Below are 57,671 nucleotides of genomic sequence, written 5' to 3' on the forward strand. Positions count from 1 at the left end.
GTTAAACAAATTTTAGCACTAACAGACCAAAAACCAACAGCAATACAACGTGTAGGGAAAAATGATAAGACGCACTGGATCTCTTTTCTTAAGGAGGTTAAATGAAAAAATACGACCTTATCTATTGTGATCCTCCGTGGGATTACAAAAATAAAGTTTCAAACGGTGCTGCTAAAAATCATTATCCAACAACTTCTCTCTTTAATTTAACCCATCTCCCTATTCATTCTATTGCATCTGATAACGCAGTTCTTGCCATGTGGTATACCGGTAATTTTGTACTCGAGGCTATTAAATTAGCCGAAGCGTGGGGCTTTAAAATCCGCACAATGAAAGCTTTTACATGGGTTAAGTTTAACCCTTTAGCATGGCAACGAATTGATAAGGCGATTCAAAACAGTGAGTTATTTGATTATCACGACCTGTTTGAACTATTAGATGCTGAAACAAAAATGAATGGGGGAAACTACACCAGAGCCAATAGTGAAGATGTTTTAATCGCTACTCGAGGCAATGGGTTACAGCGCATTAGTGCTAGCGTTAAACAAATCGTATTTAGTTGTTTAGGTGAGCATAGTGAAAAACCGTGGGAAGTAAAAAACCGTCTTGAACAGTTGTACGGTGATGTAAATCGCATTGAGCTATTCGCTCGTGACATGTCACAAGGTTGGGATGCATGGGGTAATCAATGTCCTAACAACAGTATCGAACTTATCAACTCTCATTTTATTTGTAAGGAATAAATATGCCTGATATCGCAGATGATGCTAATGACTTAACTGCTCTACAAATCAACACCGCATTAGCAAACAGAGAGCCACCAGCCAAAAGCTTAACAGGGTTTTGTATCTGGTGTCGTGAAGAGCCTGTAACAGAGAACAGCGCTTACTGCTCTAAAGAGTGTGGTGATGATTACGCTCAGTACAAAAGGAAAAACGGATAATGATTATTGTACTCACGTTATTGGCTGTGTACTTATGGCTTGCTGGATATCTATTTTCAGAGTCTAAGCACGAAAGCGACAATATAAAAGATATTGTGGTCAGACTGTTTTACTCCACAATCTGGCCTGTTGTTGGTGTGCTTTACCTATCGTCACTACTTGCTTATAAAACACTTGGCGAAGAATGACCGAGCGTTAATCTTTCTCTTTTATCCATTCATCCACCATATCAGCCCACTCTTGTAACATCTTCCTGCGCTGTTCAGCATATTCAGCTTTGTTGTAAACGGCTCTAACGCCATTTTGAACGTGTGCTAAACATTTCTCTATCCAATCTGAGTTATAACCTGCTTCGTGCAATAGCGTGCTTGCAGTACGTCGTAAATCGTGAACAGTAACCGGTTCGAACTCAATACCTTTTTCATTGATACGTTTTACGGTGCCATCAATCACGTTATTCAATGCAGCATTAGAAAGTGGCTTTTTAATATCATATCGACCAGGCATTAAGTAATTGCTTCCCATCGCACAAACTTTCATTCCTGTGAGGATATCCATTGCTTGGTCAGAGAGATAAATAACATGCTCTTTTCTCCCCTTCATTCGCCCTTTAGGGATCACCCATTGTCTATTTTTAAAGTCTATTTCATCCCATGTAGCGTGAATAAACTCAGACTTTCTAACTAATGTTAGCAAGACAAATTTAACGGCCAATTTTAAGGTTGGATAACAACTATAGTTTTCTAGTTCACGAAATAAGATACCGATTTCTTTCGGTGACATTGCCCTTTCGCGCGCTTGAAAAGTACCTATCGAAGATGCCTTTATTGCATCTGCTGGGTTAGTAATTTCATAACCTCTATCTATGGCATAAGTAAAAACAGAGCCAATAATCTCACGCACTTGTAATGCGGTCGCTTTTGCTCCCCTATCCTTTATCTTTTCACACAAAGCTCTAAGCCGTGGTGTAGTGATCTCTTCTAGTTGAAGCTTGCCGAATACAGGATAGATTTCTTTTTCAATAATTGCTTCTTTCATGGCCCTTGTAGAGTCGGCATATTGAGCATCACGAAGGAAATTGACGGTATAGTCTTTGAATACCGTCCCTATTTTTTTACTCTCAATACCGTCACGTTTCTTTGAAGCTGGCGATATACCTGCGTTTAGTAGCCTTTTCGCTTCAATTAATTCGGCTCTTGCTTCTGCAAGCGTGATACCGTCAGCACTGTATCGACCAAAAGTAACCGTTTCTCTCCTTCCATTAAAACGATAATCATATCTAAATGAAATAACACCACTTTTTGTCACTGCAACGTATAAACCATCTCGATCAGACACTTTATAAAGCTTGTCTTGTGGCTTTAAACTTCTTAGTTTTGTATCGGTCAGCATGCTATAACCTCAATGCTGATACCGTCAAATGACAGCAAATTTATGACGGTATCAGTGTCTTAATTTTATAATTTATATTTTGATACCGTCTCCTATACCGTCATTTTTTTCGGCTCTTGTCAACCATTAGCAACCATAGAAAACAAAAAAGCCACCAGTAACTTACTGATGGCTCTTGGTTTTTTAACCTTTATCAACTATTGCTGATAAACGTTATTTTATTCCCACTCAATCGTTGCTGGTGGTTTTCCGCTGATATCATAAACCACGCGAGAAATACCATTTACTTCATTGATAATGCGATTAGAAACACGGCCTAAGAAATCGTAAGGTAAGTGTGCCCAATGTGCAGTCATAAAGTCTACGGTTTCTACAGCACGTAATGAAACTACCCAATCGTATTTACGGCCATCGCCCATAACACCCACTGAACGGACAGGTAGGAATACTGTAAATGCTTGGCTGACTTTATTGTATAAATCGGCTTTATGTAGCTCTTCAATAAAGATAGCATCAGCACGACGTAGTAAATCACAATACTCTTTCTTGATTTCACCCAATACGCGCACCCCTAAACCTGGTCCTGGGAATGGATGACGGTATAGCATGTCGTAAGGTAAACCTAACTCAAGTCCGATTTTACGCACTTCATCTTTAAATAGTTCTTTTAATGGCTCCACTAAACCTAACTTCATATCTTCAGGTAAGCCACCTACGTTATGGTGTGATTTGATCACATGCGCTTTACCTGTTGCAGATGCGGCTGATTCAATCACATCAGGATAGATTGTGCCTTGTGCTAGCCATTTGACTTGCGGTAATTTAACCGCTTCTTCATCAAAGATTTCAATGAAGGTATGACCGATAATTTTGCGTTTTTTCTCCGGATCGTTTTCACCTTTTAGCGCAGTTAAGAAACGATCTTCGGCTTCAACATGGATAATATTGAGGTCAAATTTGCCTTTAAACATCGCCATAACTTGTTCGGCTTCGTTAAGGCGTAATAAGCCATTATCAACAAATACACAGGTTAAGCGTTTACCAATGGCACGATTTAATAATAATGCGGTAACAGAAGAGTCTACACCACCCGATAGCGCGAGAATAACGTGATCGTCGCCAATTTGTTGTTTTAAACGAGCAACAGTATCTTCAATAATCGCCGCGGATGTCCATAATGCGTCACAACCACAGATATCTAACACAAAGCGTTTTAAAATGGCTAAACCTTGATGGGTATGGGTAACTTCTGGGTGGAACTGTACACCATAGAAACGCTTCTCTTCATTTGCCATAATCGCAAATGGGCAAGTTTCAGTGCTAGCAATAGTGACAAAATCAGCGGGAATAGCCGTAACTTTATCACCGTGGCTCATCCATACATCTAATAAAGGTTTGCCATCTTCACTTACGGAGTCTTGAATATCACGGAACAGTTCGCAGGTTTCGCGGATCTCAACTTGTGAATAACCAAATTCACGCTCACCTGAGACTTCAACATCACCGCCTAATTGCATAGACATAGTTTGCATGCCATAGCAGATACCTAATACCGGCACACCCGCATTAAAGACGTATTCCGGAGCGCGTGGGCTATTGTCTTCTGTAGTACTTTCAGGGCCACCAGACAGAATAATACCATTGGGGTTAAATTCACGAATTTGTTCTTCGGTAACATCCCATGCCCAGAGTTCACAATAAACGCCGATTTCGCGAATACGGCGAGCAATAAGTTGTGTATATTGCGAACCGAAATCAAGGATAAGAATGCGATGATTATGGATATTTGCTGTCATTTGTGGTGAATTCCAAAACAAATAAAAAGTCATTAAATTGAAAGGCTTGTTAACATTTTCTGTTTTCAAGCCTTTCTCGAATAATTACATACCTAAACGATAGTTAGGCGATTCTTTCGTGATAGTCACATCATGAACATGGCTTTCCTGAATACCCGCACCACTGATGCGAACAAATTCAGCTTTGGTATTTAATTCTTTGATGGTTGCACAGCCTGTTAAGCCCATACATGAACGTAAGCCACCCATTTGTTGGTGAACGATATTTTTCAGTAAGCCTTTATATGCCACACGACCTTCAATACCTTCTGGTACTAATTTGTCTGCTGCATTATCAGTTTGGAAATAACGATCTGATGAACCTTTAGACATTGCGCCTAAAGAGCCCATACCACGATAAGATTTATAAGAGCGACCTTGGAATAGCTCGATTTCACCCGGAGATTCTTCTGTACCTGCAAACATAGAGCCAACCATTACACATGCTGCTCCAGCGGCTAATGCTTTAGCAATATCACCAGAGAAACGAATACCACCATCAGCAATCACCGGAATATTGCGATCTTTCAGTGCTTCAACAGCATCAGCAATCGCAGTGATTTGTGGAACCCCAACACCTGTTACGATACGAGTGGTACAAATAGAGCCAGGGCCAATACCCACTTTAACAGCACTCACACCTGCATCCGCCAGCGCTAAAGCCCCTTCTGCGGTTGCCACATTCCCCCCAATAATAGGTAAGTTTGGATATAAAGCGCGAGTTTCACGAATACGCTGTAATACCCCTTCGGAATGACCATGTGAGGAGTCGATAAGAAGAACATCAACACCAGCTGCCACTAATGCGGCGATACGCTCTTCGTTACCTGCACCAGCGCCAACCGCAGCACCTACACGTAAACGACCATGCTCATCTTTACATGCATTAGGCTTGCGTTCTGCTTTTTTGAAATCTTTAACGGTGATCATGCCTTTTAAGTGGAAATGATCATCGACTACTAAGGCTTTTTCTACACGCTTCTCATGCATTTTTTGCATAACAACATCACGTGCTTCACCTTCTTTAACGGTAACTAAACGCTCTTTTGGCGTCATTACCGCAGTGACAGGTTGGTCTAAATCAGTGACAAAGCGAACATCACGACCAGTAATAATACCCACTAATTCATTATCTTTAGTCACTACCGGATAGCCAGCAAAACCATTACGCTCTGTCATTGCTTGGACTTCGCGTAAAGAAGTTTCTGGTGTTACCGTGATAGGATCCGTCACAACACCGCTTTCATGTTTTTTAACACGACGAACTTCTTCAGCTTGGCGTTCGATAGGCATGTTTTTGTGGATAAAACCAATTCCACCTTCTTGAGCTAATGCAATAGCTAAAGATGCTTCAGTCACAGTATCCATTGCAGCAGAAAGCATAGGCACATTTAAGCGAATTGTTTCAGTCAGTTGAGTAGATAAATCAGCAGTATTAGGAAGGACAGTCGAGTGTGCAGGAACTAACAAAACATCATCAAATGTAAGTGCTTCTTTTTTAATTCGTAACATAGCAATATCTCACCAAGGCGGCTTTTAAGAAATGGAAAATATTGCCGCGGCATTATACACACCGTAATCGGTTGCTTCTAGCTTTTTTTGAAAATTTTTATTGATCCTCTGGCTAACTTAGGTAGTATCAGTCAATTAAGTCTTTGTTTTAAAATTTGATCTGGCTCACATGACTCTACCGATAAACAATAATATTTTTACTGTTAGCCGTCTAAATAAGACCGTTCGCCAGTTATTAGAAATGGAAATGGGTCGCATTTGGATCAGTGCTGAAATTTCCAATTTTACTCAACCTGCTTCTGGTCATTGGTATTTCACGTTAAAAGATACCCATGCTCAAATTAGAGCGGCGATGTTTCGCGGTCAAAACACAAAAGTCACTTTTCGCCCTCAACATGGTCAGCAAGTATTAGTACGTGCGACTATCACACTGTACGAACCCCGTGGTGATTACCAACTGATTGTCGAAAGTATGCAACCGGCGGGTGATGGATTATTACAGCAGCAATTTGAGCTTTTAAAACAAAAACTAAGCGCTGAAGGTTTATTTGATGCTCTTCATAAAAAACCACTACCAACACCTGCTAAACAAATTGGGGTGATCACCTCCTCAACTGGCGCAGCCTTACACGATATTTTAAATATTTTACGTCGTCGTGATCCCTCATTACCTATCATTATTTATCCCACAGCCGTTCAAGGTGCGGAAGCACCAATGCAGATAGTCCATGCCATTGAGCTGGCTAACCGTCGTAAAGAATGTGATGTGCTAATTGTCGGCCGAGGCGGCGGCTCATTGGAAGATCTCTGGGCATTTAACGATGAGCGCGTAGCCCGTGCTATTTTTGCTAGTGATATTCCTATTGTCAGTGCCGTGGGTCATGAAACCGATGTGACTATTGCTGATTTTATTGCCGATCTTAGAGCGCCAACCCCTTCTGCCGCCGCAGAGCTAATTAGTCGCAACAAACTTGAGCTATTACGCCAATTGCAATCACAGCAACAACGTCTTGAAATGGCGATGGATTATTATCTAGCAAAAAAATTACGCGCACTAACACAACTTCATCATCGCTTACAACAACAGCATCCACACTTACGCCTTGCTCGCCAACAAAATGTATTGGCTACAACTAAACAGCGTTTAGTGACCAGTTTTCAGCGCCTCTTACAAACAAAACAGAATCAACATACTCAGCTACAAAAACGCCTTAATTACCAAGAGCCAAGCCCTCAAATACAAGCACTACTGCGCCAACAACAACAGTTAATTTATCGTATGAGAGAAAGTATTTCACAACAGCTTGCTCGTCAACGTGAACAATTTGCAATTAGCTGTTCACGTTTAGAAAGTGTGAGTCCTCTCGCAACCCTTTCTCGTGGTTACAGTATTAGTGAAGTTGCTTCAGGTGACGTACTGAAAAATACGAAACAAGTTAAAAAAGGTGATACGCTAAAAACGCGTGTTGAAGATGGCTGGATCACCAGTGAAGTGATAAATACACAAAAAATACCTGCTAAACGTAAACCAGCCCCCAAGAGTAAGTCATCCATTTAAACCATACATGGCAACCATAACAACGGCATCTTAATGATGCCGTTTGTGTTACTTGGTAACGATGGATAGCAGAAAACGCTTTCGCCCTGCTTTCAGGGTATATTATCGTTTATATTAAAAACGAATTTCTCCACCAAACAGGAAACTTCTGCCTCTAGCCGTTTGTTTATTTTGTCCCTGTTCATCCATAATTGGCGCTGAATTACTTCTATCAAGTGCATTTGAATAATTTTTATTCATGAGATTATGTACCGCAAATTTTAATGACACATTTTTATTCATTTGATAGTTAGCGTACGCGTTGATCACGGTAGGGATTTTTTCTTGTTCGACCATGGGAATAGTGCCTGTATCAAAATCAAACCCTTCAGCTGAAGCTTTACGACTTTTACCGGTAATTTGAATGATGGTGCCTAATTCGAGAGATCGGTCATCGAATAACCTCACACCAGCATCAATCGTTGCGTAGTATTTGGGAAGTTCTGATGCAGGACTTTGCCCAAAATCCCCCATCGCAAGAGAAGTGGGTTGTGAGGTGCGCTCATTGCTATAAGAAAGCGTGGTATAGAATACATCAGCATCATAGTTTACTTGTAGTTCATAACCTCTCATCGTCACAGGATCAAGGCTATTTGTGTATAAATAGATATTTCCATCGTATTCCATGCCACTGTAGTCATCGTCAGTAAAAGTGCCATCGATTTTACAGCGTTTACCCCCTTTACAAACATTATAAGAATCACTGGAAATATAGTTTTTAACTTTAGTATGATACCAAAGTGCTTTTAAGCGAAAGCTGTCTCCGGCAACAATTAAATCAGGGCGATAACTATTAAAACCTATTTGGAAAGTATCCGCTTTCTCGCTTCTTAAAAAGGGGTTCATCGATGCCCCACCTTCATTAGCAAAGAAAATTTCCTGTGGGTTTGGTGCCCTTGTCGTATGGGCATAACTGATAAATGGTTCAAATTCAGGGATAATTTGTGCAGAAAAGAGTGCTCCCGGCTCCCACGCTTTTTCGTGGCGATTAACATTCATCGCACCTTCAGGGAAACACGCTGCTTTGGGATCACAAGCGGGTTTATATCCTTTAATATGATAATCCGTATAGTTTAAATTTAATGCGAGGGTATAAATATCGTATTCAAATTTTATTTGTGAAAAAAGACTGCTGATGTCGTTTTTTCCTTGCGGAGCAAATACATTGTATTCAATCATATTTTGTGATTGCCATGGGTCGCTCGAAGGAGCTGTCACTTCTCGATTATAATCAATCGACATCAGTTTAGTACCTAATGTTAGTGCCATATCCAGCTCATGATAATTAAATCGACTGGTATTTTTAGCGACAAGTGCATTGGAAATATTTTTCGCATGTCCATTGCGTAATGACATTAAAGAGTCACCGGCAAATTTTTGTGAAGCTTGGCTTCTACTCAATAATATTTCACTATCAAAAAGATCGTTTAGCGGGGTATAACGATATTTAGCATAATAATCTTGGCTCTCTATGGTTCTTCGATTAAATTTATTATTATAAAACCGACCACTTAATTCTATTTCATGAGAATCATTGGGTTTAAACGATATTTTTGCTAATTCAGAATGTGGCTTTTGGTTAAAGTCTTTAGTGGTTGCAAACTCATGACTATTAAAACCTGCCCCATTTTTATAAGAAGATTCAATATTATGTCCACTTATGGCAAACATAGCGCCAATATAACCATCATGATTAAATATCGGCTGTTTTCCTGCAATCGCAACCATACCGTTATAACCTAATCCATTAGTCCCTCGAGCCGCTTTACTTCTTATTCCCCAACGATGATTAGAAAATAAAACATCATCAATACCTATTGTTTTAAAATTAGCACTCCCCGCTAACGCATTAATACTATTTTCACCATCTTGTTGACCACGAGAAATATCAATTTGCACAATAAAGTTAGGATCGATCATGCTATTAAACTGGTTGTATGGTTGTCCACCATGCGCATATTGGCTAGGTGACGTGCTATACATCGTTTGTGTCACCCCATCAATCATCATATTGACTCGACCAAAACCACTTAATCCCCGGATATTAACCCCAACACCCGGCTGACTGGCATCCATTTGGGTGTAAGTTCCCGGTGTAGATCGTAATGCTTGTTCTACCGAGCTAAGATTATTGATTTCACCAATAGCGCTATAAGCCCCCGGCTTAGATAACGCTTTTTGCTCTGGTGTTTGTTTTTGTGCCGATGAGACTTTTAAACTACTAAATTGAACTGTTTTTTCCGTTTCAGCCGCAAACACCAGAGAATGAATACCAGAAAATAGAATACAAGAGCCAAGTATTTTCCTTGTTAATTGAGTTTTCATAATAAACCTATTCTTTGTTTTATTTAAATAGGCTCACTTTGCTTTCTATAAGCTAAAAGTTATTTAATTTAATAAATAACGATATTGTTATTATTGTTTTATAAGATAAAAATTAATAGCATTAACCCTGTCTCTCATTAAAGAGAGACAGGTTAATCATTAAAAATTTAAAAGGCTTGGTTTAATTACTTGATATTTTGTGTCTTAAAATAAATATCAGGCTGCTCTAACATTAAAATAAAGGCATATTCTCTCGCAGTATCACGTAGACGATTAAAACGACCGGATTTACCTCCATGTCCTGCACTCATATCGGTTTCAAGCAGAAGTAAATTATTATCTGTTTTTAATTCACGTAATTTAGCCACCCATTTTGCCGGCTCCCAATATTGAACTTGAGAATCATGTAAACCTGTAGTGACCAATAAATGAGGATAGGCTTTGGCCTCAACATTATCGTAAGGGCTATAAGATTTTAAGCGGAAATAAACATCTTTATCTGCAGGATCACCCCACTCTTCATATTCACCTGTTGTTAGCGGAATAGAAGCATCCAGCATGGTTGTCAAAACATCGACAAATGGTACCTGAGCCACAACACCACGGTAGAGTTCAGGTGCCATATTGATAACGGCTCCCATAAGTAATCCACCAGCACTACCGCCCATCGCGTAGACATGTTTGGGTGCACCATAACCTTGGTTAATAAGGTATTTTGTGGCATCGATAAAGTCAGTAAAGGAGTTGACTTTATGCTCCATTTTCCCTTGGTTATACCAGCGTTTGCCTAATTCACCACCACCTCTAACATGGACAATGGCATATACAAAACCTCTATCTAATAAACTTAAACGGGCAGAGCTAAACGAGGGGTCGATACTGCTGCCGTAAGAGCCATAACCGTAAATTAAGATTGGATTTTCGCCTTTCTTAAATAAGTCTTTACGATAAACCAGCGATACAGGCACCTCGACACCATCTTGTGCTTTTACCCAAATACGTTCACTTTCATACAAATCATGCTTAAAGCCTTTCACTTCCTGCTGTTTAAGCAATTGTTTTTCTTTGGTTTGCATATTCCATTGATAGGTAGAAGAAGGCGTAGTCATTGAGGTATAACCAAAACGTAACTCTTCACTATCAGCTTGTGGATTGACACTTAGCCATGCCATATAGACAGGATCATCAAAAATAATATTTGTTGATTGTCCTGTTTTCCAATCAATTTGGCGTAATGACACTAAACCTTGTTTGCGCTCTTCAAGCACTAACCAACGATTAAACAGTTCGAAGCTTTCCAAGTCTACTTCTGGCTGAGGAGCAATTACGGTTTGCCAAGGTGCATCGATAGAGGCCGTTTTATAAAGACCATATAGCTCACTTTCATGATTAGAGCGAATATAAAATTCACCTTTAAAATGATCGATATAATATTCTCGCCCTTCTTGGCGAGGAGAAAAAACCACCATGGGTTTTTCTGGTGCATTGGCATCAATTAAACGATATTCAGAAGTTGTAGAGCTTGCAATAGTGACTAGAATATAATCTTCTGATTTGCTTTTCTCCATCCAGGTATAAAAACGATCATCATTCTCTTCAAAGATTTTCACGTCTTGTTTTCTATCACTACCGTATTGATGGCGATAAATTTGGTATGGCAATAAAGTTTGCGGATCTTTATCTACATAGAACAGTGTTTGGCTATCATTTGCCCATACTAAATTCGCTGAAATATTGGTTAAAACATTCTCTTGCCATGTTTTGTCTGTCAGATCTTTATAAGCAACTGTATAGTTGCGACGTCCTTCTTTATCTTCAGCAATAGCAATACGTTTGTTATCTGGACTAATGGCTAAATCACCTAATTGATAAAACTCATGTCCTTTAGCTCGTTCATTACCATCAACAAGAATTTCCCATTCTCCATCACTTCCTATTGGTTTACGTTGATAAATAGGAAAGTCTTTACCTTCTTGGTAAATGGTTTGGTAAGTATAGCCATTATAGTCATAAGGCACTGAGGCATCATTTTGTGCCATACGCTCAACCATCTCATTATAGAGCGTATTTTCTAGTGTTTTGCCCGCTGCCATTACTGACTCAGTATAAGCATTTTCAGCCTTAAGATAGTCAATAACTTGTTTATCTTTGCGTGCATCATCCCTAAGCCAATAATAATTATCAGTACGAGTGTCACCATGTTCTGTCATCACATGGGGGATTTTATTCGCTTTCGGTGGCATCATAATAACGTCCTTCTCTGTTTGAGCCATTGTCGGTGTTGCGGTGATCAAGATTGCCATCATGGCACCTGTTAATCCCTGCGTCACCGTTTTTCTTGTCGCGGATAACATGTTTAATTCCTTGTTATGTTAGGATTATAAAGTCAATGTGGAAAATTCAATTGCCATTTCAATTGTTATTTGACCATTAAAAAGCAGTTCTTCTGGGGGCTTTGGTAATGGCTGAGCACGCTTAATAACACTTTGTGCCTCTTTATCTAGTGAGCGGACACCACTGCTATTAATCAATTCGCAGGCTATGACATAACCTTGTCCATCAACAATAAAACGCACTTTAGGTGCTCCCGTACGCCCTTTTCTTTTCGCTTCTTCAGGATAAGCTTTATAACGATTTAAATGACCTTTGGCTTTAGCTTGCCATAATGCCAAGGCATCTGCTTCTTTATTTGCATCACTATCATAATTTGCAGAAACATCGTTAGCCTGTTGTTTCGCAACAGAATGGCTTGTTGAGGGCGCGGATAGGCTCGATACATTTTCACTGACAATAGGTGAAGGTTTGGTTGGTGCAATTGAAGGGGCAACCTTAACTGAAGTCTGGTTTTGTAGCACTTTTTTCGGCTTTTCAAGCAAAATATCTGCATTTTCATTAATAATAAGATTGGGTTGTTTCTCCGCAATCTCTTGTTGCTGTTTTTTTTGGCTGGCGACAGCCATTTGCTGATCAACACCGACAATCTGTTTTTCTTTATTCACCGCTTGGACGTTTTCACTTAAGCTAAGCATAACAGCCGGTGCAGGTTGATGGATTATCACCGGGCGTTGTTGCGTGATATAGAAATAACTAATGACTAAAGTAAAATGAAATACTATTGATAAAATAAAGCCCGAATATCGACAAGGCTGTAATTGCGCCATTTGGTTAACGGAAGAAGAGATCAACATATGCGTATTATCAATAATCAAGGATGGGCTGCAGGAGTTATCCACAAATAATCGGCATGTTCAAAGGTAATATCGCTACCTTCTTCTGCCATAATAAGTACCGTGACTGTTTCATTAGGGGCTAAATCTTTAATATGTAAAGGTACACCCATTAATTTAGTGGCATGAAATGAGCCGGCAATCAACAGTGCGGGCATAGGGGCATTTAATAAACTTTTTGCCATTGCACGATCACGCAGTTGTTGGATCACGGTCATTTTTTCAATTTGTGTTTTATCAAGTGCACCACCATGAGAAAGCTCAATAGTTTTACTAATAAGCTGACGAACAGCAGGTTGCGTTGAATATTCACCTTCAATATTAGGTGGATTTTTATATGCATTTGTAATATCACTGCGATCGATATTAGCAGCTAACAATGGATAATCTGCTTGTAGCCCTTCTTTAATCAGATTGCCATACCCTTTCCAAGACCAGCCTTTATTCCAATTAAGTACAGACATTAAACGTTCATCACGTAAATATTGTGAGCTAGAGTAACGTTTTTTCGTATTATCAACTAAATTTTGCTGATCTGGCGTCAACATCTCTAATAAAACCGCACCTTGAGGACGTTTATTGGGAAGTTGTGTCATTAACCAATACTCAATCTCATGGTGATATTGATTGTCATGTTTTTCGCCAACAATCACCCGCGATTGGCTGGCTAATTGAGTTAATAGCGCATTAGCTGTGATTGTCTTTCCTGTACGCGTATCAATAATATTGGCTGATGTAATAATAGCGGGAGTTGTACTAGGTACGGTGTTTTTTTCTACTGTACTACATGCGCAGACAGTAATAAGTGAAACTAATAACAAGAACCATTTAGATATTGAAAAAAACATATTAACCTTATAGTTATATTTACTTATTTTTAATATAGGCTTAGATTAATATTAATAAGAATAATTATCAATATCATTGTTATAATTATTTGTATTTAATGTTGACGGATTGATACCGTAAAATAAAAACGCCTTTTATTAAAAAAGGCGCTTTGCTTAAAGTGGCTATTTTAATCAGTTTAGCGATTAGCGTTGAGATTGTGTTTGTGCTTCAACCACAGCTAATGCCACCATATTAACAATGCGGCGAACAGATGCAATTGGCGTTAAAATATGGGCAGGCTTAGCAACTCCCATTAACACTGGACCTACCGTTACCCCATCGGAGCTAGTGACACGTAATAAGTTATAGCTAATGCGCGCCGCTTCCATTGTTGGCATCACTAACAGATTAGCTGAACCTTTTAGTGGGCTGTCTGGCATAATATCGCGACGAATTGACTCAACTAAAGCAGCATCAGCATGCATTTCACCATCAATTTCTAATTCTGGGGCGCGTTGTTTAATAAGCTCTAACGCTTTTCTTAATTTTATGGATGATGGGCTGTCAAAAGAGCCAAAACTTGAGCGGGATACTAATGCTGCTTTTGGCTCAATACCAAAGCGACGAATAGTATCTGCCGCCATTATAGTGATATCAGCAAGTTGCTCAGCGGTAGGATCTTCATTTACATAGGTATCAGTAATAAAGGTGTTACCACTAGGCAGTAATAGTGCATTCATCGCCCCTGCAGTATTAGATCCTTCACGTAAACCAAAAACATTTTTATATATTTCAAAATGTTCCGAATAACTTCCCACGGTTCCACAGATCAAGCCGTCTGCTTCCCCTCTACGTACCATAATTGCGCCAATCAGTGTTGGATTACCAATAACGGCTCGACGAGCTTGTTCTTGCGAAACACCACGACGTTTCATTATTTGAAAATATTCTTGCCAATATTCTTTAAAACGCGGATCGTTTTCATTGTTTACAACTTCAAAATCTCTACCCGCTTGAATATGTAAGCCTAATTTCTGAATACGCATTTCAATCACACTAGGACGACCAATTAGGATCGGCTCAGCAAGTCCTAAAGTGACTAATTCTTGAGTCGCATGCAGAACGCGGTTATCTTCCCCTTCCGCCAATACAATGCGTTTTTTCTCTTTTTTCGCTTGAGCAAAGATAGGTTTCATAAATAAATTCGTTTTATAAACGAATTCATTGAGGTGTTCGATATAAGCGGCGAAATCTTCAATTGGACGGGTTGCCACACCTGAATCCATTGCAGCTTTTGCAACGGCAGGCGCAATTTTAACAATTAAACGTGGATCAAAAGGTTTTGGAATAATGTATTCTGGGCCAAATGACAGTTCTTGATCGCCATATGCGCTAGCAACCTCTTCATTTTGTTCTGCCAGTGCCAATTCAGCAATTGCATGTACACAGGCAAGTTTCATCTCTTCATTGATAGCGGTTGCCCCCACATCCAGCGCACCACGGAAAATGAACGGGAAACAGAGAACATTATTGACCTGATTAGGAAAATCAGAGCGTCCGGTACAAATAATCGCATCTGATCGTACCGCTTTGACTAACGGTGGTAAAATTTCTGGCTCCGGATTTGCTAGCGCAAGGATCAGCGGGTCGCGTGCCATTTTTTTCACCATCTCTTGGGTCAGTACCCCCGGCCCTGAGCACCCTAAGAAAATATCGGCATCGTTGATCACATCATCAAGTGTGCGGCTGCCGTTATCTTTAATCGCATAAGCCGCTTTAGTTTCTGCCATATTGGCTTCACGGCCTTGATAAATAACCCCTTTTGAGTCACAAACAACAATATTTTCACGCTTTAACCCTAAAGCGACAAGAAGGTTCATACACGCGATAGAAGCAGCACCGGCACCTGAAACCACTAAGCGAACTTTATCAATATTTTTACGAACAATACGTAACCCGTTGATAATAGCGGCCGTAGAAATAATTGCCGTACCATGCTGATCATCATGAAAGACAGGAATATTCATTCTCTCACGCAGTTTTTGTTCAATATAGAAGCATTCCGGTGCTTTAATATCTTCTAAATTGATCCCACCAAAAGTCGGTTCCAATGAAGCGATAATATCCACCAATTTATCAGGATCGGTTTCATTCACTTCAATATCAAATACATCAATGCCGGAGAATTTTTTAAATAATACGCCTTTACCTTCCATCACAGGTTTACCTGCTAAGGCGCCAATATTACCGAGTCCTAAAACAGCCGTACCATTAGAGATAACGGCAACCAAGTTACCTTTCGCTGTAAAGCGATACGCAGCTAAAGGATTAGCCGCAATTTCAAGGCAAGGAGCCGCAACACCCGGTGAATAAGCTAATGCTAAGTCACGTTGTGTTATTAGAGGTTTAGTTGGTGTCACTGTGATTTTGCCAGGATTAGGGAATTCATGAAAATCCAATGCACTTTGTTGTAGTTTGTCTTCCATCTTCATATCCTTTGTATCAATAGGGTAAGGGCTTGGTTAGTATAATGGTAATAGCTCGTTAAATCATGATGGTATCGACACTTTTTTCAAATTAGTTCATCTCATTTATTATAAACTTCTCATACCTATTTCTGGGTATATTATTAACCCAGTTTAATTTCATTATGGAAATAAACACGAACAGAAAAAATACAATCTTTGTTTATTATTTATCTATAACTAAATTAACTCTTAAAATAATTAAACTTTTTATATTGTTTTATAAATCAATAACTATTTTTACTTGTAGTTGCATTTTAATATAGTTAAAAATCAACTTAATACATTGTAATAAAAGGATTTATCTATCGTTAGAACTTTTATTAGTCGTTTTGGTTATTTTCTTTTTTACCCGTAACAATAATTGGTGTAATATTGCCAACCGTCAATTTTATTTTCTTATTGTTTTAATAAGATATCTGATTCTAATTTTTATTCCTTATTTGGAATTTATTTTTTATTTTCTGCTGTTGAAAAGATTACGCATATTATTTTTTAGGGAGAGGGGTTATGCCTAGCTACTCAATTATGATAGTGGATGATCACCCTATCATGAGATATGGATTACGGCTATTGTTAGAGCAAGACAAGGAATTTATTGTAGTAAGCGAAAGTGGCAATGCTCAAGAAGCAATCACCACAGCAAAACAGTTAAATCCTGATCTTATTATGATGGATTTACACCTTCAAGGACGCTCTGGTATTGATATTATTCGTTCTCTGCGTCGCTGTGGTTTAACATCTTATGTATTGGTTTTATCAATTTCAGATTCTCGCAATGATGTGTATGCTGCATTAGATGCTGGTGCTAACGGTTATTTATTGAAAGAGTGTGAACTTGATATGTTGCTACTCAGTTTACGTAAAGCGGTGGTTGGGCGCCCCGTTTACAGTGAAAAAGTTTGGCAATATATCCAATTAAGACAAAACTATTCTGATCCGCTATCTGCGTTAACAAAAAGAGAACTTGATGTCCTTCAAGAAGTGGCGGTGGGAATGAAAAATAAACAGATTGCCGAAAATCTGTTTATCTCAGAAGAAACCGTCAAAGTACATATTCGTAATATCTTAAAGAAACTACAAGTGACATCACGTTTAGCGGCGAGCCTTATCTTAATTAAGCATCAGCACTAAACGAATTTACCCCGACATTAAGTCGGGGTAATTAAGTTCTTAAGGAAGCCATTTTCTCACTTTAGAAAATCACTCAATAGGGACAGGATAACTTAATACTTTGAAGTGATTATCGGGTAACTTTTCAATTTTTAACTGATAAAGCTCTCGATTGATACCGTTAATCACTATATCCAGTTCACTAAATGCTGACTGTACATCACTATTTCTAGCCCAAGCAGGAATATCTTTGACTCCATAATAAAAATAGATAGTACTTTTATCTGAATCGATAGGTTGTATCTCTTTTATTTGGCTAATAAAAAGGTGTCCATAACAAAAATCTTGATATGGTTGCCAAGCTTTTCGTCCCTTCTCGCTTAGAGAGAACACCCACTCGTCACCATCGACAGTTTGTTCAATTAAACCAGCATCCATTAATGCATTCATTCGCTCTAAAACCCATGGAGCATCATTTTCATTACTGTAAACGGGCCATTTCCCTTCGCCTAAACACAATAAATAATCACTGTTAAAAAATGCCTGTAGGGCTGTTTTATACTCATCAACCTTTTTGCTGTCTTCATCTTCATTAGCCCAGCTAAAAGTAGAGAGTAAAAGCAATATAAGACTCAGTGAAATACTTTTCATATTTTCTTTTACCAACGGAAATCTTTATTTCTATTACTCTACGTTACACAATTCGTTACACTTAGGTGACAGGTTAATATCCAATATATTTTATAATGTAAATAGGATTTTTCACTACAACAAAACCTGCTACTTTGGATCTGTATAACACTTATACGTATTGATACCAATATTACGTATTGTCATATAAGGAAAATATCATGTCTACTACTAACCTGACATACACGATGTACGGCATAAAAAATTGCGATACAATCAAAAAAGCACGTAAATGGCTAGATGATAATCATATTCCTTATGTTTTTCATGATTACCGTAAAGACGGTTTGAAGGAAGCATTATTACTCACCTTTACAGAAAATTTAGATTGGCAGACATTGGTGAACAAAAGAGGAACAACTTGGCGTCAATTATCTGATGAAGAAAAAAATGCTATCACTGATGTGAATGCAGCCATTGCACTTATGCTTGATAAACCTGCCATTATTAAACGTCCAATTTTAGTCTCTTCTGATAATCGTTTTATGGTAGGTTTTAATGCTAATGATTACCTGACTTTTACAGGAGCCTAATTTTTATGTCCTGCCCTGTTATTGAACTCGCACAACAACTTATTTCTCGACCTTCCGTAAGCCCAGATGACCAAGGTTGTCAGCAACTGATCATCGAAAGATTAGCACCTTTGGGCTTTACCATTGAAAAAATGCCTTTTGGTCAGACCGAAAATCTTTGGGCATGTCGTGGTGGTGAGGGAGAAACCCTCGCATTTGCAGGACATACCGATGTTGTGCCTCCTGGCGCTAATGCATTATGGGATAATCCACCTTTTGAGCCGTCTATTCGTGATGGAATGTTATATGGCCGAGGTGCCGCCGATATGAAAGGCTCTCTTGCAGCCATGGTTGTCGCGGCTGAACGATTTGTGCATGCTTATCCGCAACATCGTGGACGTCTTGCTTTTTTAATTACCTCCGATGAAGAAGCCGATGCTCATGATGGTACCGTTAAAGTGGTCGAGTCATTAATATCTCGAGGAGAGCGACTTGATTATTGCTTAGTGGGTGAACCATCGAGTCAACATCAACTCGGCGATATGATAAAAAATGGCCGACGGGGTTCAATAACAGCAAATGTCACTATTTATGGTACGCAGGGCCACGTTGCTTACCCTCACCTTGCACAAAACCCTATTCATATGGCGTCACCTTTTATTCACGAGTTAGTGAATACAGTATGGGATAATGGCAATGAGTATTTTCCCGCCACTACCATGCAAATTGCCAATATTAATAGTGGAACTGGCAGTAATAATGTGATCCCAGGTGAGTTATTTATACAGTTTAACTTTCGTTTTAGCACCGCTATTACAGATGAAGAAATTCGTCAACGTACTGAAGCATTACTACAAAAATATCAGTTGCGTTATCACATTTCTTGGTCTTTATCTGGGCAACCTTTTATCACTGGTGAAGGAAAATTACTGGATGCGGTACGTTATTCAGTAAAACACTACACCAATATAGAGCCAACGCTTTCAACTAGCGGAGGCACCTCCGATGGACGATTTATCGCCCAAATGGGTGCACAAGTTGTTGAATTAGGGCCTATTAATGCCACCATTCATAAAGTAAATGAGTGTGTCAGTGCTGCTGATTTACAACAACTTAGTCGCATCTATCAGCGGATCATGGAGCAGATTATTTTATGATAACCCCTTTAATGTTAACGGGTCGTTCTACGGATCATTTAGTGACTTTATCAGAGCGACATCATTTACAGTTTAATGCGACAAAAGCCTTTTTAGCGTTACAACAACAAGCGGCCAAAGCGGGATTTAAATTAATGCCTGCCAGTTCATTTAGAAGTTTTGAACGTCAGTTAGCGATATGGAATGGCAAATTTGAAGGCACTCGCCCTGTATTAGATGCTGAAAGTCAACCTATTGATATTCAGACATTATCAGAAGGCCAACGCTGCGAGGCGATTTTAAAATGGTCTGCATTACCCGGAGCAAGTCGCCATCATTGGGGCACAGAAATTGATTTTTACGATCCTTTCCGTTTACCTAATGGGCAATCATTGCAATTAGAACCTTGGGAGTATGAACAAGGGGGCTATTTTGCACAACTTAATAACTGGCTGACTGAAAATATGTCAGCTTACGATTTTTATCGCCCTTTTACCGATAAAGAGAGTTATATTGCCTATGAGCCTTGGCATATCAGTTATTTGCCTCTCTCTTATGAAGCTTCGCAGGCCTATACTATCGATATCCTTCGCGCTGTTTTAGAAGAAGAGCCGATTTTAGGTAAACAATGGCTATTAGATAACTTAGAAACGGTTTATCAACGCTATATTGTGCTACCAGAATAATTAGATTTTATTTATCTTAGGAGACATCTTGTTTCTCTATTACAGGAAGTCTCCACATAAATATCAACAGACAGGCTAAAATTATCAGCAATAAAATTCTCACCCACCACATTGAGACCAACCACAGCGAGATAGCAAAAGTCACTAAAATGACTAAAATAGCTTTCGGCTTAGCCCCCTTAGGCATGGCGCGATAAGTTTGCCAATAGCGCAAATAACCACCAAACCAAGAGCGATATAGCAACCAGTGATGAAAGCGTGTTGATGAGCGAGAAAAACACCATGCAGCTAATAACAAAAATGGTGTTGTGGGTAACACAGGTAAAACAACACCTAATGTGGCTAATCCAACAGATAACCACCCTGCTATAATCAATAATATCCGTTTCATGTTATGCTTTCCAAATTATGCTTGGTCGCTCTAGGGTAAAGAGTAAATAAAAAAGCTCCTCATTCTCAATAACAATTTTAAAACATAAGGCGGGTTTATGCACTGGATCACTGACTATTGGTGGGTTATTTTAATTCTTTTAGTTGGAATAATTATTAATGCCATAAAAGATATGAATAAAATAGATCCAAAACAGTTTCTAAAAAATAAACGGAAACTGCCTCCCCATCGCGATTTTAATGATAAATGGGATGATGAGGACGATTGGCCCAACAAAAATGACCAGAAGAAGTAGTCGTTAACCAATGTTGGTAAGCCTGTGCTAATTGCTCATCTTTTTCTATCATCAGTTGTTGGCATTGCCGACGTAGTGTCGTGACAAGGGCTTTCTTGCCCGATAACGAAAATTGTTTTACACAGGCCTCTACAGGTTGCTTATCAATAAAAAATGCCACTAATAACGGGTAGCGTGATCTCTCATCTTGCAGAAAATAACCAACACTTTGATATACCGTTAATACAGAGCGATGGGCAAAAGCAAAACCTGCCATCATCAGCCAGTGATCTGCTTCACTGGCGTTAGGCAATGCAGTAGCAAGAGAGATACCTGTTTGCTGAGTGATATAATCACTTTGTAATGCGAGTGCTTGTTGTGCAACTTGTAATAATTGCTGCCCCTGAGCACTGATTGGGTAAATAGCCATAGCAGTATAACAGCCACTGCTGGCTTCTTTATGAACGCCTAATCTCACCAGATAAAAACCACATTGTTGCCAAAAATTGGCTAATGCGTCGGTATAGCCAAAACTGACAGAAAGGTAATCAATATTCTGTTTCTGGCACTGCTTAGCAATATCCGCAACTAATTTTGCAGCGACTTTTTGACGTCGATATGCTGGCAATACCGCAATTCGGCTGATGCGTAATGAAGTTAAACACATTGCCTCAATGGATAAGCCGTAAGTGACTAACGATTGGGCAACAAGATTACCTCTTGGTCGACGTATACCTCGCCAAACATCTTGTGCTAAGGCTTTCGCTAGTCCCCCTTCTTCAATACACCACACCGCCCCAACAAGATGCCGATGAATAAATGCAGACCAATAGTGCTGTTTTTGTCCATCGAATAAACGTCGAAGATCTAAAGGCGTGGTTCGATAATGAGCACTAGTTAAAAGTTGATAAAAATTGGCTCGTTGTTCACTATCGAAATGCTGGCATGAGGTGATCACCACCTCGCCAGATTGGTTAGCATGATGAAAAGAAGGCTCATCAAGTAACAACAGTTGATTAAGCCAATTTTCGAGTGGATCGTCCTGCGCCCAGCGAATAGGTACGGTAAGTTGATAATTTTGTAACTTTGGAATGCTATCACCCAGTTTTAAAATAAAACCGCGCCCTGTTCCTTCATAGCCTTGTACCGTGGTGGTCATTAACACTCGAGGGAAGTGCTGACAAAGAGCTATCAGTTGAGCAATGGGTATAGTCGCAGCTTCATCAATAATTAACCAATCTCGACACAAATGCTCTGTATCACAAAGAGCTAACAAATTATCCGGTGAGTAGAACTCGATGGTTTTATGTGTATGAGATAATAGCACTTCAATACTGTTTCTCGCAGGGGCACAAACCGTCACTGAGCCAGGCCACTGCTCTATCAACATTCCCGCTAAAGCTGATTTTCCTCTGCCTCGTGGTGCCGTGATACTCCATACGCCAGATTTTACCTGTAAAAGATGCGCTAATAACTGTTGCTGTTGTATGGTTGGCATCCCTTGAGGCAACGCCCACTGTTGGCCTGTATTTTTTATTTTAGGTAGAACAAGGGGCTGCGATGCTTGCCAAATAATGGCCTGTTTATCTGCTAGTGTAATTTTTGCTAACCAAGCCATAAAATGGGGAGTAGATATAACCCCTTGCGCATCATTCCAGCGCTGACTATCGTTATCAATATAATGTTGCCACTGAACAATATCGGGTAAACATAAGATAAGCCAACTTCCTGCTTTCAACGTTCCCGTTAGCATCGCTAGTGCATCAGCATTAAAAGCATGGTTAGCGTCAAATACAGCGTGAAGATATTCACGGCCTAATAGTTGATGAGCATGTTCTGGTTTTATCGCCTCAGACATCTCTGAAGAGAGTATTAGCCAATCGCCTTTACACTGCTGTTGGATAGCTCGAAGTTGTTCCCTTTGCCATGTATAGCTCCCCGCTAAAAGGAGTAATCGCCGCTGGCCTAGTCGAGCGAAGGCTTGTTGATAGCGCAATAAATCTAAAGATGGCACTACTATGACTTACCTATCAATAACGAAAGGATCCCCGCAGCAATCAGTGGACCTACTGGAACCCCTCTAAATAGAGCGACACCAATAACAGTTCCTACGAGTAAACCCGCTACCGTTGACGGTTGGTTATTCATAAGTGACACCCCCCGTGCCCCTAACCAAGAGACGATGATACCAATTGCAATCGCTAGTAATGATTTCCAATTTAAAAAAGAATTGAAAACTTCTTGTGCGGAAATGCGGCCTGTGGCAATCGGTGTCATAACACCTACGGTGAGGATCAAGATCCCAATGGTCATACCGTATTTTTCGACTAATGGAAAATATTGGTTTAACGGTGTGATTTTAATAACCAATAAAAAGATCATCGCTAAAGTGACAGTCATATTATGACTAATAATGCCAAGGCCTGCGAGTACCAGCAAAATTAGCAATGAGGGATCAACATTACTCATCTATTTTTATAATCCTTCTCTTTCTCTGAATCATTCTAATATCATTTAAGCGTGAGATGTTATTAGTTCAATGACGAAGAAGCAAATGTATCACAAGATTTAATATCGCCACTATTGTAGCCGCGCATAAACCATGTCTTACGTTGTTCTGCAGTGCCGTGAGTAAAGCTATCCGGTACAGCGTAACCCTGTTGTTGGCGTTGCAGCCTATCATCACCGATAGCTTGTGCGGTTTTAATGGCCGTCAGTAAGTCCGCTTCATCAACACGGCCTTCACCGGCAATAAAGCGCCCCCACATACCCGCAAAACAATCAGCTTGCAGTTCTAGTCTTACTGATAAGCGATTTGCTTCCACTTTTGAACGTGCCATTTGCTGTTTTTCACGCATTTGTGTGGTGATACCAAGTAGATGCTGAACATGATGTCCCACTTCATGAGAAATCACATAACCTTGAGCAAACTCTCCACCCCCACCAAGGCTGTTTTTCATTTCATTATAAAAAGAGAGATCGAGATAAATTTTTTGGTCTGCAGGACAATAAAAAGGCCCCATCATTTTAGTGCCGGTACCGCATTGCGTTGTGGTACTGTTGGTATATAGCACTAATTTAGGATCACGATATTGTTCGCCGGCTTTGGCAAACATCCCTTGCCAAAAATCTTCCGTACTGGCTAATACAACACTGCTAAAATCTGCCGCTTCATTATAAAGGGCAGATTGTTGTTGGCTATTTTGTGTTGGTTGTGATGTTTGCCCTGTAAGCGAATTAAAATCAAACCCCATAAAGCTTGCGATCACCAAAATAATAATGATCACAAAGCCATATTTTGTACGCAATAATAGTGCAATTAATCCTAATGGGAGATTACCACCACCGGATGCAGAAGAAGGCTGCCCTCTTCTATCTTCAACATTATTGCTTCTTCGGCGATCATTCCAACGCATAACCCTTCCCCATTATGTAATTCACTTAATTTTAATTGCTAGGTCATTTTGATGACAACTTATCTTAGATAATAACAAAAATTATCTCATCACTATTGCCTATTTTTTAAGAGCAAAATAATAGCACCCATTAGTCACTTTCAATTCATCTTAGTTAATTTTTCTTTATAGCATATTAAAAAGGTCAGTTTTTAAGCTGACCTTTTTCTTTTATGGATAATATTGCTGACGTAATCGATTGCGCAGTTAGTCTAAAGAAACACCAATTCGACGTGCAACTTCTTCATAGGCTTCAATTAATCCACCTAAACTTTGACGGAAGCGATCTTTATCCATTTTATCTAAGGTGTTTTTATCCCATAAACGGCTACCATCTGGTGAGAATTCATCCCCCAGTACAACTTTACCGTTAAAGAGGCCAAACTCTAATTTAAAGTCAACGAGGATCAGACCGGCTTTATCAAACAGTTCACTGAGGACATCGTTTGCTTTATAACTAAGACGTTTCATTTCTGCGAGGTTTTCTTTTGATACCCAACCAAAAGTTTCACAGTAAGATTCATTAACCATCGGATCATGACGGGCATCGTCTTTTAAGAAAAGATCAAAAATAGGTGGGTTTAAGACAGTACCTTCTTCAATACCTAAACGTTTAACCAGTGATCCAGCCGCTCGGTTACGAATAACACATTCAACAGGCACCATATCGAGTTTTTTTACTAGCACTTCATTATCAGAGAGCAAACGTTCCATCTGCGTTGGGATACCCGCTTCTTCCAATTTGTTCATAATGAAATAATTGAACTTATTGTTCACCATTCCTTTACGATCAAACTGTTCAATACGTTGGCCATCTAACGCTGATGTATCGTTTCTGAATTCAAGAATAAGATAATCAGAAGACTCAGTGGTATAAACTGTTTTCGCTTTACCACGATACAACTCAGCTTTTTTTTGCATCTGACACACTCCAAAGATGTGATAGGTTTAACAAGAAACTTGCTTTCCATACTCTACTCTAGATTGGATAAAAAAGCTTTTAAAACGTGGTGGGGATCACTAAAAAATATCACTGTCGACTATTTTTTAGCGGCTCTAATCAATAAGAGAAATAAGTGAATTGAGTGATAAAAAGGCCGTACATTTCCTGTACGGCCTGATATTTAATAGATAAAAAGAGCTTTTATTTTATTGGCTTACTAAAGGCCGCTTTCATTGCAGCAACCATCTGATCATTTTCAGACTGTGTAAGAGGTTTACCTTTATCACTGATAAATTGCAAACTACTGCGGTTATTTAAGTCACCGACTTGTAGTTTGTAATCGCCTTCATTAATTGTTGGTTTATCAACCCCTAACGTGCTCCAACTTGCACTACTTAAGCCTTTATAAGTCACTTCAATTGAACCTTTCGAACGAGTACGATCGCCCATTTTCATTCCCACGCTTTCTAGCGCGATAGGTAATCTATCCCATACAACATCAAATGGTGCTCGAACAATAATGACAGGCAGTCCGGCATTATCACTTCCCGTTTGTACGTCGATAATACCTTGCAAATTACTCGTTGCGCTATTTTCACTTAAGTTACGCATGCGGTTTAAACCGTCAACCACTTCATTTAATAGTAAGGTGTTATAACGCTTCACTTCCATTGGATCGGAAATCTCGTTTTCACCTTGGCGTAACCCAGTATTCGTAATCGTTAATATCACAACATTACCTGACTGGCTTATCGCTAAATTATGGCGACTTTGGAAAGGCACATTTTCATCAGCACGAGTCCAAGTGATCCAATCAGTGACAATCTGTTTTTGTCCTGCATCACTTTTAGCCAGTGCCACACCTTTATCCGCTAAAACAGCAGAAACTTGCTCGTATAAGGTGGTATTTTCGGGCGTGTTGGGTAATAACAGTCGGCTATTATCCGCATTATTCTCACTACGTGAGCCACTTAATAAGTTTAAAGCCTGTGTTGGTGGGCGAATATCTAATGCTAAACCCACAGGCTCACTCTTTTTAGGCGTAGGAATATCATATTCCCCATTTTGCAAAGGCAACACCATACCCGCTGGGACAACTAAATTTTTTAGCGCTGCTGACTCTAAATACGACTCGTCACCACTGACTTGACGTTTATAGCGCTGATCACTGGAACAGGCTGCCAATAAAACCACCAGCGACAGACCCGCGACTTTCATAATCTTTGATTTATGCAATAGTGTTGCCATTAAAATTCCCTAAGTTTTACAGTATTCCCGCTGTTAACAGCGCTTTCTCTACGATATCCTGACCCGCTGATGTTAATGGAGTCATCGGTAAGCGCAATGTGGCGTCTTCAATCAATCCAATACGTTGACACGCCCATTTAGCTGGGATTGGGTTAGGTTCAACAAATAACTGATGATGTAAGTCCATCAGGCGTCGATTAAGTTCACGTGCTTTTGCAAACTCACCCGCTTTTGCCAATCGACATAATTCTACCATTTCTAACGCAGCAACGTTAGCAGTAACCGAAATAACACCATGACCGCCAAGTTGCATAAAGTCTAATGAGGATGCGTCATCTCCACTTAATAAGATAAAACTATCATCATTAACTAACTGTTGGATTTGACTAACACGACTTAAGTTCCCTGTCGCCTCTTTAATTGCCACAATATTATCCAACTGAGCTAAACGTGCAACTGTTACTGGCAATAAATCACATCCTGTACGGCCGGGTACATTATACAAGATTTGGGGTAAAGCCGTGCTTTCAGAAATCGCTTTAAAATGTTGGTAAAGCCCTTCTTGGGAAGGTTTATTATAGTATGGAGTAACCGTTAAGCACCCTGCAATACCTTTATTTTCAAACTGTTGTGTAAACCAAATAGCTTCAGAAGTTGCATTAGCCCCCGTGCCTGCAATCACAGGAATACGACCATCAGCCATATCCAGAGTCATTAATACGACATCAACATGCTCATCATGGCTTAATGTTGCCGATTCTCCCGTTGTTCCCACAGAGACAATAGCATCTGTACCTGCTTTAACATGATAATCGACCAACTTGCGTAAACTAACTCGGTCAACATTGCCTTTCGCATCCATAGGGGTGACTAATGCCACCATACTGCCTGTAAAATCAAAATTGTTACTTACCATAATTCATTGCTCCGAGATAGACTTATACACAATGGTACTCATTCATTGCTCTATTGAAAACTACTTAACTCTAGGTTTCTAATGAAATTTGCTAATATTCTTTGATTTGAATTAAAGAGAGATAATAATGAAAGATAGTGCGCTTCTGATCTTGGCAGAAATCAAATTTTGTGTTTACCTGTTAGGAATAAACTGAAAGTCAAAAGGAAGCCTATTTTGCCTATACCTGATAAACATTTTCTCGTACTCACTGCATTAGGGACTGACCGTCCTGGTATCGTTGATACCATTACGCAATTAGTTAGCCAATGCGGATGTAATATCGAAGACAGCCGGCTTGCGATGTTCGGTCAAGAATTTACGTTTATCATGCTACTTTCTGGTGGTTGGAATGCGATTGCCCAACTTGAAGCATTACTGCCGATAAAAAGTGCAGAACTTGATTTATTGACTGTGATGAAAAGAACCAAAATGGGTGCGCCAGTCTCTTACCCATCAACCATTACTGCAAAAGTAGATATAGAAGATGCCCCCGGCATTGTCGAACGTTTTACCAATTTATTTAGTCAACATCACTTTAATCTTGCAGAATTAGTTTCTAAAACTCATCCTTCTGAGGATGGTACTCCTGCACGTTTAGAAATTCAGATCACGGCCCATAATCCGTTAGATGATCATGGTCTCGTTATTCATGAGAAATTCAATCAATTATGTACAGAGTTAAACGCTCAAGGCACAATAAGTATCGTAAATAGTCTGATGATGAAACAATAAAAGAATGGAGAATTAGGTAATGAACCCATTAAAAGCCGGTGATAAGGCACCTCAATTCAGTCTGCCTGATCAAGATGGAGAAATTATTAATCTGTCTGATTTTGCTGGCCAACGTGTGCTCGTTTATTTTTATCCAAAAGCGATGACACCAGGCTGTACAACGCAAGCTTGTGGCTTACGTGATGAGATGGATACACTAAAAAAAGCCAACGTCGAGGTATTGGGAATTAGTACTGATAAGTCAGAAAAACTTTCCCGTTTTGCCGAAAAAGAGATGTTAAACTTCACCTTACTTTCTGATGAAGATCATAAAGTTGCAGAGCAATTTGGCATTTGGGGTGAAAAACAATTTATGGGGAAAACTTACGATGGCATTCATCGTACGACGTTCCTAATTGACAAAAACGGTGTGATTGAACATGTGTTTGATAATTTTAAAACCAGCAATCACCACCAAGTGGTTATCGATTATTTAGCTGCACACCCATAGTTTATGATCACAGCTTAGTGCTGATAAATAAAACAGACAGCCATTAACTATCGCTGTCTGTTTTTTATTATCAATAAATTGATGATAAATCGCGTCTATATTACTTTTTCTTTTCTAATGTTTCTAAAGGCGGCTCATTGGCAATTTCATCAGGCAGCGCATGTAATACTGCTTTGATTAACGTCGCTAAAGGAATGGCGAAAAACACCCCCCAAAAACCCCACATACCACCAAATATAATCACAGATAAGATAATGACTAAGGGGTGCATATTGACAGCTTCAGAGAACAATATCGGTACTAATAAGTTGCTATCTAAACCTTGAACCACTAAGTAAGCGATAAATAGCGCCCAAAAATCAGAGCCTAATCCCCATTGAGAAAGCGCAATTACAATGACTGGAATAGTCGCGAGTACCGCCCCCACATAAGGCACTAAAACCGAAACGCCAACTAAAACCGCTAATAAGACTGAATAACGCAAATCAAAAAAAGCAAAGACAAAATAGGTAAATACACCAACAATCACCATTTCGGTAACCTTACCACGAATATAGTTGGTGATTTGCTGATTAACCTCAATCCACACTTGTGCTGCAAGAATTCTATTTTTGGGTAATACCCGACGGACAGCATTGAGCATTTGTTGCTTATCTTTTAATAAAAAGAACGTCATTAATGGCACAAGGATCAGATAAATAGAGAGCGTGATAACGCCGATTAAAGAGGCTAAAGAGACTTTTAACACTGACTCTGCCACCGTTGAAAATTTACTGCGCAAGTTTTCCGCCATCATATCCACGATGCCAACATCCATTAATGCGGGGAATCGCTCAGGTAATTCTCGAGCAAATGCATTGAATTTATTGATCATATTAGGGATATCTGAAATTAGCGTCATGGCTTGTTGCCATACCGTTGGCGCTAAAATCAAAATAACAATGGCACTAATACCTATAAATAGTGTCAGAACGATTGATACGGCCCAAATTCGTGCACATCCTAGCTTCTCAAGTAAGTGTGTTGGCCATTCCAGCAAATAAGCTAATACAATGGCGACTAATAATGGTGCAAGTATGCCACTGAAAAAGTAGATAATTGAAAAACCGGCAATTAGGATCACCACCAGCGCGATAACTTGGGGATCAGCAAATCGACGTTTATACCATTGAACAAGCAAGTCCAGCATGAAAATAGAGGTCCTTTATAATAATAAGTCAAATATATCTATATGTATTGATTTACATAATCAATAATCTTTTGACGGATTTTACGTTAGCTTTTGCTATGATACATCATTAATTATAAATTTTTCGTTAAGATAGCTATCAGGATGTTGTTGTATGAAACTCAGACTTAAAAAACCACTGGTCGCGCTTCTTGTTTCTACTTTGCTATCAACATCAGTGTTGCCTGCTCACGCTGCGATTGATATTGAAGATACCCTGCCCGATATGGGAACGACAGCAGGCTCAACATTGAGTATCAATCAAGAAATCGCTATGGGTGATTACTATACTCGCCAATTAAGAAATAGTGCACCATTAGTTTTTGACCCTCTACTTTCTAATTACATCAATAATTTAGGTCAAAGATTAGTCTCTAATGCCAGTTCGGTAAAAACCCCCTTTCACTTTTATTTAGTGAATAACCCCAATATTAATGCCTTTGCTTATTTTGGTGGCAATATCGTATTGCACTCAGCACTATTTAGATACAGTCGCAATGAAAGTGAATTAGCTTCTGTTATCGCCCACGAAATTTCTCACGTTACCCAGCGTCATCTTGCAAGAATGTTAGAAGATCAGTCTAAAACCACGCCACTGGCTATGGCTGGAATATTAGGCTCTATTTTAATATTTATGGCTAACCCCAATGCCGGTTTAGCCACCTTTACGGGAAGTATGGCTGGGATGCAACAAAACATGATCACCTTCACGCAAATGAACGAACAAGAAGCTGATCGGATAGGAATACAAACTCTTTATCGTGCAGGATTTGATCCACAAGGTATGCCTAATTTTATGCAGATCTTAGCAGACCAAGTGCGCTATAGTTCTAAGCCGCCTGAAATGCTATTAACGCACCCCTTACCTGACAGCCGTTTATCTGATGCACGTAGCCGTGCAGCGCAATATGCTCCGCGCAAAGTGCCACAATCGGCTAATTTTCTCTATGCTAAAATGCGGGTATTGACCATGCTAGAGAAAAACCCCACATCAAGTAACGCCTTGCAAACCACGCTGGATCAGTTTAGGCAAGGAACGGAATTAGAAAAATCAGCCGCCAATTATGCACAAGCCTTACTCTATTCTCGTGATCGTAAATTTAATGACGCGAGAAAAATACTCGCCCCTATGCTGGCAAAAGAGCCAAATAATATCTGGCTTATTGATGCCATTACCGATATTGACGTAGAGCAAAACCGTGCTGCAGAAGCGATAACACGTTTACAACAAGCGCTTAAGCAATCACCTAACAACAAAGTACTGACGGTTAATTTAGCTAATGCTTATATGCAAAATAAGCAATATAACGAAGCTAATCGATTATTATATCGCTATACCTTTGACAATCCTGACGATCCTATTGGTTGGCAGTTGGTGGCGGAAAATGCGGCAAAACAAGGTAATCGAGCCCAAGAGCTTGCAGCTTACGCTGAAGATTTGGCATTACGAGGAGATTTTGAAACTGCCATTCGTTATCTTGGTGATGCGAGTCGTCAAGTAAAATTAGGCAGTAATGAGCAAGCTCGTTTTGATGCACGTATTGATCAATTGCGTAAACTTCAACATAAAGACAGTCAATTTAAATAAGGGATAATATGACCAACAAAGTAACGATTTATCATAATCCGCGCTGTTCTAAAAGCCGTGAAACCTTACATTTATTAGAAGAGATGCATATCACCCCTGACGTTATTCATTATTTAGATACGCCGCCTTCTGTCGATGAGTTAAAAGCATTACTCAAAGCGCTAGATTTTGACGATGCAAGAAAATTAATGCGCACCAAAGAAGAAATTTATAAAACCCTAAAGCTTGCTGATGAGAGCTCACAAGAAGCATTAATTCAGGCCATGCATAATCACCCTAAATTAATTGAACGTCCTATTGTGGTCGTTGGCAATAAAGCGCGTTTAGGTCGTCCACCTGAGCAAGTTACCGCCCTTTTTAAGTAGGCTAAATTGGCAATTGCCGACATTGACGGTATGGCGCATCACTAAAACGTAATCTGAGTGATTTCAGAGCATTGAGACGAGAAACCTTACGGCTGTTTTCAAAGATCGGTGGTGCGCCCTAATAACTCATTATCTGCAGTGCGCTCAAAATGACAGAAAACCAACACGTTATACCTATTAACTTACTTCACTCCTCTTCATATCAATAACACAATTCTCTACTGCTTTATTACCACATCACAACGGTGTTACCGCCATCTGTATATTCTAAAGGTCACTAATGTTAATTTTATGTTACAAGCACTAAGGAAACACGATAGTTATTTCCATTAGTAGAATAAGGTAGTTTATTGCTTGCTTTCAAAATATTTCATCTTAATTTCATTTTTTTTATAGTGAATATTTTACCAAGATCAAAAATATCTATCACGATCACATTATCCTGTTACAAATAACAGCCAACAGAAAAAATTTATGAAACGTTTCATTTGTATTGTGACAAAAGTCTCTTTACACGAGTGAATTCCTACTTATTATGGTCTTCAGAAAATATGATGGCAGATTTGATTTGCGATACACTTCGAACCATTTTTATTTTCGTTATCATCCAATTCAGAAATTAATATTAGAGATACAATTTAAACAATACTGCAACATAGCAAAATACGTTAATTCGCCACTTCTTTTACACATGCCTACTCGCTATCTCACTAGAGATAGTGCGTTATATTTTTTTTAAAGTGTATAGATATCGGCAAACTAACTGAAAATATAGCCAACATATGGGCGACTAAAACTAATCAATCATCAAAATACTAGATGATTGCCAGGCTAATAGGAAATTTAATGAACATCGTACATAGACTCAAACTTGTTTCATTCCTCCAATTTTTTATTTGGGGCTCTTGGCTTGTTACGTTTGCTTCATATCTATTTGATAAATTACATTTTAAAGGTACTGACGTTGGGCTAATTTTTAGTGCTTTAGGATTAGCATCACTGATCGCACCGGTGATCATGGGATTTATTGCGGACAAGATAAATAACCGTAAGCTGGTCTTTATTACCCTGCATATTTTATCCGCGTTTGCTTTAGTGCTGATGTCCCAAATGACCACAGTGACTACCCTCTTCTTTGCGACACTTCTGCATTTATTGTTCTTTATGCCAAGCATTTCTATGGCAAACAGTATTATTTTTGAGTTACTAGAGCAAAAACACCTAGAGCCAAATGACTATTTCCCCAAAATCCGTGTTTATGGCACCGTGGGTTTTATTGCTGCAATGTGGGTTATTAGCTTCTTAGGTTTCGGTAATAGCTACGATCAACTGTTTGTTGCTGCAATAGCCTCTATTATCTTAGCGGTATTTGCGATGTTTTTACCGGCGACAAAAGCGACAGATAAAACAGAAGCAAAAGAAGAAGTGGCCGCTTTTAGCTTATCGAATACCTTACAAGTGTTTAAAAAGAAAAATGTGGTTATTTTCCTTTTCTTTGCCACATTGTTAGGTTCAGTATTGCAAATTACCAATACATTTGGGGTTCCATTCTTACAAGATATGGCCAAAGCACCTAATGCTGATGACTCTTTCTTGGCTCATTATCCTTCTGTTTTCTTATCCATTTCTCAAATTTCTGAAGTGGTCTTTATTCTATTTTTACCCCTGTTATTAAAACGAGTGAGAATAGAAACTATCGTATTATTTAGTATGATTGCATGGATCTTACGTTTTGGTTTCTTCGCTTACGGTGACTATTCATCATTAGGCCAAATCGTTCTGTTGTTATCCATGATTGTCTATGGTTGTGCCTTCGATTTCTTTAATATCTCCGGCTCGCTATTCCTAGAAAAAGAGATCCCATTACAATATCGCTCTACCGCACAAGGTATGTTTATGACCTTAGTGAATGGTTTTGGTACTTATTTAGGTGCGATGCTAAGTGGCTGGGTTATTGATTTGTATACCACAGATGGTGTTATTGATTGGCAGTCATTCTGGTTGATCTTTACGGGTTACACTGTAGCTATCACCGCACTTTATCTGATTTACTTAGTGGTTCCGCAGAAGAAAACAAAAGTTGTAGAAGCACATTAATTATTTCCCCCATTCTTTATTTGTTGCACTCACCGCTTATCTTTCGAGATAAGCGGTTTTTTATTACTGGTTGTCTATTTGCATAATGCGTTGTTTTAAATAGCTTGCGATTAAAGCTTAAGAATATCTTTTACGAAAGGAATGGTCAGCTTACGTTGAGCCACAATAGAGGCATGATCGAGTTCATCTAGCATTTCAAATAATGTGCGCATTTTTCTATCTAAGCGCTTTAATACAAAACGACCCACATCTTCGGGTAATTCAAATCCACGCAGTTTCGCTCTTAATTGTAGTGCTTGAATTTTTTCTTCATCGCTTAGCGGTTGTAAGCGATAAATTTGCCCCCAATCTAGGCGAGAAGCGAGATCAGGAAGTTGTAAATCAATTTGACGGGGAGGTCTATCCCCTGTGATTAATAGACAGGTGCGACCAAGTTCTAATACGCGATTATACAGATTAAACAGAGCAAGTTCCCACTCTTCATCACCCGCAATACATTGAACGTTATCGATACAAACTAATGAAAGATGCTCCATACCTTCAAGCACATCTGGTACGAAATAAGCCCGTTTATCAAGAGGAACATAACCAACTGCATCTCCGGCTAAAGAAAGCTCTGCACAAGCTGCATGCAACAAGTGGCTTTTTCCGCCCCCATCACGAGACCAGAAATAGATATAACTGCCATGTGATTGGTGAATAGCAGTTTGGATCGCTGCAACGAGTGATGCATTTTCCCCTGCGTAAAAGCTATCGAATGTCTCATCATCGGGCAGAGATAGTGGTAATGATAGCTGTGATGGCGTATTCAGAAGCACCTCACCTGAATAGTTTAATAAACGTCGTGATTCTAACACAAATTCTATCAATGACAGAATCAATATTAAAAAAGCAAGACGAGCTGCTTAAGATGACAGCAATAAATAGCGAAACTGTTTATTTTGACATCAATATAAGATCAGTTTAGCGATGCTATTTCACTATTTAAACGTTATCTTAGAGAGATCGTGACCTGAGGGTTGCTGGTAAATATCTAATTTAAAATACTTAGCACAAGCATTTATATACTCAAAAATTTCTGATTGCGTCTCTTCATATTCCACCCATGTGGTAGCACGAGTGAAACAATATAATTCAACGGGTAATCCCATTGGTGTGGGGGGCATTGTTCTTATCACCAAATACATATCCGGCCTCACATCACCACGCATTTTGATCCAATTTAACATATACTTTCTAAAAAGTTGTAGATTGGTCACCCCGTTGGTTTCTAACCAAGTATTAATATCGCCTATCTCTTCTTCTTTACCTTCTAACATCGCTTCAATGCTTTTTTTAAGTGGCGCAGTATTTTTTAGCTCCTGCACTAACTGTTCTGTAGCAAATGAAATAGAGGATTGATCAATATAGAAACTACGCTTGATACGACGGCCTCCTGAAGAGAACATCGGTTGCCAGTTAGTGTATTTTTCGGTTAAAAAGTCCTTTGTGGGTATACGAGAAATCGTGTTATCCCAATTACGTACTGTAATTGTGTGCAGTGCGATATCAATCACTTCACCACTAATATTACTGCTGGGTAATTCAATCCAATCATATAGTTTTAACACTTTACCATTTGAGATCAGAATATTAGCGACGAATGAGATAAGGGTATGTTGGAAAACAAACATCAATACCGCAGCGATCGCACCAAAGCTGGAAATAATAATCAGTGGGGATTGTTCAGTAAATAGCGCGATAATAAGAATAAAGGCGATGATCCACACCACTATCTTAGCAATTTCAATATAACCTTTAATCGAATTGTTACGGTGCCACGATTTTTTAGCATGCCTGATATTGAAAATATCTAACGCGTTATTAAGAAGAGAAGCAATATTGATGACGATAAAAGCACGACAAACCGTTTCAAAGATAATATTCATCTGTGCTGAAAACGAAGGCAATAACTGGTTTATATAGAGAACCAGAGTGACTGCAACAATAGAGGCACTTTTTTTCGCAATATCTTCTATCGTCTCTTCATCTGAGAGTTCGGTGAATAAAAACAATAGACGCTTGGCTATACGACGAAAGATCATCTTTGCCAGAAACCACACCACCAGCAACGTGATCACTAAAAACAGCGTGGTGAAAATCTGCTTAGATACGATAAAGTCGTATATATCAACAAGTTTTTCCATAACTAGCGTCGTCACCCTTTTAAAAGCTTTGTTACAACCTTAAAACAACTTTTAGCTCAATAATAGCTAAAAAGTATCGCTATCACTAAACCACTAACAATCTCATTGTCTCATTTATTTGCGTTAAATAAATATTATTATTAAGTTTATTTTCTTTTTCTAAGTTTTAAACGCTTTTTATAACAAAAGAGTTCTTGTTTATCTTATAAGAATAAAAAATAACCAATAAAAAAAGCAGTCTATGACTGCTTTTTAGTTCAATGACGAAATATTAGCGAAAAAAGCTCATCAATGATTACTTGGTGTTTGTATGTTCGTTAATTGACTCCAGAGTATCATCCACTAACTCAGTTTCTGGGCGAATAATACTCACCAACTTAAATACTAAACTTAAAACAATACCGACTATCGTTGCTAAGGCCATGCCTTTTAGTTCAGCTGCGCCAATTTGAATTGATGCACCACTTACACCGACAATTAAAATGATCGCTGTTAATATCAAGTTTTGTGGTTTGTTATAATCAACTTTCGAATCTAATAATACGCGAATACCGGACGCCCCTATTACACCATACAGTAATAAAGAGACACCGCCCATTACCGGTACGGGAACCGCTGCAATCGCGGCTGCCAATTTACCAACACAAGAAAGTAAGATGGCGATAATTGCTGCACCACCAATGACCCAAGTGCTATACACTTTAGTAATAGCCATAACACCGATATTTTCACCGTAAGTCGTGTTAGGTGTAGAGCCAAAAAATCCGGAGATAATGGTTGAAAAACCATTTGCAAACATAGAGCGATGTAAGCCTGGGTTTTTCATGAGATCACGTTGAACAATATTCGCGGTTACCACAAGGTGCCCTACGTGTTCGGCAATAACCACTAATGCCGCCGGCAAGATAATAAAAATAGCACTCCACTCAAAACGCGGCGAATAAAAAGTAGGCAGAGCAAACCAATTGGCTTCTTTAATCGGTGTCACATCAACAACGCCCATAAAGAAAGAGAGTGCGTAACCGGCTAACACGCCAATAAGAATAGGAATAATAGCCAAAAATCCCCTAAACATCACTGAGCCTAAAATAGTCACACCCAGTGTCACCATAGAGATTATCAATGTTTGACTATCAACGGGATTATCTGCGCTAGGTAATAATCCAGCCATATTAGCGGCGGTTCCGGCCAACTCAAGACCTATTACGGCAACGATTGCGCCCATTGCCGCAGGAGGAAACATCACATTAATCCATCCGCGTCCGGCGATTTTCACAATGCCAGCAACAAGGCAAAATAGCACCCCACAGACAATAAACCCGCCCAATGCTAATTCATAGCCTAAAGGAAGTAGCAATAACACCGGAGAGATAAAGGCGAAACTTGAACCTAAATAAGCAGGAATACGACCTTTACAGATAAAGAGATAAAGCAGAGTACCGATACCGTTAAACAATAATATGGTGGCCGGATTAACCTTAAACAAAATCGGCACAAGTACAGTAGCACCAAACATGGCAAACAGATGTTGAAAACTCAATGGGATTGTTTGTAATAATGGTGGGCGCTCTTCTACCCCGATTGCACGACGAGTCATGCTTACGACCTCTCTTTAAAATAGATATAAATGGAATTTAAATTTCAGCGATAAAACAAACCAATAAGTGATCCAAAAAAAAGCCGACTATCAAAGTCGGCTTAATCATTATTTTGTACCAAATATCTTATCACCCGCATCACCAAGGCCTGGGACAATGTACCCATGCTCATTAAGATGCTTATCAATCGATGCAGTATATAACTCAACATCAGGATGAGCTTCTTCTAATGCTTTGATCCCCTCAGGCGCAGCCACTAACACTAAAACTTTAATTGAAGTACAGCCTGAATTTTTTAATAAATCAATTGTGGCAATCATAGAGCCACCAGTTGCTAACATTGGGTCAACAACAAGTGCCATACGTTCTTCAATATGAGAGGCTAGTTTCTGGAAGTAAGGGACGGGCTTTAAGGTTTCTTCATCGCGGTAAACACCAACTACACTGATCCGGGCGCTAGGAATATTTTCTAATACTCCATCCATCATCCCAAGACCGGCACGGAGGATAGGTACAACAGTTAATTTTTTTTCCTTTAATCTGTTCTATCTCAACCGGGCCACACCAACCTTCAATTGTTACCGTCTCTGTTTCTAAATCGGCGGTAGCTTCATACGTCAGTAGACTGGAAACTTCTGAAGCTAATTCACGAAAGCGTTTAGTGCTTATATCATGATCTCGCATCAGCCCCAATTTATGTTGAATGAGTGGGTGTTTTACCTCAACGATCTTCATAATTTCTCCTAATGTACGACGCAGCCAGACAAAAAAATCGCGAGATTATACCGCTTTTTTAGTGACTTTCCATCGTTTTTCTATTGATATTGATCAATCGCACAGCTTTTAACCACACTAACATGAATAATTGTGATCTAAAAAGAAGATCCTCGCAAACGTTTGCTTTGCCTGTTAGAATAGCCACCGCACACATTTTTTCTTAACAGCAACTTGCCGTGAGGGCTAGACGTGACTAACAAATCCTCTCTCAGCTATAAAGATGCCGGTGTCGATATTGATGCAGGTAATGCTTTAGTCGATCGTATTAAAAGTGTAGTAAAAGAAACTCGCCGTCCTGAAGTTATGGGGGGTTTAGGTGGTTTTGGTGCATTATGCGCTATTCCCACTAAATACCGCGAACCTATTTTAGTGTCAGGCACTGACGGTGTCGGTACTAAACTTCGCCTTGCGATGGACTTAAATCGCCACGATGATATTGGTATCGATTTAGTCGCAATGTGTGTTAACGATTTAATCGTTCAAGGTGCTGAGCCTCTCTTCTTTCTTGACTACTATGCCACAGGCAAGTTAGATGTCGATACTGCCGCACGGGTTGTAACGGGTATCGCTGAAGGTTGTAAGCAATCCGGCTGTGCCTTAGTGGGTGGCGAAACAGCGGAAATGCCCGGCATGTATCATGGTAACGATTATGATATCGCCGGTTTTTGTGTTGGTGTCGTTGAAAAATCACAGATTATCGATGGTAGCAAAGTTAAAGCGGGTGATGCATTAATTGCTCTCGCTTCAAGTGGCCCTCATTCTAATGGCTATTCACTGATCAGAAAAATTCTTGAAGTCAGTGGTGCCTGTGCTGAAACTACCCCATTAGGTGATACATCACTGGCTGATAAACTCTTAGCGCCAACCCGTATTTATGTAAAATCACTCCTGTCATTAATTGAAAACGTTGATATTCACGCAGTGGCACATATTACTGGCGGTGGATTTTGGGAAAATATTCCGCGCGTGTTACCTGAAAATACGCAAGCTCGTATTAATAGCCAAAGTTGGCAGTGGCCTGAGGTCTTTAACTGGCTACAACAGGCAGGTAATGTCAGCACTCATGAAATGTATCGTACCTTTAACTGTGGTGTCGGCTTATTAATCGCCGTGAGCCAAGCTGATGTTGAAAAAACGCTATCACATCTTAATGCCTGTGGTGAAAAGGCATGGTTAATTGGTGATATTGCCCCGCAAGCAGCGGGTGAAGCACAAGTGATTATCAATTAGTAAAAGTACCCCCATGAAAAATATTGTGGTCCTGATCTCAGGAAATGGTAGCAACCTACAGGCGATTATTGACGCCTGTAGGGCGCATAAAATCGCTGGCCAAGTTGTGGCTGTTTTCAGCAATAAAGCACAAGCTTATGGGCTTGAACGAGCAAGGCAAGCGGATATCCCTGCTTACTTTATCGATCCGGCTGATTATCCTGATAGAGAAGCTTATGATAAAGCGTTAATCACTCAAATTGATGGCTATCAGCCTGATATTGTGGTTCTTGCTGGCTTTATGCGTATTTTATCGCCGTTATTTGTCAACCATTATCAGCATAAGCTATTAAATATTCATCCCTCTTTACTTCCCAAATATCCCGGTCTGCATACACATAAACAAGTTATTGAGAATAAAGATACTTTTCATGGTACTACCGTACACTTTGTCACGGAAGAATTAGACGGTGGCCCGATGATCATTCAAGCGCGTATTCCCGTCTCTCCTGATGATACCGAACAAAGTTTGCAAGCAAAAATACAAACACAAGAGTATCGCATTTATCCTCTCGCAATTAGTTGGTTAGCAGAAGAGAGATTAAAAATGATAGATAATCGGGCGCTACTTGATGGTAATGTTCTGTTTGACAATCTTGATTAACGGTTTCACTTAAGATAAAAAGTCACTTTGTGCTACACTGTAGCCCGCGGTGACTTTTATTGTGTCACCCTTTTCTCTTTTTATTCAATGCATTTTCACCGAGGTGCTTATGTCCGGTGGTAAGAAAGTTCCACCTATAAAATTACGTCCTCTCGAAAGAGAAGACCTTCCTTTTGTCCATAAACTTGATAATAATGCTAGCGTTATGCGCTACTGGTTTGAAGAGCCTTATGAAGCTTTTATTGAGTTAAGCGACCTATATGAAAAACATATTCACGACCAAAGCGAACGACGTTTTATTGCTGAAAGTGAAGGCACAAAAGTCGGTTTAGTTGAGCTGGTTGAAATTGATTATGTTCATCGTCGTGCTGAGTTTCAAATCATTATCGCCCCTGCTCATCAAGGCCATGGTTATGCAGCCCGCGCGGCAAAGTTAGCGATGGACTACGCTTTTTCTGTACTTAATTTATACAAACTCTATTTAATCGTCGATAAAGAGAATGCTAAAGCGATTCATATTTATGAAAAGCTTGGCTTTAAGAAAGAAGGTGATTTAATAGATGAGTTTTTTGTTAATGGCTCTTACCGTTCTGCGATTAGAATGTGTACATTCCAAGCCCCTTATTTTGAACAAAAAGCCAAAGCAGCAAGACCGGAAAATTTTGTTAAACCGGGTGCAACGATAAAACAATATGTCTGATTGATTCAGATAATAAGATTTAACTTTAACCCATGTTGGAGTTCAGATGTCCCAAGAACGACTCTATATTGATAAAGAGATCAGCTGGCTTGCGTTTAACGAGCGAGTATTGCAAGAGGCGGCAGATAAACGTAACCCGCTAATCGAAAGGGTCAGGTTTTTGGGGATCTATTCAAATAATCTTGATGAGTTTTATAAAGTTCGCTTTGCGGATGTAAAACGGCGTATTTTAATTAATGAGGAGCGTGGCTCACGCTCTGGCTCTAGTCACGCTCGTCATTTAATCAAAAAAATCCAATCTAAAGTTGCCAAAGCCGACCAAGAATTCGACGCACTGTATAACGACTTGCTTTTAGAGATGGCGCGTAATCAGATTTTTTTAATCAATGAACGGCAAATCTCACCTAACCAACAAATTTGGTTACGCCAATATTTTCGCCAAAACTTAAGAAAACATATCACGCCGATCCTTATCAACCCTGAAACTAATTTGGTTGAGTTTTTAAAAGATGATTACACATATTTAGCCGTTGAAATTGCTCAGGGGCAAACTATTCACTACGCTTTGTTAGAGATCCCCTCCGATAAAGTCCCTCGTTTTGTTATTTTGCCTACAGAACAAGGCCGAGGTAAGAAAAAGTCAATGATTTTGCTGGATAATATCTTACGCTATTGTCTTGATGAGATTTTTAAAGGCTTCTTTGACTATGATTCTTTAAATGCTTATTCCATGAAAATGACACGTGATGCTGAATATGATTTAGCCACTGAAATGGAATCCAGCTTATTAGAAATGATGTCATCTACCTTAAAACAGCGCCTTACCGCTGAGCCTGTTCGTTTTGTCTATCAACGTGATATGCCCGATGAAATGGTTGCTTTACTGCGTAGCAAATTAGGTTTATCTAATAATGACTCGGTCATTGCTGGTGGGCGTTATCACAACTTTAAAGACTTTATTAATTTTCCTAATGAGGGTAGTAAGTTTCTATTAAACAAACCTATTCCTCGTTTACGGCATGTTTGGTTTGATAATTTCCGTAATGGCTTTGATGCAATTCGTGAACGTGATGTGTTACTTTATTATCCTTATCATACCTTTGAGCATGTATTAGAATTATTACGCCAAGCGTCTTTTGATCCCAGTGTCATTTCAATAAAAATCAATATCTATCGCGTAGCAAAAGACTCTCGGATTATCGATTCGATGATCCACGCCGCCCACAATGGTAAGCGTGTCACTGTGGTCGTTGAATTACAAGCTCGCTTTGATGAAGCCGCGAATATACATTGGGCTAAACGCTTAACCGAAGCTGGCGTCCACGTTATCTTTTCAGCGCCTGGCTTAAAAATTCATGCGAAATTATTTATTATTTCTCGTTTGGAAGAAGGCGAAATCATTCGCTATGCGCATATTGGTACTGGGAATTTTAATGAAAAAACCGCACGCCTTTATACCGATTATTCTCTGTTAACCGCGAATACAGAAATTAATAATGAAGTACGTCGAGTGTTCAATTTTATTGAAAACCCTTATCGTCCGGTGACTTTTGAACATTTAATGGTATCACCGCAAAACTCACGTATTTTGTTAAACCAGTTGATCACAAATGAAATTCACAATGCTCAAGCGGGGCACCCTGCGGGTATTACCTTAAAAGTTAACAATTTAGTCGATGAAGAGTTAGTTAATCGTCTTTATGATGCCTCACAAGCAGGTGTTAAAATCCGCCTATTAGTACGCGGTATGTGCTCTTTAGTCCCTAATCAGCCCGATTTTAGTGAAAATATTCAGGTCACCAGTATTGTTGACCGCTTTTTAGAGCATGATCGTGTTTATGTCTTTACCAATAAAGGGGATGAGAAAATTTTCCTATCATCCGCAGACTGGATGACTCGTAACCTTGATTATCGTATTGAAGTTGCCGTACCACTACTCGACCCTCAGCTAAAACAGCGTATTTTGGATATTCTTGAGATCCAGTTTAATGATACTGTAAAAGCACGATATTTAGATAAAGATCTAACAAATAGCTATGTTCCTCGAGGAAATAAACGTAAGATCCGCGCCCAACTTGCTGTATATGAATACCTTAAATCATTAGAACAACCAGGATCACGAGCGTAATCAATGCCTTTATTACAAGATGACTCTTCTTCACCACGTCCTTTAGAAATTGCGGCTATAGACCTTGGTTCTAATAGTTTTCATATGATCATAGCCCGTGTTGTCAATGGTGCCTTACAGGTATTAAGTCGTTTAAAACAACGGGTATATCTTGCCGATGGCCTTGATGATAATGATAAACTCAGTGAAGAAGCAATGTTGCGGGGGCTTTCTGCACTTTCCCTTTTTGCTGAAAGGTTACAGGGATTTCCAGCAGAAAATGTCACTGTGGTCGGTACACATACGTTACGGGTTGCTAGCAATGCCAAAGTCTTTTTGCAACGCGCAAAAGAGGTGATGCCCTATCCTATTGAAATTATTTCTGGTCACGAAGAAGCACGCCTGATCTTTATGGGCGTTGAGCATACGCAATCTGAAAAAGGGCGTAAGCTAGTGATTGATATTGGTGGAGGCTCTACCGAATTAGTGATCGGAGAGAATTTTGAACCCATCTTGATCGAAAGCCAGCGTATGGGGTGTGTCAGTTTTAGCCGTCAATTTTTCCCGAACCAAAAAATTAGCGAATCCGCTTTTCGTAAAGCACGCGAAAAAGCAGCTCGTAAAATGGAAAAAATTGCTTGGCAATATAAAATGACCGGCTGGGATGTCGCATTAGGCGCATCGGGTACTATCAAAGCTGCACATGAAATTTTGGTTGAATTTGGTGAAAAAGATGGTGTGATCACCCCTGAACGCCTATTAATGTTGACCAAACAGGTACTACGGTTTAAAAAATTTAAAGATATCACCCTACCGGGGTTATCCGATGAACGTAAACACAGTTTTGTACCTGGTTTAGCCATTTTATGCGGTATTTTCGACACTTTAGGCTTAAAGGCACTCCATTTATCTGATGGTGCATTACGTGAAGGTGTATTGTATGAAATGGAAGGCCGTTTTCGTCATCAAGATATTCGCCAGCGTACCGCCAAAAGTCTTGCTGAACACTATAATATCGATCGTGAACAAGCTAAGCGTGTCCTCACCACAATGCAATCACTGTATGCTCAGTGGGCGGAACAAAATCCTAAACTGGTTCGTCCTGATCTAGAAGCGATTTTAGTATGGGCGGTGATGTTGCATGAAGTGGGATTAAGTATCAATTTAAGTGGTTTGCATCGTCATTCTGCTTATATTCTTTCGAATACAGATTTACCCGGTTTTAATCAAGAACAACAACAATTATTAACTACATTAGTTCGTTATCATCGCAAAGCAATTAAGTTTGATGAGTTACCTAAATTTAATCTATATAAAAAGAAACAGTATTATCCATTAGTACAAATACTTAGGTTAGCAACACTACTTAATAATCAGCGTCAATCAACAACTAAACCGGTTTCTTTACGTTTAGTGACCGATGATAATCACTGGACACTCTATTTTCCTAAAAATTATCTTGCCGATAACACATTGATGGAATTGGATTTAGAAAAAGAACAGGAGCATTGGCAGGCCGTTCCGGGCTGGAAACTGGATATAAAAGAGGAATCTGCTTAACAATATGATATTATACAGAAAAAGACGCGGTATAATGCGTCTTTTGTTGCATTTATCATACAACAACTATCACATAACAACGTAAGGTTTGATTTGTGACGATAATATGAAAATACCCAATGTAATATTTTCAAGATCGCTATTTTTTTATATGGAGAAGACCGATAATCATCCTAAAATGGAATAATGAATACTAATGGTTATCTCCCTCGTAAGAATTAAAAAGGAATAACATGTCTCAATCAGCTATCAATAATGATACTGCGGCTGCCATCAATCCATATTCACAAAAAGTGGCACACCTGCGTCAGCAAATTCTGAACATCTTTCTTGAAGATGACCGTTTTGTTGAAACAGTGCTAGGTGAAGCAAGTGAAAGTGATAGGCTGAGCCACCATGAACTTCATGAAAAAATCACCACTGTTAGAGAATTACTACAAGATCTACACGCGGCAGATATTGCAGATATTCTTGAAGCCCTTCCCTATGATGAACGTTTAGCCCTATGGCATTTGGTTGATAATAATGAGCGTGGTGCGGTTTTAGTCGAAGCCTCTGTCGCCGTTTGGGACAGCCTAATTAAAGATATGACGGATCGTGAATTATTACGCTCAGTCGCTTCTTTGCATGTGGATGAACAGGCCTATATTGCGGAGCATTTACCCCGTGATACCATGCGTCGTCTTTTGACCTATTTAGAACCAAGTCTGCGTAATAGGATCAGAGAAGTCCTGCAATATCCGAAGGATAGTGTTGGACAGATGATGGATTTTGAGTTTGTCACCGTGCGTGGCAACGTAACATTAAAAACGGTTCAACGTTATTTACGCCAACGTGGCTCTATTCCTGAAGCCACGGATAAAATTTTCGTTATTGATAATGCCAATCATCTGTTAGGTGAATTACCCTTAACCACAGTATTAACCCAGTCGCCGGATAAACGGGTCTCTGATGTCATGAAAACCGATACTGTCAGCTTTATGCCCGAAGAGAAAGGCGAAGATGCAGCGGGTGCGTTCGAACGTTATGACTTAATTTCGGCTGCAGTTGTTGATAGTAATGGCCTGTTAATGGGACGTTTAACCGTTGAAGATATCGTCGATAATATGCATGAAGAGAGCGATACCAACATTCGTCGTATGGGGGGGTTAAGCCCAGAAGAGGATGTATTCGCCCCTGTCGGGCAAGCGGTTAAAACACGTTGGACATGGCTTGCTATCAACTTATGTACTGCTTTTGTCGCTTCTCGTGTTATCGGTGTGTTTGAGCATACCATTTCCCAATTAGTCGCCTTAGCAACTTTAATGCCCATTGTTGCAGGTATTGGGGGAAATACCGGTAACCAAACCATTACTATGATTGTGCGTGCATTAGCACTACATCAAATTCAGACTGGTAGTTTCTCGTTCTTAATTTTAAGAGAGTTAGGTGTTGCCCTTATCAACGGTATTGTTTGGGGGGGAATAATGGGAGTTGTAACTTACTTCCTTTATGGTGATATTGCGATGGGCGCCGTAATGACAATGGCCATGGTACTCAACCTGTTGATGGCTGCCATGATGGGGGTATTAATACCAATGACCATGATAAAACTGGGTAAAGATCCGGCTATTGGCTCAAGTGTGATGATCACCGCGATCACCGATACTGGTGGCTTCTTTATTTTCTTAGGCCTAGCCACTATTTTCTTAGTTTAACAAGACAGATAAAAACGCCACTGTAGAGTACATCACAGTGGCGTTTTTGTTTTTATAGATTTTTTAGGCTGTTGTTGAAAGAAAGTAATAGACCAGTAGTAATGCGACAACAAGCGATACCATAAACGTTCTTCTTACCGCAACACTGACTGATAAATTATCTTGTTGCAGACTCCCATACAGCGTTTTTTTTAGTAGCAGACTACTAGCTAAAGCGACAACAAACACAGATGCAAATAGCACAATCGCGGCTAACAACACCGCACTTATCGAAATTGAATTCATCACTCCCCCTGCTATATCCACCGACATCTGATGTAATTATAACCAGATAATGACGCTTTGAGATGATTTTTGCTGTTTTTCCCCTATTTATCATTTAACTATTTAAAATCTATATTTTAAATAAAAATGCGTAACCACGCTTACAATAACCATATTGATTGACATTTAATATCAATAATTTTCAATTTTAAGAAATTTAAAACCAATGAACAACTAGATTCATTTTAGATGAATACCCTAAAAACAATACTAATAACAGATTATATCGCTACAAAACATCAATGTTTATTAATTAATAATCTAATTATTATTTAATTAACAAGAAATAATAAATTAAAATAACGCTAATTTTATTATTTAATTCAATTTAGAAAAATTGAAATGATATTCAATAAATCGTTTTTTTAACCATAACTAATAAATGAAAATAAAGATAAGAACAAAACCTCTAATTTTATTAAAAAACTACACAAGAAAATAAAAACCGTCCTAAAAATCACAAAACAAACAAAACTTAGCATTAAAAACTACAGATGCTCACAATGACAACTTATCAAATTGTTTTATTTTATGCTCTTTACTTCATAAAGAGCTTCCTGATATAACTATTTACATCATTACAATATTATTCTTTCTTGTATAAAAGACGATAAATAACTTTTTAACGTTATTTATTGCCACCTTTGTGATCAACTTTTTTAAGAATTTTATTGATGGTTTGGTTATTTACTCTTTTTTATCACGATGATTAATATAGGTTGTTATTATGACATCACAATCACACTCCACTCAGCCGTTGAGTCAACCTACGGCAAGACCTTTAAACCGCAACGACTATAAAACGTTGGGTTTATCCTCACTAGGAGGAACATTGGAGTTCTATGATTTCGTGATCTTCGTGTTCTTTACGAAAACATTGAGCCATTTATTCTTTCCTGGTGATAACGCTTTTATCGCTCAGATGCAGACATTAGGTATTTTTGCTGCCGGTTATCTTGCTCGTCCTTTAGGTGGCATCATTATGGCTCACTATGGCGATATTATCGGCCGTAAACGTATGTTTACCTTAAGTATCTTTTTAATGGCTGTACCTACTTTGGTGATTGGCTTATTACCTACCTATGCCAGCATCGGTGTGGCTGCACCGTTATTACTGTTATTGATGCGTATTATGCAAGGGGCGGCTATCGGTGGTGAAATGCCCGGGGCTTGGGTATTTATTGCCGAACACACCCCGAAACAGCGTTATGGCTTAGGGGTGGGTACCTTAACATCCGGTATTACTGGTGGCATCTTATTAGGCTCTATCGTCGCTATTATTGTACAACGCAGCTATAGCGCTCAAGAAGTGAATGATTTTGCATGGCGAATTCCCTTTATTTTAGGTGGTATATTTGGCTTGATCTCGGTTTATTTACGTCGTTTTTTACAAGAAACACCTATCTTTAAAGAGATGGCGTCTAAAAAAGCCTTAGCACAAGAAATGCCTGTGGTTTCGGTTATCAAAAACCATAAACAAGCCTGTTTAATTACTGCAGCATTAACATGGTCTTTATCTACAGCTATTGTTGTTACTATTTTGATGACACCCAGTGTCATTGTTGAAGGGATCTACAAAATAGACAGAACAACATCGTTAGAAGCGAACTGTGTTGCCACCTTAACGCTGACCTTAGGATGTATCTTCTGGGGCTGGTTGGGTGATAAATTAGGAACCCGTGCATCCATGACCTTATCATGGGGTGGATTAATTGTTACTGCATTCCATTTTTATGGAAGCTTAGATGCCAATATGTCTGGTATCCAATTAGCATTTAACTATGGTTTGATGGGCTTTTTTGTCGGTGCAATTGCCACAACCCCAATTGTGAGTACTAGAGCATTTCCTCCTTCAATTCGTTTTTCTGGCCTCTCTTTTGCTTATAATATGGCCTATGCCGTATTTGGTGGCTTAACGCCAATGTTAACGGGCGCTTGGTTGGAAAAAACGGCAATGGCAGGAGCTTATTATGTTGCAGCTGTTTCTGCATTAGCCATTGTTATCGCATTCTTACCTTTAGCTTATAAAGGCTGGATCGCGGTAAACACCAGCTCACGGGAAAAAGAGATAGCATTGCAAGTTGATAAAGTCGCTAGTTAATCGTTGCTAGCAAGAAATATTTTACTCTCCTTAGAATTTATTATTCACAACAACACCACTCTAATAGGTGGTGTTGTTGCATCAATATAATTAATCTAATCACTGTAGTTTATCTGAATTTAATCTTGTTATATATCAATCAATTGATAAGATTGTAAAAAAGAAAATTTTCCGCAAAATTGGCCCTATCAAGACATTACAGGACTTGAGATCATTACTGAAACATTACATTTTAAGATCAACGATAATGAGTAGATTTTTATTAATTTGAAATATGTTTTCCAAAAAGACAAGTATAAATAAAAAACAACATTATCAAGTACTATAGATATTTTTTGTTAAAATTAACTTTATTTTTAAATAGATATAAAAAAGGATGCCCTAAGGCATCCTTTTATTGTCTGACAATAAATTTCACATATTACTGTGTCATTTTACTCAGCATAGGGGCAGTAAATAGCATTAACAGTGCAATAACACCTGTTACGATACCTATTTGTAAAAATACACTGCTATAAATTTCTAATGATGCGTGTGCATTTTGTACGTCTTCAGGAACGGCCATTAAGCTTGCCACTTTACCAGCAATAATTGCAGCTGCCGCAGATGTTAAGAACCATGCGCCCATAATAAAGCCCATTAAACGCTGTGGCACTAGTTGGGCCACCATCGCAAGACCTAATCCTGAGATCATCAGCTCACCAATACTTTGAAAGCCATAACTGGCAACAAGCCACCATGATGAAACGATACCGGCTTCATTTGCCATACTCGCCCCCAATGGTAATACTAAGAATGCAGTTGCACTCAAAAACATTCCCACTGTGAATTTATAAGGCATGGGTAATTTATCACCCATAAAGTTATATATAGCAGCCAATAATGGACTAGCTAGCATGATCCAAAATGGGTTAAGTGATTGAAATTGCTCTGGCTCAACACTAAAGCCTAAAATAGCGTGTTCAACATTATGGATCGCAAAAAAGTTTAATGATGTTGGCATTTGATCATAAAGAACAAAAAATACCACGGCTTCCACCATCAGTAAGAAAGCGACGATCATTTTACGCCGTGCAACCCCTTTCATCATAAAAGTTTCACGGGCAAAAATCAGGATAATACCTAATGAAATAATCGCTAAAGACCATGTTGCCACTTCATTATTATGTAATAACCACGTTGATACTGCTGTTAAAGCAACAATCCCCACCAGCGTTAATAACAGTTTCAGGTAGTTTAGTGGCTCAAAGTCAGGCCTAGAGCCTTTATCTTTGATCCAACCGCGACATAGCATAAAGTTTGCCAGTGTGATCAACATCCCCACCACACTTAATGCGAAAGCGACATCCCAACCATAATTCGCCGCTAACCATGGTGTCGCTAACATGGATAAAAATGATCCCACATTAATCGACATATAGTACATGGTAAATGCACCATCTAATTGTGGATCATCTTTCTCATAACAGGTGGCTAATAAAGAGGAAGGATTGGCTTTAAATAAACCATTACCCACCGCAATAGTGGCTAATCCCCAGTAAATCATATCTTTATCATGATCGGAGAAAGCAACCATGGCATAACCAATTGCCAGCACAATAGCCCCTAGGACAATAACCCTTTTTGTCCCGAGAATTTTATCGCCAAGCCAGCCACCAATTGCCACAAAGCCATAAACTAATGCGGTAAATGCGGCAAAAACAGTGATAGCTTCCGCCTCACTCATACCCAGCATTTTAACCAGATAAACGGCCATGATCCCTTGTAAGCCGTAATATCCAAAACGTTCCCATAATTCGATTGAGAAGATGAGATAAAATGCACGAGGCTGTTTAAACGCATTCAGACTCGGTTTCTGTTCATCTTCAGGTGTGTTTGCAGTTGACACTAAAAACCTCTAGTTATTCTATTATGCCCTTATTTTTGGGCTGCTTTTACCAAAAACATTGTGATTCAAGACAGAGTTAAAGCGCGGTGTTATTCATACTGAATTGTTATTCTTAACAAAGAGTTCAACACAGAGAAAAACAAGGTTGGCATTCTATCACCGGAAAGAATAATTATCTAAGAATTATAACTAACTATTGCGTTTTATCATAGTTGACGCCATTTGTACAAAATAGTTATGCGTTCAAAAAATCAACAAACAAAATAACTCACTGATTATTAATCATTTATTTTATGCTGGTTTATTCATCATCATCACTATATAAAAATAAAGTGCGCCGAGATAGCTAGCTAGAAATCGTTTTTTCTCTTTATAAAAAGATATAACCCCAGCATATTATTGCTAAGTGACAACAACTGATTAGAATATAATCAATAAACACATTCCTTGACTCAATTTTCATATTTCCTCCATTTTTACCCCTAAAGAAATAGGTAGAATGTCATAATTGATTGTGTCATTTCATTTTTTCTCAATTAGCGAGTTGTCAGTAGGATCACCAACGCAATGAATAACAACAAAAAGACCAAAAAAAGATTTTCTCTTATTATCACCCTGCTTATTGTTATCGCTGGCGCTATCGCCTATTGGCAATACTCTTCAAACAACAGCGCACCTCCTGTGAGTAAAGATACCCCTACTGCGAATACACCAAATAGAAGTACAGCTGGCTCAAGACGACCACCGATGCCTCCTGTACAAGTGGCGACATCTGCACAAGAAGATGTGCCGCAATTTTTAACTGCTTTAGGTACAGTGAAAGCCGTCAATAGTGTGACCGTGACAAGCCGTGTGGAAGGGCAATTAATGGCGTTGCATTTCACCGAAGGCCAACAAGTGAATCAAGGCGATTTGTTAGCAGAAATCGACCCACGTCCTTTTGAAGTGCAATTAGCGCAAGCTAAAGGGCAATTGGCAAAAGATCAGGCCACACTGGCAAATGCGCGCCTTGATTTAGCTCGCTACCAAAAACTGGCAAAGACCCATTTGGTTTCACAACAAGAATTAGACAACCAAGCGGCTTTAGTCAAACAGTCTGAAGCCAGTATTAGTATCGATAAAGCAGCAATTAATAATGCACAATTACAATTAACCTATAGCAAAATAACGGCCCCTATTTCAGGACGGGTGGGATTAAAGCAGGTTGATGTCGGTAACTATATTTCTGGTGGCTCATCTACGCCAATTGTCGTTATTAACCAGATGGATCCTGTTGATGTACTCTTTACATTACCAGAGCAAGATCTATCACAGGTTATCTTAGCCCGTAAAAATAGCCCTACATTACCTGTTATTGCATTAGACAGAAATAATAAAATTGAATTAGCACAAGGGACTCTATTTAGTGTTGATAATCAAATTGATGCCACTACAGGGACTATCAAATTAAAAGCCCGTTTTCCTCAACAAGAAAGTACGCTATTTCCCAATCAATTTGTCAATATTCGTTTATATGTCACTACATTAGAAAAAGCGGTAGTGATCCCCAATGCAGCATTACAAATGGGAAATGAAGGACACTTTGTTTGGGTTGTTGATGAGGAAAACAAAGTCAGCAAACTCGCTGTTGAGGTTGCATCACAAAATGCAGATAAAGTTGTCATTGCCTCAGGGTTATCCGCTAATCAACGTGTTGTCACCGATGGTGTGGATAGATTAACGCAAGGTGCCAAAGTCGAGATTGTAACACCGCTGGCACCTAAAGCTAAAACCACTGATCCCGTTGTTGCGGAGAAAGCATAATGAGCGAAAAAATCCCCGCTACAGGTGGTGGGCCATCTCGTTTATTTATTTTACGTCCAGTGGCAACAACGCTGTTTATGGTCGCGATTTTATTAGCAGGAATTGTCGGTTATCGTATGCTGCCAGTGTCGGCATTACCTGAAGTTGATTATCCGACCATTCAAGTCGTCACACTCTATCCTGGGGCAAACCCCGAGGTGATGACCTCTGCGGTAACAGCACCGTTAGAGCGTCAATTTGGACAGATGTCAGGCTTAAAACAGATGTCCTCACAAAGTTCAGGTGGGGCATCAGTCATTACACTGATGTTCCAACTCACATTACCGTTAGATGTCGCAGAGCAAGAAGTACAAGCGGCCATTAATGCAGCAACTAACTTATTACCTACTGATTTACCTTATCCGCCCATTTACAGCAAAGTAAATCCGGCTGATCCGCCAGTGTTAACCTTAGCCGTCACCAGCTCTGTATTGCCGATGACACAGCTACAGGATATGGTAGAAACGCGAATATCGCAGAAAATATCGCAAGTTAACGGCGTTGGTTTAGTCTCTTTAGCCGGCGGACAACGCCCTGCTGTGCGCGTAAAATTGAATGCCCAAGCAGCCGCCTCTTATGGGTTAGATAGTGAAACAATCCGCGTGGCTATTAATAATGCCAATGTTAACTCTGCCAAAGGTAGCCTTGATGGCCCCACTCGCTCGGTAACGTTATCCGCCAACGATCAAATGAAATCATTAGATGATTATCGCAAACTGATTGTTAGCTATAAAAATGGCGCCCCCATCCGCCTTGCCGATATTGCCACCATTGAACAAGCCCCAGAAAATAACCAGCTTGGTGCTTGGGCCAATAATCAACAAGCCATTATTATCAATGTGCAACGCCAACCGGGTGTTAATGTTATTGAAACAACGGATAATATTCGTAATTTATTACCGGATTTAGTGTCTAATTTACCTAAGTCGGTAAATGTTGAGATCTTAACCGATAGAACCACGACCATTCGGGCATCAGTGAAAGATGTCCAGTTTGAACTGGGACTGGCGATTGCACTTGTGGTCATGGTTATCTATCTATTTTTACGTAATGGTGTTGCCACTCTTATTCCTAGCATTGCCGTCCCCCTCTCCTTAGTGGGTACTTTTGCGGTGATGTATTTTTGCGGTTTTTCTGTCAATAACCTCACCTTAATGGCACTTACCATTGCGACAGGCTTTGTGGTTGATGACGCCATTGTGGTGATAGAAAATATCTCCCGTTATCTAGAGCGAGGAGATAAGCCGTTAACCGCAGCCTTAAAAGGGGCGGGAGAAATCGGCTTTACTATTATCTCACTGACTTTTTCTTTAATTGCCGTACTGATCCCTCTGTTATTTATGGGAGATATTGTTGGTCGTTTATTTAGAGAGTTTGCCATTACCTTAGCCGTGGCGATTTTAATTTCCGCGGTAGTCTCTTTAACCTTAACGCCGATGATGTGCGCACGCTTACTTAAACCAGAAAGTCAAATTAAGCACAATCGTTTTGAAATGGCTTGTGAGCGCTTTTTTGAAAAGATGATCGCCGTGTATGCGGTTTGGTTAAAACGTGTATTAAATCATCAATGGATAACATTAGGTGTTGCCCTCAGTACATTAGCATTAACAGTTTTGCTCTATCTATTTATCCCTAAAGGCTTTTTCCCTTTACAAGATAATGGGTTACTACAAGGTACAATAGAAACCTCACAATCCATCTCTTATCAAGCGATGGTTGAAAAACAACAACAAGTGGTTGAGAAACTGATTGACGATCCGGCCGTTGAGAATATTGCGAGTTTTGTGGGTATCGATGGCAGTAATGCCACCCTCAATACAGGTCGCTTGCAAATTACCTTAAAACCCCTCGATCAACGTGATTCACGCATTGATGAAATTATTCCTCGTTTACAAGCACGAGTCGCCTCTATTGCAGGAATTACACTCTATTTACAACCCACACAAGACTTAACTATTGATACACAAGTTTCCCGTACTCAATATCAATTTACCTTGCAAGCAACCTCGCTCGATGAGCTTGCCTATTGGGTGCCTAAATTATCACAGGCACTACAAGAGAGTCCGGAACTTACCGACATCAGCAGTGATTGGCAAGCTGATGGGATGATGGCCTATATCAATGTAGATAGAGATTCAGCCAGTCGCTTAGGGATCTCAATGAGTGCCATTGATAATGCGCTGTATAATGCCTTTGGACAGCGACTTATTTCAACGATTTACACCCAAGCAAATCAGTATCGTGTTGTCTTAGAACAAAATATGCACAATAGTGAAGGACTACAGGCACTTTCTGCAGTTCATTTAACCGGCAAAGAGGGTGCTATGGTGCCACTCTTATCTATTGCCTCTGTGGAGCAACGTCTCGCGCCTTTATCTATCAATCACCAAGAGCAATTTCCTGCTACCACATTCTCATTTAATGTCGCGAAAGACGCATCTCTTGAAGCCGCTGTTAATGCCGTTAAGCAAGCAGAAGAGCAAATTGCGATGCCAAAAGATATTACGACACAGTTTCAAGGGGCTACATTAGCTTTTGAAAGCGCCCTTTCCAGCACGCTGTGGCTTATCATTGCGGCCATCGTTGCTATGTATATTGTATTAGGCGTGTTATACGAAAGTTTTATTCACCCAATTACTATTTTATCTACCCTACCTACTGCGGGTGTCGGTGCTTTATTGGCACTGATGGCAGCCGGTAATGAGCTAGATATTATTGCGATTATTGGCATCATTTTGTTGATTGGTATTGTTAAGAAAAATGCCATCATGATGATCGATTTCGCACTGGCCGCTGAAAGAGAACAAGGACTATCTCCTTACGAAGCAATTTATCAAGCTTGTCTGCTACGTTTTCGCCCTATTTTAATGACCACTATGGCTGCGTTATTAGGTGCATTACCTTTAATGCTAAGCACTGGCGTAGGGGCTGAATTACGCCAACCATTAGGTGTATGTATGGTGGGGGGCTTAATTATGAGTCAAATACTCACCTTATTTACCACCCCTGTTATCTATTTGCTGTTTGATAAGTTATCACTTTACCTTAATCGCCATAAACGCGTTGAACATGATAATGGAGCGGTGTCATGAAGCTGTTTGCTCTATTTATTCAACGCCCTGTTGCTACTACACTACTTAGCCTAGCCATTTCTCTTTGTGGTGCATTAGGTTTTATGTTGTTGCCTGTCGCACCACTGCCACAAGTTGATTATCCGGTCATTAATATTTATGCCTCATTACCGGGGGCATCACCTGAAACGATGGCTTCTTCTGTTGCCACTCCCCTTGAACGCTCCTTAGGGCGTATTGCGGGGATTGATGAGATGACGTCAAGTAGTGCTTTAGGTAGTACCAGTATCACATTAGTATTTGACTTAAATAAAGATATTAATACCGCAGCTAGAGATGTACAGGCTGCGTTAAATGCCTCACAAAGCCTATTACCTTCAGGTATGCCAAGTCGCCCGCGTTATTACAAATCAAATCCTTCTGATGCACCGATTATGATCTTAACGCTGACCTCAGAGACACAAAATACCGGTGAGCTTTATGATCTCGCATCAACACGCTTGGCACAAAAAATTTCGCAAATTGAAGGAGTAAGTGAAGTTTCCGTAGGGGGAGGTTCATTGCCGGCTGTGCGTGTTGCACTCAATCCTGATGCGCTATTTAATCAAAATGTCAGTCTTGATGATGTACGCAAAGCCATTAGTCAATCCAATGTCAGAAGACCACAAGGCTTTATTCATAATGATGAAAATCGTTGGCAGATACAAACTAACGATGAGTTAAGCAAAGCTCAAGATTATCGCCCAATTATTGTGCATTATAATCAAGATGCTATCGTGCGTTTAAGTGATGTTGCCCAAGTGACAGACTCTGTACAAAACGCACGGGCGGCAGGAATGAGTGGTGGTGAACCGGCTATTTTACTGGTTATTCGCCGTGAAGCAGGCGCCAATATCATCGAAACTGTCAACCGCATTCGTGATGAACTCCCCGAATTACGTGAGCTACTCCCTGCCAGTGTCAATTTAAAGGTAGCTCAAGATAGAACCCCCACTATTCGTGCCTCATTAGCAGAAGTTGAACGCGCATTAGCGATTGCCGTGGCACTGGTTATTTTAGTGGTATTCTTATTTCTACGTTCAGGGCGTGCTACCTTGATCCCCGCTGTTGCCGTACCTGTTTCATTAATTGGTACTTTTTCAGCCATGTATTTATGTGGCTTTAGCTTAAACAATCTATCATTAATGGCATTAACGGTTGCAACCGGCTTTGTCGTGGATGATGCGATTGTCGTACTCGAAAATATCTCTCGCCATATCGAAAATGGCTTAAAACCTAAACAAGCCGCCCTAAAAGGGGTTAGCGAAGTGGGCTTTACGGTACTTTCAATGAGTATTTCATTGGTGGCGGTATTTATTCCTCTCTTGTTGATGGATGGCCTTGTCGGACGACTTTTTAAAGAGTTTGCCATTACCTTAACCACCGCGATTGGGATCTCTTTATTTGTCTCCTTAACATTAACCCCAATGATGTGTGCCCATTTATTAAAAGGCATAAAACCCAAAGCACAGTCACATTTACGCGGATTTGGTAAGTTAATTTTTCGCTTACAACAAGGTTACAGTGTCACACTACAAGCGGCATTACGGCATAAACGCTGGATCATGGCTATTTTTATTACCACCTTAGGACTGAATGCTTATTTATATATCAGTGCGCCGAAAACCTTTTTTCCAGATCAAGATACCGGTCGTTTAATGGGATTTGTACGTGCAGACCAAAGTATTTCATTCCAATCGATGAAAGAAAAAATGACCCGTTTTATGCAGGAGATTAATGCGGATAAGGATGTTGATAGCGTCACGGGATTTACGGGGGGAGGACGTATTAATAGTGGATTTATGTTTATTTCAC

Annotated in this window: 46 protein-coding genes and 2 pseudogenes (1 of these 48 running past the window's edge); 25 read left to right on the top strand and 23 right to left on the bottom strand. The window is 39.5% G+C overall.

Annotation, left to right across the window (positions count from 1 at the left end):
* The 4 genes and pseudogenes from HMPREF0693_RS19405 to HMPREF0693_RS03090 all read left to right on the top strand — a co-directional run.
* Positions 1–105: pseudogene (locus HMPREF0693_RS19405) on the top strand (SAM-dependent methyltransferase); the annotation flags it as partial.
* Positions 102–743 carry an MT-A70 family methyltransferase gene (locus HMPREF0693_RS03080; protein ID WP_004243384.1) on the top strand — a complete coding sequence of 214 codons (642 nt, stop codon included), beginning with the start codon at positions 102–104 and terminating at the stop codon, positions 741–743. The pseudogene HMPREF0693_RS19405 and the gene HMPREF0693_RS03080, both read left to right, overlap by 4 nt.
* Positions 744–745: 2 nt before the next feature.
* On the top strand, positions 746–943 hold the full coding sequence (locus tag HMPREF0693_RS03085; RefSeq protein ID WP_004243387.1) for a hypothetical protein: 198 nt from the start codon (positions 746–748) through the stop codon (positions 941–943).
* Entirely contained in the window at positions 943–1,131 is a 189-nt protein-coding gene (locus tag HMPREF0693_RS03090; RefSeq protein WP_004243388.1) for a hypothetical protein, read from the top strand. Before HMPREF0693_RS03085 ends, HMPREF0693_RS03090 begins: the two co-directional genes overlap by 1 nt.
* 7 nt (positions 1,132–1,138) lie before the next feature.
* Here HMPREF0693_RS03090 and HMPREF0693_RS03095 read toward each other — a convergent pair whose 3' ends face one another.
* From HMPREF0693_RS03095 to guaB, 3 genes are all read right to left on the bottom strand, one after another.
* Positions 1,139–2,335, bottom strand: coding sequence for a tyrosine-type recombinase/integrase (locus tag HMPREF0693_RS03095; RefSeq protein ID WP_004243389.1), 1,197 nt, complete (start codon positions 2,333–2,335; stop codon positions 1,139–1,141).
* Between the two features lie 218 nt (positions 2,336–2,553).
* Positions 2,554–4,131, bottom strand: a complete 1,578-nt coding sequence (gene guaA, locus HMPREF0693_RS03100; protein ID WP_004250844.1) for a glutamine-hydrolyzing GMP synthase — start codon at positions 4,129–4,131, stop codon at positions 2,554–2,556.
* An 84-nt stretch (positions 4,132–4,215) separates the two neighbouring features.
* Positions 4,216–5,682, bottom strand: coding sequence for an IMP dehydrogenase (guaB, locus tag HMPREF0693_RS03105; protein ID WP_004243391.1), 1,467 nt, complete (start codon positions 5,680–5,682; stop codon positions 4,216–4,218).
* A gap of 169 nt (positions 5,683–5,851) precedes the next feature.
* On the opposite strand from guaB, the gene xseA reads away from it, so the two are divergent.
* Positions 5,852–7,240, top strand: a complete 1,389-nt coding sequence (xseA, locus tag HMPREF0693_RS03110) for an exodeoxyribonuclease VII large subunit (RefSeq protein ID WP_004243392.1) — start codon at positions 5,852–5,854, stop codon at positions 7,238–7,240.
* Positions 7,241–7,354: 114 nt separating this feature from the next.
* Here the strand turns inward: xseA and HMPREF0693_RS03115 are convergent, their stop codons facing one another.
* From HMPREF0693_RS03115 to maeB, 5 genes are all read right to left on the bottom strand, one after another.
* Positions 7,355–9,604 (bottom strand): TonB-dependent receptor domain-containing protein, encoded by a 2,250-nt coding sequence (locus HMPREF0693_RS03115; RefSeq protein WP_004243393.1) that lies wholly within the window; start codon positions 9,602–9,604, stop codon positions 7,355–7,357.
* Between the two features lie 185 nt (positions 9,605–9,789).
* Positions 9,790–11,958 carry a S9 family peptidase gene (locus tag HMPREF0693_RS03120; RefSeq protein ID WP_004243395.1) on the bottom strand — a complete coding sequence of 723 codons (2,169 nt, stop codon included), beginning with the start codon at positions 11,956–11,958 and terminating at the stop codon, positions 9,790–9,792.
* 24 nt (positions 11,959–11,982) lie between these two features.
* Entirely contained in the window at positions 11,983–12,837 is an 855-nt protein-coding gene (locus tag HMPREF0693_RS03125) for a TonB family protein (RefSeq protein ID WP_223304308.1), read from the bottom strand.
* A complete protein-coding gene (locus HMPREF0693_RS03130; RefSeq protein WP_004243399.1) occupies positions 12,810–13,679 on the bottom strand; it encodes a ChaN family lipoprotein in 870 nt (289 codons plus the stop codon). The genes HMPREF0693_RS03125 and HMPREF0693_RS03130 overlap by 28 nt, the downstream gene beginning before the upstream one ends.
* A gap of 186 nt (positions 13,680–13,865) precedes the next feature.
* Positions 13,866–16,148, bottom strand: coding sequence for an NADP-dependent oxaloacetate-decarboxylating malate dehydrogenase (gene maeB / locus HMPREF0693_RS03135; protein ID WP_036932158.1), 2,283 nt, complete (start codon positions 16,146–16,148; stop codon positions 13,866–13,868).
* Positions 16,149–16,697: 549 nt separating this feature from the next.
* Between maeB and HMPREF0693_RS03140 the strand changes: the two genes are divergently transcribed.
* Positions 16,698–17,321: a response regulator gene (locus HMPREF0693_RS03140; RefSeq protein ID WP_004248273.1), complete on the top strand. Its 624-nt coding sequence runs from the start codon at positions 16,698–16,700 to the stop codon at positions 17,319–17,321.
* A 69-nt stretch (positions 17,322–17,390) separates the two neighbouring features.
* Here the strand turns inward: HMPREF0693_RS03140 and HMPREF0693_RS03145 are convergent, their stop codons facing one another.
* Positions 17,391–17,951: a hypothetical protein gene (locus tag HMPREF0693_RS03145; RefSeq protein WP_004248274.1), complete on the bottom strand. Its 561-nt coding sequence runs from the start codon at positions 17,949–17,951 to the stop codon at positions 17,391–17,393.
* 200 nt (positions 17,952–18,151) lie between these two features.
* Between HMPREF0693_RS03145 and HMPREF0693_RS03150 the strand changes: the two genes are divergently transcribed.
* The 3 genes from HMPREF0693_RS03150 to HMPREF0693_RS03160 are packed head-to-tail and all read left to right on the top strand — an operon-like array spanning position 18,152 to position 20,324.
* Positions 18,152–18,523, top strand: coding sequence for an ArsC family reductase (locus HMPREF0693_RS03150; protein WP_004248275.1), 372 nt, complete (start codon positions 18,152–18,154; stop codon positions 18,521–18,523).
* A gap of 5 nt (positions 18,524–18,528) precedes the next feature.
* The gene (dapE, locus tag HMPREF0693_RS03155) at positions 18,529–19,659 is read left to right on the top strand and encodes a succinyl-diaminopimelate desuccinylase (RefSeq protein ID WP_004243404.1); all 1,131 of its coding nucleotides are present in this window, start codon (positions 18,529–18,531) and stop codon (positions 19,657–19,659) included.
* Positions 19,656–20,324: a M15 family metallopeptidase gene (locus tag HMPREF0693_RS03160; protein WP_004243405.1), complete on the top strand. Its 669-nt coding sequence runs from the start codon at positions 19,656–19,658 to the stop codon at positions 20,322–20,324. Before dapE ends, HMPREF0693_RS03160 begins: the two co-directional genes overlap by 4 nt.
* 16 nt (positions 20,325–20,340) lie before the next feature.
* Here the strand turns inward: HMPREF0693_RS03160 and HMPREF0693_RS03165 are convergent, their stop codons facing one another.
* Entirely contained in the window at positions 20,341–20,715 is a 375-nt protein-coding gene (locus HMPREF0693_RS03165; RefSeq protein WP_004243406.1) for a DUF454 family protein, read from the bottom strand.
* A gap of 97 nt (positions 20,716–20,812) precedes the next feature.
* Here HMPREF0693_RS03165 and HMPREF0693_RS03170 point away from each other — a divergent pair, with 97 nt between their 5' ends.
* Positions 20,813–21,010 (top strand): YpfN family protein, encoded by a 198-nt coding sequence (locus HMPREF0693_RS03170; RefSeq protein ID WP_004243408.1) that lies wholly within the window; start codon positions 20,813–20,815, stop codon positions 21,008–21,010.
* Here the strand turns inward: HMPREF0693_RS03170 and HMPREF0693_RS03175 are convergent.
* From HMPREF0693_RS03175 to dapA, 6 genes are all read right to left on the bottom strand, one after another.
* Positions 20,952–23,003 carry a tRNA(Met) cytidine acetyltransferase TmcA gene (locus tag HMPREF0693_RS03175; RefSeq protein ID WP_004243410.1) on the bottom strand — a complete coding sequence of 684 codons (2,052 nt, stop codon included), beginning with the start codon at positions 23,001–23,003 and terminating at the stop codon, positions 20,952–20,954. The genes HMPREF0693_RS03170 and HMPREF0693_RS03175 overlap by 59 nt on opposite strands.
* Before the next feature lie 2 nt (positions 23,004–23,005).
* Positions 23,006–23,458, bottom strand: a complete 453-nt coding sequence (locus HMPREF0693_RS03180) for a DUF441 domain-containing protein (RefSeq protein ID WP_004243411.1) — start codon at positions 23,456–23,458, stop codon at positions 23,006–23,008.
* 62 nt (positions 23,459–23,520) lie between these two features.
* Entirely contained in the window at positions 23,521–24,405 is an 885-nt protein-coding gene (gene ypfJ / locus HMPREF0693_RS03185) for a KPN_02809 family neutral zinc metallopeptidase (RefSeq protein WP_004243412.1), read from the bottom strand.
* A gap of 246 nt (positions 24,406–24,651) precedes the next feature.
* Positions 24,652–25,365, bottom strand: coding sequence for a phosphoribosylaminoimidazolesuccinocarboxamide synthase (gene purC, locus HMPREF0693_RS03190; RefSeq protein ID WP_004243413.1), 714 nt, complete (start codon positions 25,363–25,365; stop codon positions 24,652–24,654).
* Between the two features lie 223 nt (positions 25,366–25,588).
* On the bottom strand, positions 25,589–26,635 hold the full coding sequence (gene bamC, locus HMPREF0693_RS03195; protein WP_004243414.1) for an outer membrane protein assembly factor BamC: 1,047 nt from the start codon (positions 26,633–26,635) through the stop codon (positions 25,589–25,591).
* Positions 26,636–26,651: 16 nt separating this feature from the next.
* Positions 26,652–27,551, bottom strand: a complete 900-nt coding sequence (dapA, locus tag HMPREF0693_RS03200; protein ID WP_004243415.1) for a 4-hydroxy-tetrahydrodipicolinate synthase — start codon at positions 27,549–27,551, stop codon at positions 26,652–26,654.
* 216 nt (positions 27,552–27,767) lie between these two features.
* Here dapA and HMPREF0693_RS03205 point away from each other — a divergent pair, with 216 nt between their 5' ends.
* The gene (locus HMPREF0693_RS03205) at positions 27,768–28,325 is read left to right on the top strand and encodes a glycine cleavage system transcriptional repressor (protein ID WP_004248283.1); all 558 of its coding nucleotides are present in this window, start codon (positions 27,768–27,770) and stop codon (positions 28,323–28,325) included.
* A gap of 19 nt (positions 28,326–28,344) precedes the next feature.
* On the top strand, positions 28,345–28,815 hold the full coding sequence (gene bcp, locus HMPREF0693_RS03210; protein WP_004243417.1) for a thioredoxin-dependent thiol peroxidase: 471 nt from the start codon (positions 28,345–28,347) through the stop codon (positions 28,813–28,815).
* Between the two features lie 100 nt (positions 28,816–28,915).
* Here the strand turns inward: bcp and HMPREF0693_RS03215 are convergent, their stop codons facing one another.
* Entirely contained in the window at positions 28,916–30,004 is a 1,089-nt protein-coding gene (locus HMPREF0693_RS03215) for an AI-2E family transporter (protein WP_004243419.1), read from the bottom strand.
* A 154-nt stretch (positions 30,005–30,158) separates the two neighbouring features.
* Here HMPREF0693_RS03215 and bepA point away from each other — a divergent pair, with 154 nt between their 5' ends.
* The 3 genes from bepA to HMPREF0693_RS03230 all read left to right on the top strand — a co-directional run bounded on the left by bepA (position 30,159) and on the right by HMPREF0693_RS03230 (position 34,093).
* Positions 30,159–31,631 carry a beta-barrel assembly-enhancing protease gene (bepA, locus tag HMPREF0693_RS03220; protein ID WP_004243422.1) on the top strand — a complete coding sequence of 491 codons (1,473 nt, stop codon included), beginning with the start codon at positions 30,159–30,161 and terminating at the stop codon, positions 31,629–31,631.
* 8 nt (positions 31,632–31,639) lie between these two features.
* On the top strand, positions 31,640–31,996 hold the full coding sequence (gene arsC / locus HMPREF0693_RS03225; protein ID WP_004243423.1) for an arsenate reductase (glutaredoxin): 357 nt from the start codon (positions 31,640–31,642) through the stop codon (positions 31,994–31,996).
* A gap of 846 nt (positions 31,997–32,842) precedes the next feature.
* Positions 32,843–34,093 (top strand): MFS transporter, encoded by a 1,251-nt coding sequence (locus HMPREF0693_RS03230; RefSeq protein WP_012368036.1) that lies wholly within the window; start codon positions 32,843–32,845, stop codon positions 34,091–34,093.
* A gap of 110 nt (positions 34,094–34,203) precedes the next feature.
* On the opposite strand, the gene hda is transcribed toward HMPREF0693_RS03230, so the two are convergent.
* From hda to upp, 4 genes and pseudogenes are all read right to left on the bottom strand, one after another.
* Positions 34,204–34,911: a DnaA inactivator Hda gene (gene hda, locus HMPREF0693_RS03235; protein WP_036896130.1), complete on the bottom strand. Its 708-nt coding sequence runs from the start codon at positions 34,909–34,911 to the stop codon at positions 34,204–34,206.
* A 162-nt stretch (positions 34,912–35,073) separates the two neighbouring features.
* Positions 35,074–36,279 (bottom strand): mechanosensitive ion channel family protein, encoded by a 1,206-nt coding sequence (locus HMPREF0693_RS03240; protein ID WP_004243426.1) that lies wholly within the window; start codon positions 36,277–36,279, stop codon positions 35,074–35,076.
* Positions 36,280–36,574: 295 nt separating this feature from the next.
* Positions 36,575–37,876, bottom strand: a complete 1,302-nt coding sequence (gene uraA, locus HMPREF0693_RS03245) for a uracil permease (protein ID WP_004243429.1) — start codon at positions 37,874–37,876, stop codon at positions 36,575–36,577.
* Positions 37,877–37,984: 108 nt separating this feature from the next.
* Positions 37,985–38,612: pseudogene (gene upp, locus HMPREF0693_RS03250) on the bottom strand (uracil phosphoribosyltransferase).
* A gap of 231 nt (positions 38,613–38,843) precedes the next feature.
* Here upp and purM point away from each other — a divergent pair.
* The 6 genes from purM (at position 38,844) to mgtE (ending at position 46,591) form a co-directional block, all read left to right on the top strand.
* Positions 38,844–39,884 (top strand): phosphoribosylformylglycinamidine cyclo-ligase, encoded by a 1,041-nt coding sequence (gene purM / locus HMPREF0693_RS03255; RefSeq protein ID WP_004243434.1) that lies wholly within the window; start codon positions 38,844–38,846, stop codon positions 39,882–39,884.
* A gap of 13 nt (positions 39,885–39,897) precedes the next feature.
* Positions 39,898–40,527 (top strand): phosphoribosylglycinamide formyltransferase, encoded by a 630-nt coding sequence (gene purN, locus HMPREF0693_RS03260; RefSeq protein WP_004243435.1) that lies wholly within the window; start codon positions 39,898–39,900, stop codon positions 40,525–40,527.
* 109 nt (positions 40,528–40,636) lie between these two features.
* Positions 40,637–41,227, top strand: a complete 591-nt coding sequence (gene speG / locus HMPREF0693_RS03265; protein ID WP_004243436.1) for a spermidine N1-acetyltransferase — start codon at positions 40,637–40,639, stop codon at positions 41,225–41,227.
* A 46-nt stretch (positions 41,228–41,273) separates the two neighbouring features.
* Positions 41,274–43,355: a polyphosphate kinase 1 gene (gene ppk1, locus HMPREF0693_RS03270; RefSeq protein ID WP_004243437.1), complete on the top strand. Its 2,082-nt coding sequence runs from the start codon at positions 41,274–41,276 to the stop codon at positions 43,353–43,355.
* Positions 43,356–43,358: 3 nt separating this feature from the next.
* The gene (gene ppx, locus HMPREF0693_RS03275) at positions 43,359–44,894 is read left to right on the top strand and encodes an exopolyphosphatase (protein ID WP_004243438.1); all 1,536 of its coding nucleotides are present in this window, start codon (positions 43,359–43,361) and stop codon (positions 44,892–44,894) included.
* A gap of 233 nt (positions 44,895–45,127) precedes the next feature.
* A complete protein-coding gene (gene mgtE / locus HMPREF0693_RS03280; RefSeq protein WP_004243440.1) occupies positions 45,128–46,591 on the top strand; it encodes a magnesium transporter in 1,464 nt (487 codons plus the stop codon).
* A gap of 63 nt (positions 46,592–46,654) precedes the next feature.
* Here mgtE and HMPREF0693_RS03285 read toward each other — a convergent pair whose 3' ends face one another.
* A complete protein-coding gene (locus tag HMPREF0693_RS03285) occupies positions 46,655–46,876 on the bottom strand; it encodes a hypothetical protein (RefSeq protein WP_004248291.1) in 222 nt (73 codons plus the stop codon).
* Positions 46,877–47,642: 766 nt separating this feature from the next.
* Between HMPREF0693_RS03285 and HMPREF0693_RS03290 the strand changes: the two genes are divergently transcribed.
* A complete protein-coding gene (locus tag HMPREF0693_RS03290; protein WP_004243442.1) occupies positions 47,643–49,016 on the top strand; it encodes an MFS transporter in 1,374 nt (457 codons plus the stop codon).
* Positions 49,017–49,437: 421 nt separating this feature from the next.
* Here the strand turns inward: HMPREF0693_RS03290 and dtpA are convergent, their stop codons facing one another.
* Positions 49,438–50,904, bottom strand: coding sequence for a dipeptide/tripeptide permease DtpA (gene dtpA, locus HMPREF0693_RS03295; RefSeq protein WP_004243443.1), 1,467 nt, complete (start codon positions 50,902–50,904; stop codon positions 49,438–49,440).
* Between the two features lie 567 nt (positions 50,905–51,471).
* On the opposite strand from dtpA, the gene HMPREF0693_RS03300 reads away from it, so the two are divergent.
* The 3 genes in view from HMPREF0693_RS03300 to mdtC are tightly spaced (each overlapping or abutting the next) and all read left to right on the top strand, a layout consistent with a single transcriptional unit that may run on beyond the window.
* On the top strand, positions 51,472–52,707 hold the full coding sequence (locus tag HMPREF0693_RS03300) for an MdtA/MuxA family multidrug efflux RND transporter periplasmic adaptor subunit (RefSeq protein WP_004243444.1): 1,236 nt from the start codon (positions 51,472–51,474) through the stop codon (positions 52,705–52,707).
* Positions 52,707–55,838 carry an MdtB/MuxB family multidrug efflux RND transporter permease subunit gene (locus HMPREF0693_RS03305; RefSeq protein ID WP_004243446.1) on the top strand — a complete coding sequence of 1,044 codons (3,132 nt, stop codon included), beginning with the start codon at positions 52,707–52,709 and terminating at the stop codon, positions 55,836–55,838. Before HMPREF0693_RS03300 ends, HMPREF0693_RS03305 begins: the two co-directional genes overlap by 1 nt.
* Positions 55,835–57,671, top strand: partial view of a multidrug efflux RND transporter permease subunit MdtC gene (gene mdtC / locus HMPREF0693_RS03310; RefSeq protein WP_004243447.1) — the 5' portion only. Its footprint extends 1,247 nt past the window's final position; the window shows 1,837 of its 3,084 coding nt (coding positions 1–1,837); the start codon lies at positions 55,835–55,837; its stop codon lies off the right edge, out of view. Before HMPREF0693_RS03305 ends, mdtC begins: the two co-directional genes overlap by 4 nt.

The sequence above is a fragment of the Proteus mirabilis ATCC 29906 genome, from assembly GCF_000160755.1.
Lineage (GTDB): Bacteria > Pseudomonadota > Gammaproteobacteria > Enterobacterales > Enterobacteriaceae > Proteus > Proteus mirabilis.

Coding starts and splice junctions, on each gene's coding strand:
- HMPREF0693_RS03080 (WP_004243384.1), top strand. CDS start 102: ATGAAAAAATACGACCTTATCTATTGTGATCCTCCGTGGGATTACAAA.
- HMPREF0693_RS03085 (WP_004243387.1), top strand. CDS start 746: ATGCCTGATATCGCAGATGATGCTAATGACTTAACTGCTCTACAAATC.
- HMPREF0693_RS03090 (WP_004243388.1), top strand. CDS start 943: ATGATTATTGTACTCACGTTATTGGCTGTGTACTTATGGCTTGCTGGA.
- HMPREF0693_RS03095 (WP_004243389.1), bottom strand. CDS start 2,335: ATGCTGACCGATACAAAACTAAGAAGTTTAAAGCCACAAGACAAGCTT.
- guaA (WP_004250844.1), bottom strand. CDS start 4,131: ATGACAGCAAATATCCATAATCATCGCATTCTTATCCTTGATTTCGGT.
- guaB (WP_004243391.1), bottom strand. CDS start 5,682: ATGTTACGAATTAAAAAAGAAGCACTTACATTTGATGATGTTTTGTTA.
- xseA (WP_004243392.1), top strand. CDS start 5,852: ATGACTCTACCGATAAACAATAATATTTTTACTGTTAGCCGTCTAAAT.
- HMPREF0693_RS03115 (WP_004243393.1), bottom strand. CDS start 9,604: ATGAAAACTCAATTAACAAGGAAAATACTTGGCTCTTGTATTCTATTT.
- HMPREF0693_RS03120 (WP_004243395.1), bottom strand. CDS start 11,958: ATGTTATCCGCGACAAGAAAAACGGTGACGCAGGGATTAACAGGTGCC.
- HMPREF0693_RS03130 (WP_004243399.1), bottom strand. CDS start 13,679: ATGTTTTTTTCAATATCTAAATGGTTCTTGTTATTAGTTTCACTTATT.
- maeB (WP_036932158.1), bottom strand. CDS start 16,148: ATGGAAGACAAACTACAACAAAGTGCATTGGATTTTCATGAATTCCCT.
- HMPREF0693_RS03140 (WP_004248273.1), top strand. CDS start 16,698: ATGCCTAGCTACTCAATTATGATAGTGGATGATCACCCTATCATGAGA.
- HMPREF0693_RS03145 (WP_004248274.1), bottom strand. CDS start 17,951: ATGAAAAGTATTTCACTGAGTCTTATATTGCTTTTACTCTCTACTTTT.
- HMPREF0693_RS03150 (WP_004248275.1), top strand. CDS start 18,152: ATGTCTACTACTAACCTGACATACACGATGTACGGCATAAAAAATTGC.
- dapE (WP_004243404.1), top strand. CDS start 18,529: ATGTCCTGCCCTGTTATTGAACTCGCACAACAACTTATTTCTCGACCT.
- HMPREF0693_RS03160 (WP_004243405.1), top strand. CDS start 19,656: ATGATAACCCCTTTAATGTTAACGGGTCGTTCTACGGATCATTTAGTG.
- HMPREF0693_RS03165 (WP_004243406.1), bottom strand. CDS start 20,715: ATGAAACGGATATTATTGATTATAGCAGGGTGGTTATCTGTTGGATTA.
- HMPREF0693_RS03170 (WP_004243408.1), top strand. CDS start 20,813: ATGCACTGGATCACTGACTATTGGTGGGTTATTTTAATTCTTTTAGTT.
- HMPREF0693_RS03180 (WP_004243411.1), bottom strand. CDS start 23,458: ATGAGTAATGTTGATCCCTCATTGCTAATTTTGCTGGTACTCGCAGGC.
- ypfJ (WP_004243412.1), bottom strand. CDS start 24,405: ATGCGTTGGAATGATCGCCGAAGAAGCAATAATGTTGAAGATAGAAGA.
- purC (WP_004243413.1), bottom strand. CDS start 25,365: ATGCAAAAAAAAGCTGAGTTGTATCGTGGTAAAGCGAAAACAGTTTAT.
- bamC (WP_004243414.1), bottom strand. CDS start 26,635: ATGGCAACACTATTGCATAAATCAAAGATTATGAAAGTCGCGGGTCTG.
- dapA (WP_004243415.1), bottom strand. CDS start 27,551: ATGGTAAGTAACAATTTTGATTTTACAGGCAGTATGGTGGCATTAGTC.
- bcp (WP_004243417.1), top strand. CDS start 28,345: ATGAACCCATTAAAAGCCGGTGATAAGGCACCTCAATTCAGTCTGCCT.
- HMPREF0693_RS03215 (WP_004243419.1), bottom strand. CDS start 30,004: ATGCTGGACTTGCTTGTTCAATGGTATAAACGTCGATTTGCTGATCCC.
- bepA (WP_004243422.1), top strand. CDS start 30,159: ATGAAACTCAGACTTAAAAAACCACTGGTCGCGCTTCTTGTTTCTACT.
- arsC (WP_004243423.1), top strand. CDS start 31,640: ATGACCAACAAAGTAACGATTTATCATAATCCGCGCTGTTCTAAAAGC.
- HMPREF0693_RS03230 (WP_012368036.1), top strand. CDS start 32,843: ATGAACATCGTACATAGACTCAAACTTGTTTCATTCCTCCAATTTTTT.
- HMPREF0693_RS03240 (WP_004243426.1), bottom strand. CDS start 36,279: ATGGAAAAACTTGTTGATATATACGACTTTATCGTATCTAAGCAGATT.
- uraA (WP_004243429.1), bottom strand. CDS start 37,876: ATGACTCGTCGTGCAATCGGGGTAGAAGAGCGCCCACCATTATTACAA.
- purN (WP_004243435.1), top strand. CDS start 39,898: ATGAAAAATATTGTGGTCCTGATCTCAGGAAATGGTAGCAACCTACAG.
- speG (WP_004243436.1), top strand. CDS start 40,637: ATGTCCGGTGGTAAGAAAGTTCCACCTATAAAATTACGTCCTCTCGAA.
- ppk1 (WP_004243437.1), top strand. CDS start 41,274: ATGTCCCAAGAACGACTCTATATTGATAAAGAGATCAGCTGGCTTGCG.
- ppx (WP_004243438.1), top strand. CDS start 43,359: ATGCCTTTATTACAAGATGACTCTTCTTCACCACGTCCTTTAGAAATT.
- mgtE (WP_004243440.1), top strand. CDS start 45,128: ATGTCTCAATCAGCTATCAATAATGATACTGCGGCTGCCATCAATCCA.
- HMPREF0693_RS03285 (WP_004248291.1), bottom strand. CDS start 46,876: ATGAATTCAATTTCGATAAGTGCGGTGTTGTTAGCCGCGATTGTGCTA.
- HMPREF0693_RS03290 (WP_004243442.1), top strand. CDS start 47,643: ATGACATCACAATCACACTCCACTCAGCCGTTGAGTCAACCTACGGCA.
- HMPREF0693_RS03300 (WP_004243444.1), top strand. CDS start 51,472: ATGAATAACAACAAAAAGACCAAAAAAAGATTTTCTCTTATTATCACC.
- HMPREF0693_RS03305 (WP_004243446.1), top strand. CDS start 52,707: ATGAGCGAAAAAATCCCCGCTACAGGTGGTGGGCCATCTCGTTTATTT.